The organism is Collinsella sp. SGI.095, from assembly GCF_050314535.1.
Taxonomy (GTDB): domain Bacteria; phylum Actinomycetota; class Coriobacteriia; order Coriobacteriales; family Coriobacteriaceae; genus Collinsella.
Genome location: NZ_JBNPNG010000002.1, coordinates 57672 through 115112, shown reverse-complemented (window position 1 = coordinate 115112; position 57441 = coordinate 57672). Strand labels below are relative to the sequence as shown.

Annotated in this window: 56 protein-coding genes and 2 tRNA genes (1 of these 58 cut by a window edge); 9 read left to right on the top strand and 49 right to left on the bottom strand. The window is 60.3% G+C overall.

Going from position 1 to position 57441, the window contains the following annotated elements:
- The 3 genes from ACQRCA_RS01390 to ACQRCA_RS01380 form a co-directional block, all read left to right on the top strand.
- Window positions 1–120, top strand: the 3' portion of a protein-coding gene (locus ACQRCA_RS01390) for a heavy-metal-associated domain-containing protein (protein WP_154515953.1). Its footprint begins 102 nt before the window's first position; 120 of the gene's 222 nt are visible here — the last part of the coding sequence; its start codon lies off the left edge, out of view; its stop codon occupies window positions 118–120.
- Between the two features lie 51 nt (window positions 121–171).
- Window positions 172–441, top strand: coding sequence for a metal-sensing transcriptional repressor (locus tag ACQRCA_RS01385; protein WP_427717778.1), 270 nt, complete (start codon window positions 172–174; stop codon window positions 439–441).
- A gap of 146 nt (window positions 442–587) precedes the next feature.
- Complete coding sequence (locus ACQRCA_RS01380) at window positions 588–1061, top strand: hypothetical protein (protein WP_427717775.1); 474 nt, start codon at window positions 588–590, stop codon at window positions 1059–1061.
- Between the two features lie 91 nt (window positions 1062–1152).
- Here ACQRCA_RS01380 and ACQRCA_RS01375 read toward each other — a convergent pair whose 3' ends face one another.
- The 5 genes from ACQRCA_RS01375 to gltB form a co-directional block, all read right to left on the bottom strand.
- Window positions 1153–2523: an amidohydrolase family protein gene (locus tag ACQRCA_RS01375; protein ID WP_427717773.1), complete on the bottom strand. Its 1371-nt coding sequence runs from the start codon at window positions 2521–2523 to the stop codon at window positions 1153–1155.
- Between the two features lie 491 nt (window positions 2524–3014).
- On the bottom strand, window positions 3015–4091 hold the full coding sequence (locus tag ACQRCA_RS01370) for a hypothetical protein (protein WP_427717771.1): 1077 nt from the start codon (window positions 4089–4091) through the stop codon (window positions 3015–3017).
- Between the two features lie 434 nt (window positions 4092–4525).
- Window positions 4526–5233 carry a hypothetical protein gene (locus tag ACQRCA_RS01365; protein WP_427717769.1) on the bottom strand — a complete coding sequence of 236 codons (708 nt, stop codon included), beginning with the start codon at window positions 5231–5233 and terminating at the stop codon, window positions 4526–4528.
- Between the two features lie 424 nt (window positions 5234–5657).
- Window positions 5658–7139: a glutamate synthase subunit beta gene (locus tag ACQRCA_RS01360; protein ID WP_427717767.1), complete on the bottom strand. Its 1482-nt coding sequence runs from the start codon at window positions 7137–7139 to the stop codon at window positions 5658–5660.
- Window positions 7140–7144: 5 nt separating this feature from the next.
- Entirely contained in the window at window positions 7145–11833 is a 4689-nt protein-coding gene (gltB, locus tag ACQRCA_RS01355) for a glutamate synthase large subunit (protein WP_427717764.1), read from the bottom strand.
- A gap of 523 nt (window positions 11834–12356) precedes the next feature.
- Between gltB and ACQRCA_RS01350 the strand changes: the two genes are divergently transcribed.
- Window positions 12357–13613: an Nramp family divalent metal transporter gene (locus tag ACQRCA_RS01350; RefSeq protein WP_427717762.1), complete on the top strand. Its 1257-nt coding sequence runs from the start codon at window positions 12357–12359 to the stop codon at window positions 13611–13613.
- A gap of 469 nt (window positions 13614–14082) precedes the next feature.
- On the opposite strand, the gene ACQRCA_RS01345 is transcribed toward ACQRCA_RS01350, so the two are convergent.
- The 6 genes from ACQRCA_RS01345 to ACQRCA_RS01320 all read right to left on the bottom strand — a co-directional run bounded on the left by ACQRCA_RS01345 (window position 14083) and on the right by ACQRCA_RS01320 (window position 16692).
- Window positions 14083–14226, bottom strand: a complete 144-nt coding sequence (locus ACQRCA_RS01345; protein ID WP_035137395.1) for a rubredoxin-like domain-containing protein — start codon at window positions 14224–14226, stop codon at window positions 14083–14085.
- A gap of 89 nt (window positions 14227–14315) precedes the next feature.
- Window positions 14316–14819, bottom strand: a complete 504-nt coding sequence (locus ACQRCA_RS01340; RefSeq protein WP_427717758.1) for a flavin reductase family protein — start codon at window positions 14817–14819, stop codon at window positions 14316–14318.
- Window positions 14820–15051: 232 nt separating this feature from the next.
- Window positions 15052–15522, bottom strand: a complete 471-nt coding sequence (smpB, locus tag ACQRCA_RS01335) for an SsrA-binding protein SmpB (RefSeq protein WP_006235325.1) — start codon at window positions 15520–15522, stop codon at window positions 15052–15054.
- Window positions 15512–16429 carry a hypothetical protein gene (locus ACQRCA_RS01330; RefSeq protein WP_154515983.1) on the bottom strand — a complete coding sequence of 306 codons (918 nt, stop codon included), beginning with the start codon at window positions 16427–16429 and terminating at the stop codon, window positions 15512–15514. Before ACQRCA_RS01330 ends, smpB begins: the two co-directional genes overlap by 11 nt.
- Before the next feature lie 95 nt (window positions 16430–16524).
- Window positions 16525–16601 (bottom strand) — tRNA-Glu (locus ACQRCA_RS01325).
- Window positions 16602–16618: 17 nt separating this feature from the next.
- Window positions 16619–16692, bottom strand: a tRNA-Gln gene (locus ACQRCA_RS01320).
- A 258-nt stretch (window positions 16693–16950) separates the two neighbouring features.
- Between ACQRCA_RS01320 and ACQRCA_RS01315 the strand changes: the two genes are divergently transcribed.
- Window positions 16951–17214 (top strand): hypothetical protein, encoded by a 264-nt coding sequence (locus ACQRCA_RS01315; RefSeq protein WP_427717754.1) that lies wholly within the window; start codon window positions 16951–16953, stop codon window positions 17212–17214.
- A gap of 212 nt (window positions 17215–17426) precedes the next feature.
- Here ACQRCA_RS01315 and ACQRCA_RS01310 read toward each other — a convergent pair whose 3' ends face one another.
- The 14 genes from ACQRCA_RS01310 to rpmE all read right to left on the bottom strand — a co-directional run bounded on the left by ACQRCA_RS01310 (window position 17427) and on the right by rpmE (window position 33284).
- A complete protein-coding gene (locus ACQRCA_RS01310) occupies window positions 17427–17792 on the bottom strand; it encodes an arsenate reductase family protein (protein WP_427717859.1) in 366 nt (121 codons plus the stop codon).
- A gap of 116 nt (window positions 17793–17908) precedes the next feature.
- Window positions 17909–18466, bottom strand: coding sequence for a VanZ family protein (locus ACQRCA_RS01305; protein WP_427717751.1), 558 nt, complete (start codon window positions 18464–18466; stop codon window positions 17909–17911).
- Window positions 18467–18595: 129 nt separating this feature from the next.
- The gene (locus ACQRCA_RS01300; RefSeq protein ID WP_427717749.1) at window positions 18596–19201 is read right to left on the bottom strand and encodes a recombinase family protein; all 606 of its coding nucleotides are present in this window, start codon (window positions 19199–19201) and stop codon (window positions 18596–18598) included.
- A 174-nt stretch (window positions 19202–19375) separates the two neighbouring features.
- The gene (locus ACQRCA_RS01295; protein WP_427717746.1) at window positions 19376–21511 is read right to left on the bottom strand and encodes a ribonuclease R family protein; all 2136 of its coding nucleotides are present in this window, start codon (window positions 21509–21511) and stop codon (window positions 19376–19378) included.
- Between the two features lie 267 nt (window positions 21512–21778).
- Window positions 21779–22699 (bottom strand): permease-like cell division protein FtsX, encoded by a 921-nt coding sequence (gene ftsX, locus ACQRCA_RS01290; protein ID WP_154515997.1) that lies wholly within the window; start codon window positions 22697–22699, stop codon window positions 21779–21781.
- The gene (ftsE, locus tag ACQRCA_RS01285; RefSeq protein ID WP_427717743.1) at window positions 22686–23903 is read right to left on the bottom strand and encodes a cell division ATP-binding protein FtsE; all 1218 of its coding nucleotides are present in this window, start codon (window positions 23901–23903) and stop codon (window positions 22686–22688) included. The genes ftsX and ftsE overlap by 14 nt, the downstream gene beginning before the upstream one ends.
- Before the next feature lie 254 nt (window positions 23904–24157).
- Window positions 24158–25099, bottom strand: coding sequence for a transketolase family protein (locus tag ACQRCA_RS01280; RefSeq protein ID WP_427717741.1), 942 nt, complete (start codon window positions 25097–25099; stop codon window positions 24158–24160).
- Between the two features lies 1 nt (window position 25100).
- Window positions 25101–25931: a transketolase gene (locus ACQRCA_RS01275; RefSeq protein ID WP_154516003.1), complete on the bottom strand. Its 831-nt coding sequence runs from the start codon at window positions 25929–25931 to the stop codon at window positions 25101–25103.
- Between the two features lie 207 nt (window positions 25932–26138).
- Window positions 26139–27029, bottom strand: a complete 891-nt coding sequence (locus ACQRCA_RS01270) for a YitT family protein (protein ID WP_427717738.1) — start codon at window positions 27027–27029, stop codon at window positions 26139–26141.
- A 163-nt stretch (window positions 27030–27192) separates the two neighbouring features.
- A complete protein-coding gene (gene prfB, locus ACQRCA_RS01265) occupies window positions 27193–28341 on the bottom strand; it encodes a peptide chain release factor 2 (protein WP_427717736.1) in 1149 nt (382 codons plus the stop codon).
- Window positions 28341–31148 (bottom strand): preprotein translocase subunit SecA, encoded by a 2808-nt coding sequence (secA, locus tag ACQRCA_RS01260; protein WP_154516012.1) that lies wholly within the window; start codon window positions 31146–31148, stop codon window positions 28341–28343. Before secA ends, prfB begins: the two co-directional genes overlap by 1 nt.
- A gap of 156 nt (window positions 31149–31304) precedes the next feature.
- Window positions 31305–31577 (bottom strand): hypothetical protein, encoded by a 273-nt coding sequence (locus tag ACQRCA_RS01255; protein ID WP_427717734.1) that lies wholly within the window; start codon window positions 31575–31577, stop codon window positions 31305–31307.
- A complete protein-coding gene (locus ACQRCA_RS01250; RefSeq protein WP_427717732.1) occupies window positions 31564–32667 on the bottom strand; it encodes a hypothetical protein in 1104 nt (367 codons plus the stop codon). The genes ACQRCA_RS01255 and ACQRCA_RS01250 overlap by 14 nt, the downstream gene beginning before the upstream one ends.
- Window positions 32668–32858: 191 nt before the next feature.
- Window positions 32859–33284 (bottom strand): 50S ribosomal protein L31, encoded by a 426-nt coding sequence (rpmE, locus tag ACQRCA_RS01245; protein WP_154516018.1) that lies wholly within the window; start codon window positions 33282–33284, stop codon window positions 32859–32861.
- A gap of 349 nt (window positions 33285–33633) precedes the next feature.
- Here rpmE and ACQRCA_RS01240 point away from each other — a divergent pair, with 349 nt between their 5' ends.
- From ACQRCA_RS01240 to ACQRCA_RS01230, 3 genes are all read left to right on the top strand, one after another.
- Complete coding sequence (locus ACQRCA_RS01240; RefSeq protein WP_006235289.1) at window positions 33634–33921, top strand: ACT domain-containing protein; 288 nt, start codon at window positions 33634–33636, stop codon at window positions 33919–33921.
- A gap of 74 nt (window positions 33922–33995) precedes the next feature.
- Window positions 33996–35414, top strand: a complete 1419-nt coding sequence (locus tag ACQRCA_RS01235; RefSeq protein WP_427717729.1) for a citrate synthase — start codon at window positions 33996–33998, stop codon at window positions 35412–35414.
- An 87-nt stretch (window positions 35415–35501) separates the two neighbouring features.
- Window positions 35502–36344 carry a Cof-type HAD-IIB family hydrolase gene (locus ACQRCA_RS01230; RefSeq protein ID WP_427717727.1) on the top strand — a complete coding sequence of 281 codons (843 nt, stop codon included), beginning with the start codon at window positions 35502–35504 and terminating at the stop codon, window positions 36342–36344.
- A 118-nt stretch (window positions 36345–36462) separates the two neighbouring features.
- Here the strand turns inward: ACQRCA_RS01230 and ACQRCA_RS01225 are convergent, their stop codons facing one another.
- The 4 genes from ACQRCA_RS01225 to ACQRCA_RS01210 all read right to left on the bottom strand — a co-directional run bounded on the left by ACQRCA_RS01225 (window position 36463) and on the right by ACQRCA_RS01210 (window position 42944).
- Window positions 36463–37257: a Cof-type HAD-IIB family hydrolase gene (locus tag ACQRCA_RS01225; protein ID WP_427717724.1), complete on the bottom strand. Its 795-nt coding sequence runs from the start codon at window positions 37255–37257 to the stop codon at window positions 36463–36465.
- A gap of 197 nt (window positions 37258–37454) precedes the next feature.
- Window positions 37455–39275, bottom strand: coding sequence for an adenine deaminase (locus ACQRCA_RS01220; RefSeq protein ID WP_427717722.1), 1821 nt, complete (start codon window positions 39273–39275; stop codon window positions 37455–37457).
- A gap of 402 nt (window positions 39276–39677) precedes the next feature.
- Window positions 39678–40889, bottom strand: coding sequence for a tyrosine--tRNA ligase (tyrS, locus tag ACQRCA_RS01215; protein ID WP_427717719.1), 1212 nt, complete (start codon window positions 40887–40889; stop codon window positions 39678–39680).
- Window positions 40890–40985: 96 nt separating this feature from the next.
- A complete protein-coding gene (locus ACQRCA_RS01210) occupies window positions 40986–42944 on the bottom strand; it encodes a U32 family peptidase (RefSeq protein WP_427717717.1) in 1959 nt (652 codons plus the stop codon).
- Between the two features lie 160 nt (window positions 42945–43104).
- Between ACQRCA_RS01210 and ACQRCA_RS01205 the strand changes: the two genes are divergently transcribed.
- Window positions 43105–45285: a transglycosylase domain-containing protein gene (locus ACQRCA_RS01205; protein WP_427717715.1), complete on the top strand. Its 2181-nt coding sequence runs from the start codon at window positions 43105–43107 to the stop codon at window positions 45283–45285.
- Window positions 45286–45457: 172 nt separating this feature from the next.
- On the opposite strand, the gene ACQRCA_RS01200 is transcribed toward ACQRCA_RS01205, so the two are convergent.
- The 20 genes from ACQRCA_RS01200 to ACQRCA_RS01105 form a co-directional block, all read right to left on the bottom strand.
- On the bottom strand, window positions 45458–45895 hold the full coding sequence (locus tag ACQRCA_RS01200) for an arginine repressor (RefSeq protein WP_154516043.1): 438 nt from the start codon (window positions 45893–45895) through the stop codon (window positions 45458–45460).
- Window positions 45896–46027: 132 nt separating this feature from the next.
- A complete protein-coding gene (locus ACQRCA_RS01195; protein WP_427717712.1) occupies window positions 46028–47188 on the bottom strand; it encodes a glycosyltransferase in 1161 nt (386 codons plus the stop codon).
- 35 nt (window positions 47189–47223) lie between these two features.
- Window positions 47224–48048, bottom strand: coding sequence for a tRNA pseudouridine(38-40) synthase TruA (truA, locus tag ACQRCA_RS01190; RefSeq protein ID WP_427717709.1), 825 nt, complete (start codon window positions 48046–48048; stop codon window positions 47224–47226).
- A 92-nt stretch (window positions 48049–48140) separates the two neighbouring features.
- Complete coding sequence (gene rplQ / locus ACQRCA_RS01185; RefSeq protein WP_271742473.1) at window positions 48141–48623, bottom strand: 50S ribosomal protein L17; 483 nt, start codon at window positions 48621–48623, stop codon at window positions 48141–48143.
- Between the two features lie 30 nt (window positions 48624–48653).
- Entirely contained in the window at window positions 48654–49595 is a 942-nt protein-coding gene (locus tag ACQRCA_RS01180; RefSeq protein ID WP_154516055.1) for a DNA-directed RNA polymerase subunit alpha, read from the bottom strand.
- A 32-nt stretch (window positions 49596–49627) separates the two neighbouring features.
- Window positions 49628–50224, bottom strand: coding sequence for a 30S ribosomal protein S4 (gene rpsD, locus ACQRCA_RS01175; protein WP_006235275.1), 597 nt, complete (start codon window positions 50222–50224; stop codon window positions 49628–49630).
- A gap of 19 nt (window positions 50225–50243) precedes the next feature.
- Window positions 50244–50648 carry a 30S ribosomal protein S11 gene (rpsK, locus tag ACQRCA_RS01170; protein ID WP_006235274.1) on the bottom strand — a complete coding sequence of 135 codons (405 nt, stop codon included), beginning with the start codon at window positions 50646–50648 and terminating at the stop codon, window positions 50244–50246.
- A 14-nt stretch (window positions 50649–50662) separates the two neighbouring features.
- Window positions 50663–51037: a 30S ribosomal protein S13 gene (gene rpsM / locus ACQRCA_RS01165; RefSeq protein WP_154516058.1), complete on the bottom strand. Its 375-nt coding sequence runs from the start codon at window positions 51035–51037 to the stop codon at window positions 50663–50665.
- Window positions 51038–51051: 14 nt separating this feature from the next.
- Entirely contained in the window at window positions 51052–51165 is a 114-nt protein-coding gene (gene rpmJ / locus ACQRCA_RS01160) for a 50S ribosomal protein L36 (protein ID WP_006363204.1), read from the bottom strand.
- Between the two features lie 150 nt (window positions 51166–51315).
- Window positions 51316–51534 (bottom strand): translation initiation factor IF-1, encoded by a 219-nt coding sequence (gene infA, locus ACQRCA_RS01155; protein ID WP_035137443.1) that lies wholly within the window; start codon window positions 51532–51534, stop codon window positions 51316–51318.
- Between the two features lie 232 nt (window positions 51535–51766).
- A complete protein-coding gene (gene map, locus ACQRCA_RS01150; RefSeq protein WP_329738298.1) occupies window positions 51767–52555 on the bottom strand; it encodes a type I methionyl aminopeptidase in 789 nt (262 codons plus the stop codon).
- Window positions 52552–53178: an adenylate kinase gene (locus tag ACQRCA_RS01145; RefSeq protein ID WP_154516064.1), complete on the bottom strand. Its 627-nt coding sequence runs from the start codon at window positions 53176–53178 to the stop codon at window positions 52552–52554. The genes map and ACQRCA_RS01145 overlap by 4 nt, the downstream gene beginning before the upstream one ends.
- Window positions 53179–53196: 18 nt before the next feature.
- Complete coding sequence (gene secY / locus ACQRCA_RS01140; protein ID WP_370450586.1) at window positions 53197–54483, bottom strand: preprotein translocase subunit SecY; 1287 nt, start codon at window positions 54481–54483, stop codon at window positions 53197–53199.
- Entirely contained in the window at window positions 54477–54926 is a 450-nt protein-coding gene (rplO, locus tag ACQRCA_RS01135) for a 50S ribosomal protein L15 (protein WP_006235267.1), read from the bottom strand. The genes secY and rplO overlap by 7 nt, the downstream gene beginning before the upstream one ends.
- Before the next feature lie 3 nt (window positions 54927–54929).
- Window positions 54930–55112: a 50S ribosomal protein L30 gene (rpmD, locus tag ACQRCA_RS01130; protein ID WP_154516067.1), complete on the bottom strand. Its 183-nt coding sequence runs from the start codon at window positions 55110–55112 to the stop codon at window positions 54930–54932.
- Window positions 55113–55114: 2 nt separating this feature from the next.
- Entirely contained in the window at window positions 55115–55639 is a 525-nt protein-coding gene (gene rpsE, locus ACQRCA_RS01125) for a 30S ribosomal protein S5 (protein ID WP_154516070.1), read from the bottom strand.
- A gap of 14 nt (window positions 55640–55653) precedes the next feature.
- On the bottom strand, window positions 55654–56022 hold the full coding sequence (rplR, locus tag ACQRCA_RS01120) for a 50S ribosomal protein L18 (protein WP_118270231.1): 369 nt from the start codon (window positions 56020–56022) through the stop codon (window positions 55654–55656).
- Between the two features lie 75 nt (window positions 56023–56097).
- Window positions 56098–56634, bottom strand: coding sequence for a 50S ribosomal protein L6 (rplF, locus tag ACQRCA_RS01115; RefSeq protein ID WP_370450587.1), 537 nt, complete (start codon window positions 56632–56634; stop codon window positions 56098–56100).
- A gap of 33 nt (window positions 56635–56667) precedes the next feature.
- Window positions 56668–57066, bottom strand: a complete 399-nt coding sequence (gene rpsH / locus ACQRCA_RS01110) for a 30S ribosomal protein S8 (protein ID WP_006235262.1) — start codon at window positions 57064–57066, stop codon at window positions 56668–56670.
- A 119-nt stretch (window positions 57067–57185) separates the two neighbouring features.
- Window positions 57186–57371, bottom strand: coding sequence for a type Z 30S ribosomal protein S14 (locus ACQRCA_RS01105; protein WP_022094280.1), 186 nt, complete (start codon window positions 57369–57371; stop codon window positions 57186–57188).
- Between the last annotated feature and the right edge of the window lie 70 nt (window positions 57372–57441).

Below are 57441 nucleotides of genomic sequence, written 5' to 3'. Positions count from 1 at the left end.
GATCACGAGACTCAGACGGTACAGGTGGAGTGCGCCGACACCGTGGCCGCCGAGCAGCTCGCTGCCGCCGTCGAGAGCGCCGGCGAGAAGTTCCACGCCCTGTCCGTGACCGCAGCCTAGCAGCTACCAGAAGCATTCGACCCCATCGACCAGAAACGAGGACCCGCCATGATGGCAGACCACAAATCGGTGAACCGTATGCTCAGGACGGCGCGCGGCCAGATCGACGGCATCCTGCGGATGGTCGAGGAGGACCGCTACTGCGTCGATATTTCCACGCAGCTCATGGCCACACAGGCACTCCTCGCGCGCATTAACGCCGACGTACTCAAGGCGCATATCGAGGGCTGCGTGACTTCGGCAATCGAATCGGGCGACGAAGACCTCAAAGCCGCGAAGCTCGCCGAGATCGAACGCGTCGTCGACAAGCTCTCTAAGTAATCGGCGCATTGAGGACAAACCACTTTGCACCGTCTTGATGTTCCGAGGACAGGTATGTTTGCACCACATTGGTGCAGATTAACCTGTCCCCCTTGCTCTAAATCGGGTATAAAGGCGTGCGGCATATCGAACGAAAGGCAATTTGCATGAATGACTTTATGAAGGGCCGCAATGGCGCCGACGAGCTCACCATCGTGATGGGTTTTGCGGGCATCGTCATCGCGATGATCGGATCGATGGCCCGCGTCCAGTGGCTCAGTTGGATCGCCATCGCCGTCATCGTGATCGGCGTACTGCGCGGCCTGTCCAAAAACATCGACGCACGTCGCAAGGAGAACGAGGCCTTTGTCGCCGGCTCGGCTAAGGTCCCCGGCTTGGGCAAGTTTGTCGCCAGCTTGGGTGGCGGCGCTGCAGCGGCCAGCACCTCACGCGCGGCCGGCACCAGTAAGGAAGACTTTGAGCGTGCCAAGCGCACGGCCAAGAAGATGTGGAAAGGTCGCAAGACCACGGCATACCTCAAGTGCCCCAACTGCGGCCAGATGCTCTCCGTCCCCAAGGGCAAAGGCAAGATCCGCGTCACCTGCCCCAAGTGCCACGCCAAGATGGAGACGCGCTCGTAGCCGCCATACCGCAGGACAAAATAAAAGCCGAGGCCTCGCACTGGGACCTCGGCTTTTTTGAATGCGACAAAGGGCCCGCCCCCCGTCACACCTACGCCACGCCGTCGCGGGCAAGCTCCTCGGCAAGCGCCTCGGCTGGCATGGCCATAATCGTGTCGAGCTCGGCGTCCACCTCGGGAATACGCTTCACCTTGAGTTTGCGCACCAGATCGCCACGGCACATCACGTGCATCGGCTCGCGCAGAGCGCACAGGTCATCGAGTGGGTTCTCACGCGTCACCAGGATATCGGCAGCCTTGCCGCACTCGATCGCACCGGTCTCGCCGCCCAGCCCCAGCAGCTCAGCATTGACCTGCGTAGCCGTATGCAGCGCAAACGCATTGCTCACGCCCACGTACTTGGCAAAATAGGCCACCTCGCGCCACATGTCGTACTGGGTCACGAACGGGCAGCTCGAATCCGTACCCAAACCTACCTTGATACCGGCTTCCAGCGCCGCACGAGCGCTCTCGATAATGCCCGAGCACACGATATCGCCGTTCTTCTTTTGCGTGTCAGTCGAATGAGTCTTTTCCGGATCGAGCAGCACAAACGGCAGTGCGGGGCTGATCGTGCAGGTCACACTCGGCGCACGCCCCTCGAGCTGAGTTCCCGCGGCGCCGCGGTACAGCTCCAGGATCTCGGGCGTCAACGGAGCGCCGTGCTCGATCGTATCGACGCCGGCCTCGAGCGCGGCCTTCACGCCCTCGGTGCTCTCGACATGAGCCATAACCGGAAGGCCCATATCGTGCGCTGCCTTGCACGCCGCCGCGGCAACCTCCACCGGCATACGCAGCACGCCCGGCTCGCCCACCTCGGTCGCATCGAACACACCGCCCGTTACGAACAATTTAATGACGTCGGCACCGCGCGCATACAGGTCGCGCACCTGTTCGGCCGCCTCGGAGGGACTGTTGGCCACCTGGGCGAACAAGCCCGCGCCGTGGCCACCCGGCACCGTGACGCCCGTTCCCGGCGCCACCAAACGCGGACCCTGATACTTGCCGGCGTCGATAGCATCGCGCACGGCCAGATCGGCAAACAGCGGGTCGCCCGCGCCGCGCACCGTGGTCACGCCGCTTGCCAGCTGCTGTTGGGCGCTGCCCTTAAGAATATGGCGCACGATAGCGCGCCCCACGGGATTATCGAGCTTCTTCATCAGCGCGCCCGCATCGCCCGCCGAAACCGGCTTGCCCGAGCCGCACAGATGCACATGCATATTGATGAGGCCCGGCATGAGATACGCCCCGGCCAGGTCGAGGACCTCGGCACCTGCAGGCGCCTGCGCAACAGCGCTCGGCCCCATCCACGTGATGACACCGCGCTCAACGGCCACGGCCATGTCGGGCTGCGGCTCCATATGCTCCGAACCATCCAGGACGGTCGCATTGATAAACAACGTGGAACGATCGGCAGACGCCATATCGAGCTCCTCCCTCACGATTAACATGAACATTTGTTCATTATCACCTAATGCAGCAAACTAAAGTCGAACATATCGGTTAGCGGAGGGACGAGAGAGATGTGAGGGCAAACGGAGACAGCACGGCAATGCTCCGGCCGTTCCAGCAAAACGTCTTGATTTGTAACAGGTAGACCAGGTTTTAGTAACCAGATGTTACAGATCGAGATCTTTCGGCACCGCGTCCAGCCTTTGTCTCAATCTGTAACAATTGGGTCGAATTTTGGCCGTTAGATGTTACAGATCGAGATATTCTCCAGCCCTGTCTTCAAACATCTAAATCTGTAACATGTAGACGGGTTTTCGGCCTCTAGATGTTACAGATTTAGATCTTTTAGCGGCAGCCAACCTTCTGTCTCGATCTGTAACAGTTACGAGGCCAAACGGCCCCTTGTTGTTACAGATCGAGACAAACTCGACAGGAACAACCACATCCGCGTTAGTCGTATCCCTCAGCGCCCATACCACTGACGCTTCCATCCCTCAGCCAAATTGGCCCGCTGCGAAATACCCGCCAGCCTCATCTTTTCAGCCAGCTTCCCCGGGTTCTTGAGCTCATCAAACGTGAACCTCAGCACCTTGTGCCCGAGCATTGTCAGATGAGATTCCCGCTGACGCTCTGCTACGAACGGATCGACCGACTCCCGATCCCCACCATCCTGCAGGGTATACTTTCCTCTTCCGTCGAGCTCGCCAATCACGCACGTCCCGTCCTCGAGCCTCCAAAAATAATCGACCCGAAACACCTGGCTCGAATCGAGCGGATCGCGAAACTCCACCTGCAACTCAGGCACCGGAAAACCGTATGCAATAAAGAACGCTCGGAACCGAGACTCGCCACCGTTTTCGGACAGCCCGTCCGCATGCGACGCAATCACCTGAGCTCTGCGATACCCGCGTCTGCCCTCGCAATCGGCCTGGAGCCGTTCGCAGAGGTCGTCGCGCGATATGCCCTTCGCCCGCAGCGCAGAATCGGCAATCGCCAGACCATATGAAAACGGCGCACGCAGCAGACAATCCTCCACCGTGCGCCAAAACGGTGTCACTCGCACGCCGTCGACGCGCTCAAGCGCACCCGCCGTCTGCGGACGCAGCAGCCTATATCCCGTACTCAACGCCACCGAACAACCCGTCTTGACCAAGTAACGCGGCCCGAGCAGATCATTCGACACCTCCAGACCCCATATCAGCGCGGCGTCATACCCCCAAAACGCCCAATCGGGATGAAACTCCGCAAGCCCCTTGATGGTCCACCGAGCCCGCTCCGGCGGCGTCAACGCATCCCATTCATGCTGAAAACAGAATAGGTGCGATTCGGGCTCCGCAATATCGTCTGTGCCCACATGGCGCCGCAGCCACATGAGCTCGGCATTATCGTGTGTCGCAAGCAGCACGCCTTGTTCAGCCGCCTCCGTGAGCCTGGCAAGCATCCTATTCCGCGCCAAGGTGCTACGTGCTGCATGTTTGTGTTTGAAAACGGTATTAGACACTTTCATCACCACCACGTCAGACAAATGGACCATCGTCACCGTTGCCTCCGCTGACAAATGTCTTGATCTGTAACAGGAAGACAGTCTTTGAGCCTCTAGTTGTTACAGATTTAGATTGTTCGGCACCGCGCCCAACCTTTGTCTCGATTTGTAACAGTTAGGTCGAATTTTGGCCTGTAGATGTTACAGATTGAGACATTTCCCCAGCTAGGTGCCAAACATCTCGATCTGTAACAGTTGGATCGAGTTTTGGCCTGCAGATGTTACAGATCGAGACATCCCCCCTGCCGGGTTCCAAACATCTCAATCTGTAACAGTTAGACGTTCTCCAGACCCCTAAACGTTACAGATTTAGACAAACCAGCAACGCCCAAGCATTCGTCTCGATCTGTAACGGGTGGACCGGTTTTTTGTCCCTTGACGTTACAGACCGAGACAAATAGACGAGCGGCGGCGGCGCGACTGCCCATCCCCTACTCCCATTCCTGTTCGTAGATGTTGAGAGACTTTACGTAGCGCCCCTGGGCGCCCATGATGTCGCGAACCAGCCGTAAGAAGAAGCTAATACACGAGGTATCGAAGCCATCTTCTAGGTCCTCAGGATGCACGGCGCCAGGCCCGTCGACCGCCGTATCGCTCAGGCGCGCAATGTCGTAGAGGTAGAGCTGCCCCGCCGTCAGCCAGACATCGTCGACGCACGCGAGGCGCACCGCAATCGCGCCATCGCGCCAGTGCTCCTTTTGCACGATATGCGGATCGTAGACGTCAAAGCGACGGTCGGTACGCGTGTCACGCAGCGCGACCATACCGGTCGCGGGATCCTTATCCAAAATGCCAAAGCGCGAAAAATAGTGCGTGCCGCGCACCTGCTCGAGCCGTCTGAGCGAGACAGGCGAAAGCGACGCCGGCGGCTCGTCAACATACAGCTCAAGCAGCGTCTTGCCATGGTAATAGGGACGCTCGAACAGCAGCCAATCGGTAAATGCCATGTTATAGGCCATGATTTCATTTTGCGAGGGCTCCTCGCAATAGCTGAGCCATGGATCGACTATCACTTCGAACTGTGTACGCGCCGACTCCAAAAACTGAAACTTGCGCAGCATCCAAAACTGGGCCATGCCGGCGATATCGTCACCGACGGCCTCGGCCAGACGTCCCCGGTCCAAAACATGATCAGCCATGGCATCCTCCTCAAACTGATAAACCTCAATTTGAGCTTACGAGGAGGGCGGGTGGTCGCCGCCATCACGGGCGAAATGGGCATCGAGCTGCAAACCAGATGCTGACCAAGCACTTGACGGGATACTTGCAGATTATGCAAATTGCCACAAAATTGCGGGTAGAACTAGACAAATCACCCGCGCCGCTGTCCGCAAACAACTAAAGCCGCCACATAAACAGCAGAGCGCAACGAGCGCAAACGCCAACGGGTAGGCATCCAAACGTCGGCAAACGAGCAAAACGCTCGCAAACCCGCAAGGAGTGTCCCCGGATGCCGGCACGTAAGGAACGTCCCCAGCTGCCGGCACTTGGGGACGTTCCTTATATGCCGGCCGTTGGGGACAGCCCTTGCCGATTCGATTGTTGAGCAACTCCGTGATTGTCTTACAGCCCCAGCGCCTCGGCGACCTCGGCTGCGCAGGCGAGGGCATCGGCCACGGCACTCACCACGAGCGAGCTGCCGTTGCGGGCATCGCCGGCCACATACACCGGCGCGGCATCCGCGGCAACGCCATCCACGCGAGCCGCAAGATGCGAGTCCTCGGAGGCCATCACGGGCAACGGACGGCCCGCCGTGGCAATAGGCACGTCAACAGCGTCGAACACGCCGTGCTCCGGACCCGTAAAGCCACAGGCGATCAGCACCAGCTGGGCCGGCACCTCGTGCTCGGAGCCCGCAATGCGCTCGGGCTTGCCGGCCGACCAGTCCAGATCGACCACGCGCAGGCCCGCGGCCGCGCCCTTCTTGTCCAGCAATACCTCGAGCGTATCCACGCCCCAAGCACGCATCTCGCCGCCCATGGCAGCGATAGCCTCCTGCTGACCGTAGTCGGTCTTCTTAACGTTGGGCCACTGCGGCCAGGAATTGCTCGCCGCACGCTTATCGGGCGCGGCCGGCAAGAACTCAAACTGACGCACACTGCGTGCACCCTGGCGCACCGCGGTACCCACGCAGTCGTTGCCGGTATCGCCGCCGCCAATGACCACAACGTCCAGGCCGCGCGCGTTCACCGCGGGCTCACCGCCATCGAGCACCGAGACGGTCGAAGCCGTCAGGTAGTCCACGGCATACACCACGCCCGGGGCATCCACATTCGTAGCCAAAAGACCGCGGGGCGTACGAGCACCGGCAGCCACCACAACGGCGTCAAAACCATTGAGCTTGGCCGCCACCGCAGGGTTCGTAACGTCAGTACCCAGCTCAAAGACAATGCCCAGCTCGCGCATGAGCGCCACGCGGCGCTCGACCACGGACTTCTCGAGCTTCATGTTGGGAATGCCGTACATGAGCAGACCGCCTGGGCGGTCGTCGCGCTCAAACACCGTCACGCGGGCACCGCGACGCGCAAGTTCCCATGCAGCCACCAGGCCAGCCGGGCCGGAGCCCACCACGGCGACCGAGGGCGCGTCCTCCCCTGCCGGCTCAAAGCGACGCGGGCCGCCGTTTGCCCATTCGTGGTCGCTGATCGCGCGCTCGTTATCGTGAATCGTTGTGGGCTGGCCGTCGACCGAACCCAGGTTGCACGCAGCCTCGCACAGTGCCGGGCACACGCGGCTCGTAAACTCGGGCATGGGCGAGGTGAGCGACAGGCGCTCGGCCGCCTCGTCCCAGCGACCGCGAAACACCAGCTCGTTCCACTCGGGAATCAGGTTGTGCAGCGGACAGCCACTCGGACGCGCCTTGCCAAAGCTCGCACCCATCTGGCAAAACGCCACGCCGCACATCATGCAGCGGCTCGCCTGGGCACGGCGCGCATCGTCGTCGAGCTCCACATACAGCGGATCGAAATCGCGGCTGCGCTCCTCCACGGGGCGCAGCTCGTGGGTCACGCGATCGATATCAAGAAAAGCACCGGGCTTACCCATGGCACTTACGCCTCCTTCTTGGTCGAAGCAACAGAGCTGACAGCCACGGGCGCAGCACCGCCCGCGACATCAAAGCGAGCGACATCCGCGTTGCTCGCGCGGCCGGTCACGATGTCAAACGCCAACTCCTCGGCCTGCGCATGCGTCTTGCCCACGGCCTCGGCCGCAGCGACAATCGCCAGCACGCGCTCGTACTCGGTCGGAATGACCTTCACAAAGTGCTTGCTCATCGAGTCGAAGCTGTAGAGCAGCTTAATGCCGCGCGGGCTCTGCGTCGCGTCCACGTGCTCCTGGATGAGCGCGCGAATCTGCGCCAGCTCGACAGCCGTCGGGGCCTTGAGTTCCACGCTCTCGTGGTTCACACGGGCCTCGAGCGTGCCGTACTGGTCAAAGACATAGGCCACGCCACCCGTCATACCGGCGGCGAAGTTCTGCCCGACCTCGCCCAAGATAAGCGCCAGGCCGCCCGTCATGTACTCGCAGCCATGGTTGCCGCAGCCCTCGACCACCACAGTGGCACCGGAGTTACGCACGCCAAAGCGCTGTCCGGCAAGGCCGTTAATAAAGCCGCGGCCGCTCGTGGCACCAAAGAACGCCACGTTGCCCACGATGATGTTCTCGTCGAACTTGTAGGTCGCATGCGGGTTGGGGCGCACCGACACCTCGCCGCCCGAAAGGCCCTTGCCAAAGTAGTCGTTGGCGTCGCCGCACACGTTGAGCGTAATGCCGCGCGGCAGAAAGGCGCCAAAGCTCTGACCGGCCGAACCATCGCAATCGATGGTGATGGAGCCGGCGGGCAGGCCCTCGGGATGCGCCTTGGTCACCGCATTGCCCAGGATGGTGCCCACGCAGCGGTTGACGTTGGCGATATCGGCGCGGAACCGAATCGGACGCAGGTGCGCACGGGCATCGGCCGTATAGGGCACGAACAACGTGGAGTCGAGCGTCTTGTCGAGCTCGCTGTCCGCAGCCATCTGCGGCAGGAAGTGGCGACCGTCGGCGCCCGGGATATGGGCACCGAACTCGCAGGTCGCGCTCGCCAGCACGGGCGACAGATCAAGCAGGTTGGCCTTGCGGTTGCCCGGTACCTCGATCTGGCGCAGGCACTCGGGATGGCCGACCATCTCGTCGACGGTGCGGAAGCCCAGGCTCGCCATGACCTCACGCAGCTGCTCGGCAACAAAGAGCATAAAGTGCTCAACGTGCTCGGGCTTGCCGCGGAAGCCGCGACGCAGGCGACAGTTTTGCGTGGCGATGCCGGCCGGGCAGGTATCCTGCTGGCAGTCGCGCTGCATGAGGCAGCCCATGGAGATGAGCGGCATGGTCGCAAAGCCAAACTCCTCGGCGCCCAGCAGGCAGGCGACGGCAACATCGGTGCCGTCCATGAGCTTGCCGTCGGCCTCGAGCACCACGCGGGAGCGCAGACCGTTTTGCAGCAACGTCTGCTGAGCCTCGGCAAGGCCGAGCTCCAGCGGCAGGCCGGCGTGCCAAATGGAATCGCGCGCCGCGGCACCCGAGCCGCCATTGTGGCCGCTGATCAAGATCTTGTCGGCGGCACCCTTGGCCACACCGGTGGCGATGGTGCCGACGCCGGCCTCGCTGACCAGCTTGACCGACACGCGCGCACCGGGGTTGGCGTTCTTAAGATCAAAGATCAGCTCTGCCAGGTCCTCGATGGAGTAGATGTCGTGGTGCGGCGGAGGCGAGATCAGGCCGATGCCGGGCGTGGACTGACGGACCTCGGCGATCCAGGGGTAGACCTTCTTGCCGGGCAGGTGGCCACCCTCGCCGGGCTTGGCGCCCTGGGCCATCTTGATCTGAATCTCGAAGGCGCTGCACAGGTAGCGGCTCGTTACGCCAAAGCGCGCACTTGCCACCTGCTTGATAGCGGAGTTCTTGGAGTCACCGTTAGCCAGCGGGGTCTCGCGACGCGGATCCTCGCCGCCCTCGCCCGAGTTAGAGCGTCCATGCAGGCGGTTCATGGCGATGGCCATGCACTCGTGCGCCTCTTTGCTGATAGAACCGTACGACATGGCACCGGTGTTAAAGCGGCGGACGATGTTGCGCGCGGGCTCCACCTCGTCGAGCGAAACCGGCGTGCGGCCGTTGGCATTAAAGTCGAGCAAGTCACGCAGGCGCACGGCACGGCCGGTGCGGTGCAGGCGGGCGCTGTACTCCTTAAAGGTGTCGTAGCTGTCCTCACGACAGGCGGTCTGCAGCAAGTAGACAGTCTGCGGATCAATGAGGTGATCCTCGCCGCCGAGCGGGCGCCACTTGGTCAGACCCAGCGTGGGCAGCTGATCGGGAGCCGGGCTCTTAAGGATAGCGAGCGCGGCGTCGTAGCGCTCGTTTTGCTCGCGCTCAACATCCTCGACACCCATACCGCCCACACGGCTCACCGTGCCGGCGAAGTACGCGTTGACGAACTCCGACGTAAAGCCCACGGCCTCGAAGATCTGCGCCGAATGGTAGCTCTGCACCGTGGAGATGCCCATCTTGGACATGATGGAAACGATGCCGGCGGTCGCAGCCTTATTGTAGTTGGCGATGCCCTGCTCGGCTGTCACGTCCAGATCGCCGTGCGCCGCCAGGTCGCGAATGCACGCATGCGCGTTGTACGGATAGATGCCGCTCGCGGAGTAGCCCACCAGCGCCGCAAAGTCGTGCGGAGACACGGCGTCGCCACACTCCACCACGATGTCGGCAAAGGTACGCACGCCGGCGCGGATCAGGTGGTTGTGCACGCAGCCCACGGCGAGCAGTGACGGCACGGGTACCTCGTCCGCTCCGGCGCGATCGCTCAACACCACGATGTTCACGCCGTCGCGGACCGCAGCCTCAACGTCCTCTGCAAGCTGCTTGAGCGCAGCCTGCAGCGCGCCCTCGCCGGCATCGCGGCGGTAAACGGCACGGAAACGGCGGGTCTTAAAGCCAACACGGTCAATCGCGCAAATGCGGTCGAACTCCTCCTCGCTCAGCAGTGGGCGCTCCAGACGCACCAGTTGGCAGGCCGTACGAGAGTCCTCGAGCAGGTTGCCGTGGTTGCCCAGGTAGAGCGTGGTCGAGGTGACCATATGCTCGCGCAGGGCGTCGATCGGCGGGTTCGTGACCTGGGCGAACAGTTGATAGAAGTAGTCAAAGAACGAGCGCGTCTTCTTGGACAGGCAGGCCAGCGGCGCATCGATACCCATCGAGGCGAGCGGGGCCTTGCCCTGCTGGGCCATGGGGCGCACGACCTCGTCAACATCATCCCAGTGATACCCGAGCTTAGCCATACGCACGGCGGCGGGCACCTCGGCATCCTCGGCGGGCGTTGCCGCGGCGGGCTTGTCGAGCGCGTCAACGGTCAGCGTCTCCTCGGCAATCCAATCGCGGTAGGGCTTTTCCTTGGCATAGCGGGCGCGCAGCTCGTCATTGTAGATCACACGGCCGCGGGCAAAATCGACCTCGAGCATCTGGCCCGGTCCCAAACAACCGCTTGTCAGGATATTCTCGGGGCGCACCTCGATGGTGCCCACCTCGCTTGCCAGCATAAAGCGGCCGTCGCGCGTCACGTAGTAGCGAGCCGGGCGCAGGCCGTTGCGGTCAAGGGCGGCACCCAACGTACGGCCGTCGGTAAAGGCGATGGCCGCCGGGCCGTCCCAGGGCTCCATGAGCATGGACTGGTAGGCATCGTAGGCGCGACGCTCCTCGCTCAGGTTGTCGTTGTGGTCCCACGGCTCGGGCAGCAACATGGACGCGGCACGCGTGAGCGGACGGCCGTTCATGACCAAAAACTCGAGCACATTATCCAGAATCGCGGAGTCGGAGCCCTCGCGGTTGATGATGGGCATCACACGCTCAAGATCATGCTGCAGCACGGGGCTGTACAGGTTAGGTTCGCGGGCGCGAATCCAGTTGACGTTGCCCTTGAGGGTGTTGATCTCGCCGTTGTGGATAATAAAGCGGTTGGGATGTGCGCGCTCCCAGCTAGGCGTGGTATTGGTGGAGTAGCGCGAGTGGACAAGCGCCACGGCCGTCTTAACGGCGGCGTCGTTGAGATCGATAAAGAAGCGGCGCATCTGCGTGGCGACCAGCATGCCCTTGTACACGATGGTGCGCGAGCTCATGGAGCACACATAGAAGATCTTGTCGCGCAGGGCAAACTCGGCGTCGGCCTTCTTTTCGATGGTACGGCGGCACACGTACAGGCGACGCTCAAAGGCATCGCCGGCGGGCGTGTCGTCCGGACGGCCCAGGAAGGCCTGCAGGATGGTGGGCATGCAGGCGCGGGCCGTCTCGCCCAGATCGTGAGGGTCGACCGGCACCTCGCGCCAAAAGAGCAGCGGCACGCCGGCCTCGGCACAGCCTTCCTCAAACACGCGGCGGGCATCCTCTACGCCCTTGTCGTCTTGCGGAAAGAACAGCATGGCCACGCCATAGTCGCCCTCTGCCGGCAGAATCTGGCCGCACTTTTGAGCCTCTTTGCGGAAAAAGTGATGCGGAACCTGGAACAGGATGCCGGCGCCGTCGCCGGTATTCTTCTCGAGTCCCGTGCCACCGCGGTGCTCCAAGTTGACCAGAATGGACAGCGCATCGTCCAGAATCTGGTGGTGGCGCTCGCCGTTGATATCGGCAAGCGCGCCGATGCCACATGCATCGTGGTCGAATTCGGGGCGATAAAGGCCCTGCTGCTGAGCGGAATCTGCCTGCATCGCGATCCTCCCCTAGATATTTAGACAGTCAGTTGAATAGGCATACTAGAAGCATCGCCGGCCCATTGTGTTTCCCGCCCGTTTCGAAACAATTGCGTAACGCACGCCCTACGAGTGGACACCGCCGACCTCAAGGGCAACGACGAGGGCCCCAGGTTCGGCCTGTAAGCTCACCGCTTCAAACATCTCAATCTGTAACAGGAAGACCCAATTTCGACGACCAACTGTTACAGATTGAGATGTTCTCGAGAGACGGTTCCGAATGTCTCAATCTGTAACATGAAGGGCCGGTTTTGGCGGTCAGCTGTTACGGATCGAGATTTTCCATAGGACCATTTCTTCCTGTCTCGATCTGTAACACCTAGGCCCAATTTCCATCCCTAGTTGTTACAGATCAAGACATTTCGGCAACCCCCTTTTACCACCCTATTCAAATACAACAATTTTGTTAGTCATGGTCAAATTTTGAGCCTAAAACGGGTATCCTTTGCGGCGTCAAACAAACGGCACGCAGGAGTGCACCATGATCGACCATCTCAAACATCACTTTGGCTCCCCGCGCACCGGCGGCCACGGCGGACTCGACATCGCACGGCATATCGGCCCCGGGCTGCTCGTGACCGTCGGCTTTATCGACCCGGGCAATTGGGCCTCCAATATGGCTGCCGGCTCGCAGTTTGGCTACGCGCTGCTGTGGATCGTCACGCTGTCCACGATCATGCTCATCGTGCTGCAACACAACGCGGCTCACTTGGGCATCGCCACGGGCATGTGTCTTGCCGAGGCCACGACGCGCCACCTGCCCCGCCTCGTCGGGCGTGCGATACTCGGCAGCGCGTATCTAGCCACGGTCGCCACCGCCATGGCCGAAGTCCTGGGCGGTGCGATCGCACTTCAAATGCTCTTTGGCCTGCCCGTACGTGCCGGCTGCATCATCGTGGCGGCGGCATCGATTGTCATGCTCATGACAAGCTCCTACAAACGCGCCGAACGCTGGATCATCGCCTTCGTGGGCGTGGTGGGACTTTCGTTTTTAGCCGAGCTTCTGCTGGTCAAGGTCGACTGGCCGCAAGCCGCCACAAGCTGGATTACACCCAGTATGCCCACCGGCTCAGTCGCGATTATCGTAAGTGTCCTAGGCGCGGTCGTTATGCCCCACAACCTCTTCCTGCACTCCGAGGTCATCCAATCCATGCACTTCGAAGGCCAAGGCGAGCAGGTTATCGAAGAACGCCTACACTACGAGCTCTTCGACACGCTCTTTTCGATGGGTGTGGGCTGGGCAATCAACTCGGCCATGGTCATCCTGGCCGCAACGACCTTCTTTGCGCACGGCATTGTCGTAGACGACCTCGCCGTCGCAGCGGCCACGCTCTCCCCCATTCTGGGCCCGGCAAGCTCGACCATCTTTGCGGTGGCGCTGCTGTTTGCGGGCATATCGAGTAGCGTGACGGCGGGCATGGCGGCGGGCACCATCACCGCGGGCATATTCGACGAGGAATACGACATCCACGACCGACATTCCTCGATCGGAGTGGCGGCCTGTTTCGTCGGCGCAGTGGCGGCGTGCCTGATCGTCCCGAATCCTTTTGAGGGTCTCATTTGGAGTCAGGCACTGTTGTCGCTTCAGCTGCCGATTACGGTCTTTGTGCTCATACGACTCACCAGCTCGCCCCGCGTCATGGGCAAATACGCCAACTCGCGCCCGCTCAACGCGTTGCTCGTAGGGATCGGTGTCATCGTGACGATTCTCGACATCGTGCTGCTAACGGGGATGTAATGGGATGGCGTGACTGTCCAGATATAACGTCTCAATCTGTAACACGTGAGGCCGTTTTGAGCCCTTAGATGTTACAGATTGAGATTTTCTGAGAGATAGTTTCAGTTTGTCTCGATCTGTAACAAGTGGACCCAATTTCCGCGCCCAGATGTTACAGATCGAGATATTTCTTCAGCCCCAACCTTTTGTCTCGATCTGTAACAAGTAGAGGGGGTTTACGTGCCTAAATGTTATAGATTGAGATTTTGAGAATGATGGTTTTGGTTTGTCTCGTTCTGTAACAGGAAGACCCGTTTTGAGCCGTTAGATGTTGCAGGTTAAGACAAAAGGTCGGCCGGACTCACAACAGACAGGATCGGCTAATAGCAGCCGTGATCCCTTGGGGACGGAGGAAAAGGGCCCCGGCCGGGATATCCGACCGAGGCCCTTGGACAGAGCTATATGTTGCTGCATGTCGTGTGTCTACGAGCTACTCCTCGACGAGCTCAAACTGATCGGGACCGACGCCGCACACCGGGCACACGTAGTCCTCGGGCAGCTCGGGCGTGTCGACCTCTACCTCGTAACCGCAAACGGTGCACACGAACTTGTACGTCTTCTTTTCCTCGGCCATGATGTTCTCCTCTCGAACGTGGCTGCTGGTGTACTTTGCTTATTAGTATACATTCTTAATAATATAATGCAAGCGGTTTTACCGCATTTCTACCCTTGGTACGAAGACGCCTTGGGCGGCGTCTTGCCCTTCAGGACCTTATGGTAGTAATCGTAGGTGAGCGGCGTCTCGTCGCTCAGGCGCTCGGCATCCTCGACCTCGCCGATAAACAGTAGATGCGTGCCCACATCCACTGTGTCGATCAAACGGCAGCTAAACAAGGCCGCCGCATGCTCGGGAACATAGGGCATGCCCAGTGCGGTCTCGCGCGTCTCGTACTTGGCAAATTTGTCATAGTTGCTGCTGGTACGGAATCCAAAGTTACCAATGTAGGGCATATCGGCCGTCTGATCGATCACGGTCAGCGCAAAGGCCTTGGCAGACGAGATAACGCCAGACGTGACATTTTCCTTGTTCACGGCAACCGAAATGCGCGGCGGCGTGGACGTCACCTGCACCGCGGTGTTGATAATGCAGCCGGCGCGCGACCCATCTGCCGCGGCACTCACCACATACAGCCCGCAGGGCATCGTAAAGAACGCAGTTTTATCCAAAACGATCACTCCCCTAACTCGGAATTGAGCCTTGCAGACGTATATACCCACAATGAGACATATGTGTCAGAACGGTAAGAAAAATGAGCCACACGCAGTTGCGGTGAAAAAGTCCCTGTTTAAGCCTGGATACCCAACAAACAGGAACTATTCCACCGCAACTTGCGAGGAGCAGACCGGGAGTACGACAACAGTGATGGATGAACATCCCCGCCCGCCCGGATATCAACCCTTAGCGATTACGCTCCTTAAGCGCGCGATCGATTTCGCGCTGAACGTCACGTTTGGCCATGTCCTCGCGTTTGTCGTAGAGCTTTTTGCCACGGCCCAGGCCCAACAGCAGCTTAACGCGACCATCGGTATTAAAGTAGAGCTCGAGCGGCACCAGTGCATAGCCGCGGTTGCGCAGTTTGCCGTCAAGAAAATCAATCTCCTTGCGATGCAGCAGCAGACGGCGCCGGCGATCGGGATCACGGTTCCACACGCCACCGTGACTATAGGGATGGATGTGCAAACCCACCAGCCAGCACTCGCCGCCGCGAATCAGTGCAAAGGTGTCGGTGATCTGGCACGCGCGCTCGCGAATCGACTTGACCTCGGTACCGCTCAGCTCAATGCCGCATTCGAATGTCTCGTCGATAAAGTATTCGTGATGCGCCGAACGATTCTTGGAGATGAGCTTGCGCTCGCGCTTACTGGGCATCGCCGGCCTCCTCGGCGTCATCGGCTTTCCCGCTCGCGGCCTCGCGTTTGGCCTTGCGCTCGGCGTTGAGCTCGGCATCGCTTTCGCGCACCAGCTTAATGATCGCCGCGCATGCCTCCTCTCCCACCAGGTCGCGGGCACGGACCGTCAGGCGTGTAGCCTCCTGCTTGTCACCGTCGCTCGCAGCGTCGGTCGCACACATAATCAGACAAATGGCAATCTCGGCCGAAGGCGAGGTCGGTACGCCCTGTAACGCCAGCTCGCCCATCACATGCTCATCACTCTCGTCGGCGGCATCCGGATAGGTGGCATGGATCTTGCTGAGCAAGCGCGTCGTATGTGAATCGCCAGGGGCCAAGCGCAGCGCCAGACGTGCGCAACCCACGGCCGCCGAGACGTTCTCGGTCTCGGGCTCCAAAAAGTACTGGCCCAAGTTGGCGTAGGCGCGGGCGGCGCACCTGCCGTCACTCGCACGCTCCAGCACCGAAAACGAAAGCGAAGCCCACTCCTGCTTGTCCTCGAGCGCACGGAACAGCTCGGCCAGATCCAGTCGGTAGTTGCAGTTCATGGGGTCCCAGCGCACGGCCTGCATCAAGGCATTGCGGGCGCTCACATAATCCTGCTGACGGATGTAGGCAAACGCCATGTCGGAGTACAGGCGATCAAAGGGCACCTCGACCTGCACCAGCTCGCGTGGATCCTTTTCCACGCGGCGGTAGGCCAGGCGCTCAAACTTGCTATCGAAGCTAAAGTACTGGCGGTTCTCCTCCGTTTTGCACTCGGCATCGATATACTCCTCGGCGAGCTCCACCAAACGCTCCAGCAGCGGCGTCGCCGTGGCCAGGTCTCCCTGCGCCAGGTAATTCTCGGCATACGTAATGTCTTGTAGGCTGATAGGCAGGTCCATGGCAACTCCTCGGTCCAGGTGAAACGCGGCTCATTCCACACATGCGGTGTATACACAAAACCCGGGTCTCTTGCGAGGCCCGGGCATTCAATTTGTGGTAGCCCGTACCAGATTCGAACTGGTGATCTCCGCCTTGAGAGGGCGGCGTCCTAAACCGCTAGACGAACGGGCCATATGTAGCAAATGCAATGGCTGGGATGGAGGGAGTCGAACCCCCATTGACGGAACCAGAATCCGCTGTCCTGCCATTAGACGACATCCCAATGACTGCATCGCTGCGCTCGGCTGTGCCTTTGCGCAAGAAAGAAATATACGGGAAGCATCGCGATGACGCAAGTCTTTATTTTGACTTTTTTAAAATTCGGTCAAATTGGCCTAATTTCGTCCAACCCGTGAAGGACCTGTGATGCCGACCGCTGTACACGAAGGGCAAAACGCCGCGAGCGGTAGCCGTCAACCGTTGGCAGATACTAACGCGAAAACGATAGCACCAGGCAACATAATCGAAGTATCTTTTGATCATGCGGACGTCATGGCATGCGGCGCTCCCCGACCTCAAGCGCATCCAGGCAAGCCTCGTCGAGCTGTCCGGCATGCCGACCGTCATATCCGAGACGAACCTGGAGCGGCGGCAGCGAGAGCGGCGGCAGCGGCAACGAATTCCGTTTATCTGCCACGGCATTCAGGCATACCTGCCCTTTATGGACGAAGAGTACTGGAGCGACACGCCCGACAAGCACGTAAAGATTTACGACCCACACGAATGGGCGCAGCTGAAGGACTGACTGGGGCAGGCCCGCCCTGGAGTAGGCCCGCCGGCAGAAAGCGCATCCCAGATTTCAAGCTCAAACTGGTCCCCACTTTCCCGTCGAGCCCTCAACCGGAAACCGTGTCCCAGAATCAGCGCTCGAAACGGGATGTCATTTCCGATAGAGCCCTCAACCGGAAAGCACATCCCAGAATCAGCACTCAAAATGGGACGCACTTTCCGAAGCCGCTACAGCAACGCCTCGGTCCAAGCCGCTTCCCTAAAGCCAGGGATCGCAAAGTCGTCGCCCACCAGCAGCGGGCGCTTAACCAGCATGCCGTCAGTCGCCAGCAGCTCGCAGCATTCCTGGTCCGTCATACCCGCATCCAGGCGCGCTTTCAGACCAAGCTCTCGATATTTCATGCCCGACGAGTTAAAGAAGCGTCGCACCGGCAGCCCCGAACGAGCAATCCAGGTCGCAAGTTCCTCAGCCGAAGGATTGTCTGTAACAATATCGCGATCGACGTACTCAACCCCATGCTCGTCCAACCAGGCCTTGGCCTTTTTACACGTCGAGCATTTGGGGTATTCAACAAACAGCACTGCCATGGGGATTCCCTTCTTAGAAAAGACAAGTGTCTGGCAAACAGCGCATCGATGGCCATCTGCGACCGATGCCGATATTGTAACCAGCGCCGACGTACAGGCGGTCGCGATTTTCCATCTTGAGGTTAGCGCCTCGCATGGGCGCCAATGGGACAGGTCGCGCGCTGAACCAGCGCGGCGGCCAACAGCACCAACAGCATGGCGACAACGTAACCCGCGGCATCGAAGCCCAGGTCGATCATGTCGAAATGACGACCAGGAACAAAGATCTTGTGCACTTGGTCACCGACAGAGCAGACGGCGCAAAAGAGCAGAGCGAGTACGTACCGGAATCGCGCGCATGGCAGGCACTCGCCCAGGCATGCCACTGTCGCCGAAGCAAACAGTCCTACAAAGAAGAACTCAACGGTATGTGCGACGCGACGAATGTTGGCACCCATCCACAGACGAACGGGCGCAAGCGGATCGGGATGAACAGTGGCAGTCGTTGAATCCGTGCCCTCGACGGCATCCCCCGCCTGGAACTCCTGCGTGGCGTCGGGCCGCACGTCCGCGGCCCGTCCTTCCACCGAGCGCGCGGTGGACTCGCTGAGCGACGACGTCTGCTCCACGTTTTGCTCCGTCAGCATCCAAATACTTGCCAGCGTCACGACCAGCAGGACAATCGAAATCCATCCGACCATGTGCTTCACACGCGCTAAGGGCTAACCTCCGTCATTTTTTGAGCAGCAGCGAGTGTACCCCCAAATGCAGTTGTCGCCGTAGCGAAATCCAAAATGTTCGAATCGGGGCGCCAAAGGACCGTGGCGCCCCTACTCCATCTCGCGCATCCAGCGATCGAACGTCCCCACGCACACGCCTAGCCGCTTTGCCGCCTGACTCCGCGTGATATCACCCGCCTCGTAGGCATCGCGTACCAGCTCGAATTGCGGGGGACAGGGCTTGCGGGGCCGGCCAAAGCGCACGCCGCGCGCTCGCGCCGCCGCAATGCCCTCGGCTTGGCGCCGGTGGATGTTCTCGCGCTCCACCTGTGCCACATAGCTCAGCAGCTGCAAAACAATATCGGCAATCAACGTACTCGTCACGTCCGACCCACCACAGTCTCTGGCGCGCGTGTCGAGCAATGGCATGTCCAGCACCACGATGGCGGCGCCGAGCTCTTTGGTTATGCACCGCCATTCCTCGAGGATCTCGCTGTAGTTACGGCCCAGCCGATCAATGGAAAGTACCACCAGCACATCGCCGGAATCCAACGCGCACAGCAGCTCGCGATACCGCGGTCGATCGAAGTCCTTGCCACTCGCATGGTCGGCAAAGATATTCGCCGGTTCCACGCCATAGGCGCCCAGCGCATCCAGCTGCCGATTCAGATTTTGATCACGCGAGCTCACCCGCGCATACCCGTACACCGTTGTCATCTCATCCCCGCTCTCTCGTAAACCTCCCAAAAAGGGACAGGTTTGTTTTGGTAGGTTTTATCTCCCCTATAGCAGGCGGAAGACGCAAGCGCGCGGGCGGCAAGACGATTGAACCGCCACAAAAAAGGCAGCCCCAAAAGACCGCCCCGTTCTCTATCAATCACCAAATTCCGGCTAATGAATAAGTCTGAAATCCAAGTGCCCGCGGGTCGTGTTGACACGCGAGACCTCGATGATCACGCGTTGCCCCAACTCAAAACGGCGCCCCGTGTCGGCACCCGTCAACGTGAGCGCGTCCTCGTCAAACTCGAACCACTCGCTTCCCAAACTCTTAATCGAGACCAAGCCCTCGACCTGTGTCAGGTCGAGGCGCACAAAGAAGCCCATGCTGCTGACCCACGAAATGGTTCCGGCATAGCGCTCGCCCAGACGATCCTCGTAATACTGGGCAATCTTGATCTTTTGCGTCGCATGGCTGGCGGAGTCCGCCGCACGCTCGGCATCGCTGCATGCACGGCAAATCTGCGGCAAGATGCGCGGCAGCGACTCGCGACCTTTGCCGATCAGCCGCGGCGTGCGCGCCAAGGCATCCTTGCCGCCCAGCTGCTCATACGCCAGCTGCAATTTGAGCACGCGATGGACAACAAGGTCCGGATAGCGTCGGATAGGGCTCGTAAAGTGGCAGTAGCACGGCGCGGCGAGCGCAAAGTGGCCCTCGTTGCGCGGCTTGTACAGCGCGCGCTGCATACTGCGCAATAGCAACGTGTTGACAAGCGGGGCATTTGCCGTGCCAGCGGCAGCGTCAACCGCCGCCTGCAGCTCATCGGGACTTCCCAGGGCAATGCCGGCCGCGCGGCGATCGTCGATGATACCCAGCTGCGCCAGCGCCACAGCGGCCCCGTGCAAGCTGTCGGGGCTGGGATCCTCATGCACGCGATAGCATGCCTCAATATCGCGGTCTGCCAGCCACTCGGCAACGCACTCGTTGGCAAGCAGCATAGCTTCCTCGATGAGCGACGTGGCACACGAGCGCTCGCGGGCCACGATCTGCACGGGAATGCCGTCCTCGTCCAGCAAAGCGCGAATCTCCGCCGTGTCAAAGTCGACCGAGCCGCGCGCACGGCGAATGCGACGGCGTCGCTCGGCAAGCTCGTTGGCAGCAACTAGGAAATCGCTCAGATCCACGTCGTAGTCGCGGGCAGTCTCTTCGCAAGTCAAACCGCGCTCAAGCGCCTCCTCGCGCGACGCCTCGGCTGCAGCAACATCCTCGGCGGCACCTTTCAACACGGAGTACTCCACCGCACCGGCACGCACCAGCAGTGCCTCGGCACCGTCATAGTCCATGCGCACGCGCGAGCAAATCACACTGGGATACGGATCGTAGTGGCGGACGCGCCCCTGCGCATCGAGCTCGATGTCGACGGTAAACGCCAGGCGATCCTCGTCGGGGCGCAAGGAACACAGGTCATTCGACAGGCGCTCGGGCAACATGGGGAGCACGCGATCGGCAAGGTACACCGACGTCGTGCGATGGCGAGCCTCTAGGTCGATGTGTCCATCCCAGGCCACATAATGCGATACATCGGCGATATGGACACCCAGCTTGTAGCCGCCCTGCGTCGTGCGCTCCAACGAGATGGCGTCGTCAAAGTCGCGCGCGTCGACCGGATCGATCGTGATGATAAAACGGTCGCGCAGATCACGGCGAAGCGGGTCCTTAAGAGCCGTCGCCACGTCGAGCGATAGCTCCTCGGCCTCGGCAAGGGCGGTCTCGGGATAACTATCGATATAGCCGTAACGAGCCATGACATATTGAACGCCCAAGTCGGGTGCATCGTCGCCGCCAATGCGGCGCTCAAGAGTCACGGTGCCCGATTCCAAGCGTGTCGGATAGCTCAAAATGCGTGCGACGACTGCATCGCCCGGATGCACGCCCAAACGCTCCGCCGAAGTATCCTCGGGCAAAATAAAGAAATCGGCCTTGAGACGCGAATCAAGCGGCTCGATCACACCGAGGGGGCCTGCCGTCTGATACGTGCCCACCACGCTTATGGCCGCGCGCTCGACAACGCCCTCGATCACGGCACGGCGATCGCCGCGCGGTCCGGTCTTAATGCTCACGGCCACGATGTCGCCGTCCATAATCTCGCGCTTGCCGCGACCCATGACCTTATAGTCGCCATTATCGGTGACAACATAGGCGCTGTGCTCATGGAGCTGCACGCGGCCCGTCAGGCTGGGACGCCGCTCGCTGCGCACCAGCGCGCGCTTGTTGCGAGCGCTACGCTTATGTTTGTTATTGCGCCCCATGGCGCCTCCTTACTATCTGTTGCGGGGCCCGCAGGCGCAACCGCATCATGTCAAAACACCGTGCAGGCCTAAACCGCACGCATCAAAGAGTCTACCCAATCAACAACAGGGCACGCACCTCGCGTCATGATCCCTATGTGACGGAGAAAATCGAATTATCGAAACAAGCCGAACTGCCGGTGAGCCCTTTTCCTCCGTCGCACGGGATCAAAAAACGGGCCGCCCCAGAGCGGGACGGCCCGTTAGCAAAACTAATTCCAGCTGTGTCTACACGCGCAGGTAGCGACGCATGGCAATGGCGGAACCAAAGAGACCGATGATCACGCCGACCAGGATCAGTGCGGCATACGTCACCAGGTAGTATTGCATCGGCAGCGCAAACGACATCCAGCCAATGCTCTCCTGAAGACGCGGAACCAACAGGTTGCGAAGCAGCTCCAAAACACCGATGGAAAGCAGTGAGCCCAAAACGGCCTGCAGCACGCCCTCGGTGATAAACGGACCGCGAATAAAGCCATTGCTGGCGCCCACCAGGCGCATGATAGCAATCTCGCGGCGGCGAGCCGTAATCGACAGGCGAATCGTGTTGTTGATAAAGATGAACGCGATAAACGTCAGCAAACCAACAAGCACAACGGCAGCGATGCGGATGTAGTTCGTCACCTGGAACAGGCGGCTCACTTCCTCCTGACCGTACAGAACGCTCGCGTCAACGTCACCGTCATCCGCGATCTTCTGGAAATCGGAGTTCTTCTTGAGCTTCTTGGCCGTGCTCTCGACCTGGGACGGATCGTCCATCTCGATCGCGAACGAAGCAGGCAGCGGATTCTGGCCATCAAGTGCGCTCAGAGTGGCGTCGGCGTTACCCGACATCTTGCTCGTGTACTCGGCCAGCGCGTCGTCCTTGTCCTTATAGGTCACGGACTTAACGTTGTTCCACGTCTTGAGCTCACTCTCGAAAGCCTGGACGTCGGCCTGGTCGGCGTCATCGCTAATAAACGCGTTGATAACAACCTGGTCCTCAACGGTGCCGATCACGGAGTTCAGCATCGCGGAACCCATGATGAACAGGCCGATGATAAACAGCGAAAGGAAAATCGTGATGACGGCGCCGAGCGAGGTGGTCCAGTTACGGAAGAAGTGGCTCATTGCCTCTTTGAGCGAATAGCCCACGTTAGTTGGTGCCATAGTTGCCGTAACCTCCCCTCTCCTGGTCGCGGATTACGTGGCCGCCCTCGAGGGCGATCACGCGACGATGCATACTATCGACCATTTCGCGATCGTGGGTAGCCACGATCACGGTCGTGCCGGTGCGGTTAATGCGCTCGAGCAGCTTCATGATGCCGAGCGAAATTGCCGGGTCGAGGTTGCCCGTTGGCTCGTCGCAAATCAGCAGCGGCGGACGGTTGACCATGGCGCGGGCGACGGCCACGCGCTGTTGCTCGCCGCCGGAAAGCTGATCGGGCAGCGAGTCCATCTGATCGGCCAAACCGACCAGACGCAGTACCTCGGGCACCTGGCTGCGAATGACGCCCTTGGGCTTGCCTATGCACTGCAGGGCAAACGCCACGTTTTCATAGGCGGTCTTTTGCGGCAGAAGCTTAAAGTCCTGGAACACGGCGCCAATCTGGCGGCGCAGGAAGGGAACCTTGCGGTTCTTGATTTTCATGAGATCCTGACCGGCGACCAAAATGCGACCGCTCGTAGGCCTGACATCACGGTTGAGCGTGGAAAGCAGCGTGGTCTTACCCGATCCGGAATGACCGACCAAGAAGACGAACTCACCCGGATAGATCTCGATGTTGATGTCGTCGAGTGCGGGCTTGTTGGGCTGTGCCGGGTAGATCTTGGTGACATGCTCCATCAGAATGACGGGCTCGACACCGGCCTGCTTGGCCATCTTCTTGCGACTTGCCTGCGGATCGATAGGCGCGAACACCGACGTAAAATCGGGGTTGTTGAGCGCGTTGTCAAGACTTGCGACCTCGGCAGCCTGATCATTCTCGACCATGGGCGCAGCGGGCTGCGTAGGATCGGGAATGCCGGCAAAGAGGCCGGACTGCGCCGGCTGCGGCGCGGGCGTAGCAGGAGCCATGGGATCGGGAATGCCCGCCATGGTCGGCTGAGGCTCGGCTGACGTCTGAGGCTGGTTCACGCGAGCAGCCACCTTTTGGACGGGCTCAAAGCCCGCAGCGGCAGAAAGCTCGACATCGCTGGTGGGATTGTAGGCAAAGGGATCGGATGCCGGCCGTGCCTGATCTGCCGGCTGTGCGGGGGCCTGGGCATTATGCTGGCCCTCTGAATCCGGAGTGGCGAAACGTGTGCCCGGGACACCTTGCCGTGTCTTGGGGGCCTCATCGCCCGCACCGGAGGTACGGAAGTGGTTACCCACTGGTGCTCCTTATCATCGTGCGTTTAAACTACATGAGCGCTTTGTATTTTAGCAGCATTAGCTTCGCTGCACATAAGACGCACGGTTTTGCAACCCCCACCAGCCTCCGGACGGGGCCCGCTTCCCGGAGGAAGCCCTTGCTTGGTGCGGGCCTGATTTGTTTGTTACCGACAAAAACAGGGGCGCCCTCTTTGGGGGCGCCCCTGTTGTGGCTTGCATACGGTTGCTGAAGCGATACTTTGCCTCGTCTTGCCCTAGGCCAAGAACTCCTTGGTGGTTGCCACGATGTTGGCGGCATCCAGGCCGTACTTGTGCAGGAGCTCGGCGCCCGGACCGGACTCGCCAAAGGTATCGTTGACGCCAATCTTCTTGAGCGGCGTCGGGCACTGAGCGCAGAGCACGTCGGCAACGGCGCTGCCCAGGCCGCCGATCACGGAGTGCTCCTCGACGGTCACGACGTGGCCGGTCTTGGCGGCGCTCTTGACGATCAGATCGGCGTCGATGGGCTTGATGGTGTGCATGTTGATGACCTCGGCGTCGATGCCCTCGGCAGCGAGCTGCTCGGCAGCCTCGAGAGCCTCGCCAACCATCAGACCGCAGGCGATGATGGTCACATCGGCGCCCTCACGCATGACGATGCCGCGGCCCAGCTCGAACTTGTAGGTCTCGGGGTCGTTGATGACCGGCGAGGCCAAACGGGCAAAGCGCATGTACACGGGACCGTCGCACTCGTAGGCGGCGCGGACCACGGCGCGGGCCTCCACGTCGTCGGCCGGGACAATAACGGTCATGCCAGGGATAACACGCATAAGGGCGATATCCTCGCAGCACTGGTGCGTGGCACCGTCCTCGCCCACCGAAATACCGGCGTGCGTGGCGCCGATCTTGACGTTGAGGTGCGGATAGCCGATGGAGTTACGGACCTGCTCAAAAGCGCGGCCGGCGGCAAACATGGCAAAGGTGCTCGCAAAGGCAGTACGACCGGTGGTCGCGATACCGGCGGCGACACCCATCAGGTTGCTCTCGGCAATGCCCACATCAAAGAAGCGGTCGGGGCAGGCGGCCTTAAACTTACCGGTCTGCGTGGCGGCAGCCAGGTCGGCGTCGAGGACCACAAAGTCGTCGTGCTCGGTAGCGAGCTCAACGAGGGCCTCGCCGTAGCTTACACGCGTGGCGATTTTCTTGACGTCTGCCATCCTAGAGCTCCTCTCCGGCGGCCGTGAGCTCTGCCATGGCCTGCTCAAACTGTTCATCGTTGGGGGCCTTGCCGTGCCAACCAACCTGGTTCTCCATAAAGGAAACGCCCTTGCCCTTCATGGTCTCGGCGATAATGGCGGTAGGCTGACCCTTGGTGGCGCGAGCCTCGGCAAAGGCGGCGCGAATCTGACCGAAGTCGTTGCCGTCGGCGAGCTCCACCACGTGGAACTTAAAGGCGCGGAACTTGTCGGCGAGCGGCATGGGATCGTTGACCTCCTCGACGGGACCGTCAATCTGCAGGCCGTTGTGGTCAACGATCACGCAGAGGTTGTCGAGCTGCTGATTGCCGGCAAACATGGCGGCCTCCCAGACCTGGCCCTCCTCGCTCTCGCCGTCGCCCAGCAGGGCGTACGTGCGGTAAGTATCGCCCCAGTGCTTGGCGGCGACGGCCATGCCCACGGCGGCGGAGATGCCCTGGCCCAGCGAGCCGGTGGACATGTCGACGCCCGGGGTGTCGTTCATGTTGGGGTGGCCCTGCAGGTGGCTGCCGATATGGCGCAGCGTCTCGAGGTCCTCCTTGGGGAAGAATCCGCGCTCGGCGAGCACGGCGTACAGACCCGGAGCGCAATGGCCCTTGGAGAGCACAAAGCGGTCGCGGTCGGCCTTGCGAGGATCGGCCGGGTCGACATTCATTTCCTCAAAGTACAGATAAGTCATGATGTCGGCAGAGCCGAGCGAACCGCCCGGATGGCCGGACTTGGCAGCGTGCACGCCGGTGACGATGCCCTTCCTTACCTCGTTGGCAACCTTTTTGAGCTCTTCGTCGCTCATTGTGCCTTCCTTTCATCCTCTTTAGACAAGATGCGCACGGCGCAGAAGGTAATCCCAACCCAGCCGCAATGCACGTGCGCCATTCATTATGCTGGAAACTGAAGGCTTTACCAGAGTTTTTATCATTATTTGAATAATTTAGCAGGCAGACCCGCTGATGAATCGGTTTATCAATGTGAACGTCTTTTGGATGGAGCGCAGTCTACCCTACGCGTTAATGTCCTTGAACCCCTCGCCGAAGGCTTCCGTAACGTCGGCGACCGTCACGATAGCTTGAGGATCGCGCTCGCGCACGATGGTCTTGAGTGTATTGAGCTCGCGGCGGCTAACGATCACCATAATCACCGGCTTCTCAGCGCCCGAATACATGCCGGTCGCCTTAAATTTAGTGCAACCGCGACCCAGACCATACATGATATCGGCCGCGATATCGGGGAAATTCTCCGAGATGATGAGCACCATACGGCGCTTGTTGCCGCCATCGACCACAGCGTCGATCACATAGCCGCTAATCACCATCGAAAGCCCTGCATACAGCGCGTTCTCTAGAGAGAAAACGGGGGCCGATGCCGCGCATACGGCGACATCGATCGCCATGACGGTCGAACCCACCGGCAGCGAGGTATTACGCGAGATAATCTGGCCGATGGTGTCGGAGCCGCCGGTGTTGGCGCCGGCGCGTAACACCATGCCGTAACCAATGCCCGTGATAATGCCGCCCCACATAGCGGGAAGCATCAGGTCTGCATCTGCCAGAGGCGCTACAAACGGGGCAAACAGGTCGGTAAAGAAGCCCAGTAGCACAAAGCCTGTCGCCGTCTGTACCACATAGAACATGCCGCCCTCGCGCATTACGACCAGCAACAGCAAGGCGTTCATCACGATGGTTTGGATACCGACGGGCAGCGACACGCCTCGCGCGGCACCGACCGCCTGGATAATAGTCGCAAGGCCCGTAACACCACCGGCGGCAAGACCGTTGGGAATCAAAAACAGGTCAGTCGCGATGGCCGCCAAAGCGCACCCAAGCATGATCTGGGGCAGATCGTGGAAGAAGTTCATTGAAAGAATGCGCTTAATATCCAGACGATATGCCATGCTGCCCCCCTCAAAAAAGCGCACCCCATTGGGTGCGCTTTGAACTTCTTACCGTATTTGATTCTACCGATTCGCCGAGGAAAAACCACCCCGCGGCGGGTTTGCTCTGGATATAAAACCGCCCTGTCCAGAGTTTAGTGTCGGTCCGTGACTCACCCGGGGCTTAAGCGGACGGAGACTCCGCATCAGCATTGCCGGTAGCCCAGCGATGGTAGCCGATCACAAACGGATCCAAGTCGCCATCGTCGAGAACGGCGTCGACGTTGCTGGTCTCCACGCCCGAGCGCAGGTCCTTGACCATCTGATACGGATAGAGCACGTAGCTGCGGATCTGGTTGCCAAAGCCAATCGTGGTCTTGGGACCGCGGATCTCGTCGAGCGCCTCGGCGCGCTTCTCGAGCTCAATCTCGTACAGGCGGGCCTTGAGAATCTGCATACACGCGGCCTTGTTCTGAATCTGGCTGCGCTCATTTTGGCAGGTCACTACAATGCCGCTGGGAAAATGCGTCACGCGCACGGCGGAGTCGGTGGTGTTGACGCCCTGGCCGCCCGGGCCGCTTGCGTGGTACACGTCGACGCGGATATCGTCGGGGTTGATCTCGATATCGATATCGTCGGGCAGCACCGGAATGACCTCGACGCCGGCAAACGTAGTCTGTCGACGCTTCTTATCATCGGTGGGGCTAATGCGCACCAAACGGTGAACGCCGGCCTCGGCACGAAGCATACCGAAGGCATCCTTGCCCTCAACGGTAAAGGTCGCGCGATCAATGCCAATGACCTCGGCAGCGGGGCAATCGTTGATGGTGACCTTCCAGCCGCGGCGTTGGCAGTACTTCATGTACATCTTAAAGAGCATGAAGGTCCAGTCCTGCGCCTCCAAGCCGCCCTGTCCGGGCTTGATGGTCACAATCGCGTCACCGTGATCGAACTCGCCGGTAAACCAGCTCGAAAGTTCGAGCTCATCGATGGCGCGTGCCAGACGATCAGCCGTGGCGGCAGCCTCCTCACGCAGTGCAGCGGCATCGGGGTCATCGCCCATTTCCTCGGCAAGTTCCAGCGCCGCGCGGGCGTCGGAGAGCTCGCCGCGCGCGGTATCCACGGCGGCGATATCCTCCTTGGCGCGCGCAATCTCTTCCATCGTGGCGCGAGCGGCATCGGCGTCGTCCCAAAAGCCGGGAGCGACGCTCTTGGCCTCAAGCTCGGTCACGTGGGTGCGCTTCTCGTCCAAATGAAGATACGACTCGACCTCGCCGAGCCGGTCCGCAAACGCGTCCAACTCGGCGGGCGTTACCTCTAAAGCATCCGCCATTAACGATTCCTGCCGTGGCAGTACTTGAACTTCTTGCCGCTGCCGCAAGGGCACGGTTCGTTGCGACCCACGTTGACATACGGGTCGTCGCTCTCGGACTTGCGGTAGGTGGTCACCTTAGCGCCGTTGTTGACAGCTGCCGGTCCGCCCTGGACGGCCGTGCGAGCCTGTGCCCGCGCCTCCTTGCGCAGGACCGAGTTGCCGTTGTCGCCATCGACGTCGGCGGGGCCGGAGAAGCGCGCGCCCTCGAGCGCGGGGTCCTCCTTGCGCTCCACAGCCTGCGGGGCGGCCTTGATCTCGATGCGCAGGACGGTGCGCAGGTAATCCTCGTACATGGTGTCAACGAGCATCTGGAAGGCACCATAGGCCTCAGTCTTGTACTCGACCAGCGGGTCGCGCTGACCAAAGCCGCGCAGGCCAATACCGGTCTTGAGATAGTCCATCTCCTGCAGGTAGTTCATCCAGCGGGTATCGATAACGCGCAACATAACCTGAGTATTGAGCTCGCGCATGAGGTCCTCGCCCAGGCGCTCGGCCTTCATGTTGTAGCACTTCTCGACGTAGGCCAGGACATCGGCAGCAAGGGCCTCGTAATCCTCGTCGGGGAACTTGGGCGTATCGATATGGCCGGTCAGCTCCACCACCCACTTGCGCAGGCCATCGAGGTCGCGCTCGCCGTCGTGGCTGTCCTTAGTGCAAAACTCCTGCACGCAGCGGTACACGGTGTCGTGCATGACCTCGGTGATGTGGTCGGTCAGGTCCTTACCGTCCAGAATCTTGTTGCGCTCGGCGTAGATAACCTGGCGCTGCTTGTTCATCACGTCGTCGTACTCAAGAACGCTCTTGCGCATGGAGAAGTTGATGCTCTCGACCTTGTGCTGAGCGCTCTCGACGGCCTTGGAGATGATCTTGTGCTGGATGGGCATGTCGTCGCCCATTTCTGCCGTGACCATCATCTTGGAGACGCGGTCCATCTTGTCGCCACCGAACAGGCGCATCAGATCGTCCTCGAGCGACAGGTAGAACTGGGTCTCGCCCGGATCGCCCTGACGGCCAGAACGGCCACGCAGCTGATTGTCGATACGGCGGGACTCATGGCGTTCGGTGCCGATGACGGTCAGACCGCCGGCGGCAAGCACGCGCTCGCGCTCGGCCTTGCAGGTCTCCTTGGCCTCGGCGTTAAACTGCTCGAGCTGCTCGGGCGTCACGTCCTCCATGGTCAGGCCCTCGTACTCCAGACGCTCGCGCACCAGCTCGTCGGGGTTGCCGCCCAGCAGGATGTCCGTACCACGACCGGCCATGTTGGTGGCGATGGTCACGGCGCCGTAACGACCGGCCTGGGCCACGATATGAGCCTCGCGCTCGTGGTGCTTTGCGTTGAGGACCTCGTGTGCGATGCCGCGCTTGGTAAGGGCTGCCGACAGCTTCTCGGAACTCTCGATGGAGACGGTACCGACCAGGACCGGCTGGCCCTTGGCGTGACGCTGCTCGACATCATTGGCAACGGCGTTGTACTTGGCCTGGATGGTGCGGTAGACCAGGTCCTCGTGATCGACACGCTGCACGGGCTTGTTGGAGGGGATGACCTCGACGGGCAGCTTGTAGATCTCGCGGAACTCGGCGTCCTCGGTAAGCGCCGTACCGGTCATGCCGGAAAGCTTGTCATACAGACGGAAGTAATTCTGCAGGGTGATGGTGGCAAGGGTCTGGTTTTCCTCGCGCACGAGCACGCCCTCTTTGGCCTCGATAGCCTGGTGCAAGCCCTCGGAGTAGCGACGGCCCTCCATGATGCGGCCGGTGAACTCATCGACAATCTTGACCTCGCCGTTGGTAACGACGTACTGCTTGTCGCGGTGGAACATGTATTGGGCCTTCAACGCCTGCTGCAGGTGGTTGACCAGCTGGCCCGAAAGGTCGGCGTAGATGTCCTCGATACCCAGGCGGCGCTCGATCTTCTTGAGGCCGCGCTCGGTGGCGGCAATGGTGTGCTTGGCCTCGTCCATGACGTAGTCGCCCGTGGGCTCCACGTCCTCGGTGGCGGTGAGCATATCGTGCGACACGTCCTCGCCGCGCTCCAGCCCGCGCACGGCGCGCGCGAAGTCCTTGTAGGTGCTGGCCGACTTGGTGCCGGCGCCCGAGATGATCAGCGGGGTCCTGGCCTCGTCGATCAGGATGGAGTCGACCTCGTCGACGATAGCGTAGCTGTGGCCGCGCTGGACGCGCTGCTCGGGGCGGGTGACCATGTTGTCGCGCAGGTAGTCAAAGCCAAACTCGGAGTTGGTGCCGTAGGTGACATCGGCCTGGTAGGCCGGGCGCTTAAGCTCGAGCGGCATGTTGTTCTGCAGCAGACCGACGGTCATGCCCAAATACTTGTAGATGCGGCCCATCCACTCGGAGTCGCGCTTTGCCAGGTAGTCGTTGACGGTAACGACATGCACGCCCTTGCCGGCGATGGCGTTAAGATAGCCGGCCAGGGTGGAGACGAGTGTCTTGCCTTCGCCGGTCTTCATCTCGGCGATATGACCTTCGTGCAGCGCCATGGCGCCGATGAGCTGTACGTCAAAGTGACGCATGCCCGTGATGCGCTTTGAAGCCTCGCGCACGGTGGCAAAGGCCTCGGGGAGCATGTCGTCAAGCGACTCGCCGTTAGCATAACGCTCGCGGAACTTATCGGTCTGGCCGCGAAGCTCCTCCTCGGTCATCTTCTCAAACTGAGGCTCAAGCCCGTTGATCTGGTCAACGATCTTGTAGTAGCGCTTAAGGTCCTTATCGGATCCAAAGGACAGCAGCTTTGACATGAATCCCATGTGGTTTTCCTTTTTTGGCCATCGCCCGTAGCGCACTGCACTGGGCGAGTTAAACACAGATAGTTGTACTTTAGCCAAACGGGACGCACGCTATACGCTCGACCTCATCCCCCACGTAATAACTACGACCGACCTGCCAAAAAGGGACGTTTTATTTTAGTGGCTACGGCCCAGATAGGCGCCGATAACTTTGCGCTGCTCGGCGCTCGCCCGATAGTAGACGCGAAGCTCGCCTTCGGCATTCAAATCAAAGCGCGTCTCGTCAATCAGGCCATTCTTGTGCGCGGTCATGAGCGCCTCCTGCATGCGCGGCCTTGCAAAGGCGGCAAACGATGCGTACTCGGCCGCGAGATCGGCCATCACATCGTCGACGCAAGCCTCGTCATGGCAAACAAAATAATCGAGCATGGCATAGTTAAGCGGAAGCATCCCGATCACCGTCCTTTTTAACCATGTCGAGGGGATTCACGGCGATCAGGCAAATGCCGACGAGGTTGACGACGGCCGCCACCCATGCGACGGACGGAAGCGCGTAGCCGTCAAAGCCCAAGACCAGGCCGACGATAATCCACGTAAACAGCGGCGCTGTAAAGGTATAGGTGCCGTTGATGGCCATGCCCAGCGCCGTGCCGCACATGGAGTTGGCGCGATACCAGCTCATAAACGAAAAGTAGGCGGCAAAACCGGAGCAGGCGAAAAACACGACGGAGGATTTGTCGGTGAGCGCTTGGGCGACAAGGACGTAACTCTGACCAAGGGGCTCTCCGCATGCCAAGGTTAGGGCCGGCAGTACCAAGCACAGGTTGCCGACGCCCGAGACAAGCTGACGGATGTTGATGGCGATCTGAGGATCGATCATGCAGGTGGCGCGGCCGCCCACGCATCCCTCGACGCCCCAGCACAGGGCGGCTAACAGCGCCAGGCCCAAGCCAAGCGGCATGCCGGAAGATGCCTGCCCGCTCAGGCCGGCGCTACCGATCATAGCGCCGGCGACCACGCAGACAACGATGCCGGTGACGACACGGGGGCTAAGTGGCTGTCGGTAGAGCACGCGGGCGAGCACCGCACCGATCGCGGGGTTGAGCGCGGCGATGGGCACGGCAAGCGTGCCTGCCTGCGAAAGCGCGATAACGTAGGCGGCAGAAGCGATGGGCCCGCCAATGAAGGCGGCGGCGATAACGATGACGCCGGGCTTTGAGGCGATGCAGCGGCCTAGGTCGGCGAGTTTGCCCTGACCGGCAGTGAAAAACGTGGCCCAGACGGCACTCAGCACGTCATTGACGCCCGAGGCGATTGTGGGCAAGATGAATACCGCCAAAAGGCCGGAGGGAGCAAATGCATCGAACCAACCGGCCCAAACGCCAAAGAGCTGACCGGCGGTAACAAAGGCCGTGTACAGCGCATACATACAGCTCGAAAGCGCCGCGACAGCGATACCCTTCCTAAAATAGGCAGCATCGAGCGCACGCTTCTTTGCCACCGCGAGCTCGCGATTGCCCAAGGACGTCGATGTGTCCACGTAGCCTCCTATCGGTTACCTGCCAAAAAGGGACAGGTTTATTTTGGCAGGTTTTATCTGGGCAAACGAAAAATCCCCACCGTTCGGTGCAAAGAGGACGTGCTACTTTGCGTCGATAAGAAAAGGGCCGTGCACCCAATTGGATGCACGGCCCTTTTGCCATGAATGCGAGCGATTCCTCGGCGAGCTATTTACTCAGCAGCCTCGGTGGTCTCGGCCTCGGCAGCGGCCTCCTCGACGGGAGCCTCTGCGGGAGCCTCGGCGGCCTGCTTGGCAGCCTCCTCGGCAAACTTAGCGGCACGCTTGGCCTTCTCGGCAGCCTTAGCCTCAGCGGCGGCCTTGCGAGCGGCCTCGGCCTCAGCAGCCTTGGCGGCCTTGGCAGCCTTGGCCTCCTCGGCCTTCTTGAGCTGGGCGGCAGCGGCGCCACCGAACTTGTCGGCGAAGCGCTGGACGCGTCCACCGGTGTCGACGAACTTCTGCTGGCCGGTGTAGAACGGGTGGCACTCGTTGCAAAGCTCGACCCTCATCTCGGACACGGTAGCGTGCGTCTTGAAGGTGTTGCCGCAGGAGCACGTCACCGTGCACTCGACATACTGGGGATGGATACCCTGCTTCATGGTAGGACTCCTTATTGGTCAGGCGCTGGTTACCGATCAGCGCATAAGGCGTCTTGGTTTCCGACCAAGACAACAAACTCGGCTATGTTACCACGGCGTCGAGCGTCCCACAAAAGGTTCACGGTCTTTACGCCGGAGCGCACAGGCAAATCTGCCCGATCGCGGCGCCAACAGAGCCGCCCGAGCTGTCCAGGGTGCCAAAAATACACCCTACGAGACAAGCGCTCCATGTTGCAGACGTGTAACGCCACAGCAAAGGTGCCCCTTTTTGCACGGGACAGGTACAATGATGAACACTGTACCGTAGCGGAGCGCCGCCGCGCGCCGCTAACACGCGAAAGGGTTTCCCATGGCCGAGATCTCGTCCTCCCGTATCGTCATCACCGTCCTTGGCAAGAACCGCCCCGGCATTGTCGCCGGCGTCACCCGCGTCCTGGGCGAAGCCAATGTCGACATCCGCGACATTACGCAGTCCATTATCGAGGACATCTTCACCATGACCATGCTGGCCGACACCGCCGAGTCCAAGCTCGACTTCGCCGAGCTGCAGAAGGCCCTGGCCGAGGCCGGCGAGCTTTCGGGCGTTAACGTGTCCATCCAGCGCGAGGACGTCTTTAACTTTATGTACCGCCTGTAGCGAACAGGCTGCGTGACGACGGCCCAACGTGCGCCCAGGCGCAACGTCGCCACATGGCCCGGAGAGGAGCGCACATGGCCTACGACGCCAAGAAAATCTATTACCGCTTCGACGACCACCTGAGCCGCTTGGTCTTGGACTACGAAGCAAGCCGCCAGATTTCGCCCGAAAGCGAAAATCTATACTACGGCCTGCCGACCAACCCTTATGACGAGGACCTGTTTGTCGAGCACGATGTCAAGCGCGGCCTGCGCAATGCAGATGGCTCGGGCGTGGTTGCGGGCCTCACTCGCATCTCGGATGTGCATGGCTACAACAAGGTCGACGGAAAGGTTGTGCCCGATCAGGGTAAGCTCACGCTTCGTGGCTACAGCATCGAAGATCTGGTCAACAATGCCCAGGCCGAGAACCGCTACGGCTACGAAGAAGTCGCCTACCTGCTCATCACGGGCTCTCTGCCCACCAAGGAAGAGCTTGACGGTTTTTGCGAACGCCTGGGTGCTTTTAGGCACCTGAGCGACGAATACGTCCGCGTGTTCCCCATGACCACGGTATCCTCGAGCATCATGAACGTGCTTCAGCGCGCCGTGTTGCTGCTCTATGCCTTCGATGCCGAGCCCGATGTAATCACACCCGAGCACGAGATCGACGTTGCCATTTCCATGCTGGCACGTCTGCCCCGCATCGCCGCTTTTGCGCACATGGCATCGATCGCAAAGTGCCACGGTTCGGAGATGCACGTGCCGCACCCCACGCCCGGTCTCTCCACCGCCGAGACCATTCTGCAGGTCCTGCGCGGCGGCATGGCGTTCACCCGCGACGAGGCCATGCTGCTCGACGTGATGCTCATGCTCCACGCCGAGCACGGCGGCGGTAACAACTCCACCTTCGCCTGCCGCGTGCTGTCGTCTTCGGCCACCGACCCGTATTCCGCCTACGCCGCGGCTATCGGCTCGCTCAAGGGCCCGCGTCACGGCGGTGCCAACTCCAAGGTCGTATCCATGCACGAGGACATTCGCGCGCATGTTTCCAACTGGGAAGACGATGACGAGGTCGCTGCATATCTGAGCAAGATTCTCGACAAGCAGGCCTTTGACGGCACGGGGCTCATCTACGGCATGGGGCACGCCGTCTACACGCTCAGCGACCCGCGTGCCGAGGTCTGCCGCCACTACGCACGTTCGCTCGCCGCCAAGAAAGATCTGGGCGAGGAATTCGCGTTGATCGAGCGCATCGAGCGCCTGGCGCCCCAGGTCATGCGCGACCACGGCATGACCAAGCCTATCTGCGCCAATATTGACCTGTACACGGGCTTTATCTACAAGATGCTCGGCGTACCCGAGACACTCTTTACGCCGATGTTCGCCGTGGCCCGCATGGCAGGCTGGTCGGCACACCGCATGGAAGAGCTCTTCTGCGCACACCGTATTATTCGCCCGGCATACCGTCCGGTGATCGAGCCACTGGAGTACAAGCCACTCGCCGACCGTTAGGACGCGCACCGTTATAGAACACGAGCGTGGCCAGGGCATCACCGCCCTCGGCCACGCTTTTTATGCCAGCAGAAAGGGCTGCATCGAATGATTGTTTTTTCCGATATGGATGGAACACTGTTGACGAGTGACAAGCAGATGAGCGACGCCACCTGGGCGATGCTCGACGAGCTCGCACGTCGCGGCATTGAGTTTGTACCGTGCACGGGGCGTCCGCTGTCGGGCGTCTTTGAGGCCATCCTCGCCCATCCTGCCGTGCACTACGCGGTCTGCGCCAATGGCGCTAGCGTCTGGCAGCTCGACGAGGATGTGCCCACCGATGCCTCACGCGCCACGCGCATATTGAGCCGACCGCTCGACCGCGCCATCGCCCACCGCGTCCATAGCATTGCCGCCGGCCACGATGTGACCTTCGATATCTTCGCGGACGGGCAGTGCTTCCTTCCCCGCTCGCTCTACACGCGCCTGGACGAATTCTGCGGCGGAGATCCTCACATCGCGGCTTCGCTCAAGCGCACGCGAACGCCGATCGACATGGATATCGACAGCAAAATCGACGAGGTCGAGGTGCTCGAACGCATCGCCATGTACTGGCACGACTCAGCCGACCGCGATGCTATCGTGGCGGCGCTCGACACACTCGAAGGCATTGAGGTCACGCGTTCGTACGCCATGAATATCGAGGTCATGGGCGAGGGCGCCACCAAGGGAACGGCATTGGCTTGGCTATGTGGGCATCTGGGCGAGCGTCTCGCCGACGCCTGGGCGTTCGGCGACAACATCAACGACATCCCCATGCTGCAGGCGGCGGGCCACGGTACGGCGATGATCAATGCCGAGCCCGAGGACCGCGAAGCCGCCGGCGCCATCACCGAATACGACAACGACCACGACGGCGTCGCCCGCGCCATCATGGCCGCCCTCGCCTAGCAGCAGCAACCCGGCAGGGTAGCTAATTTGGGACGGGGCTTTTTTAGCTACCCTGGTCACAGTAGTCGTTGGGGGCACTCTTCGCGGGGCGCTGCAAGGACTGTCCCCATCTGCCGAATTAGGCGAGACTCTCCAGCACGCGACGGAGCTCCTGCTGGACGGCGTGGTCGCGGTTGCACCCCACCACGCGATCGGCGACTGCCTTGAGCGCGGGGCGCGCGTTTTCCATCGCGCAGCCCGTGCCGACAAAGCGAATGATCTCGTAGTCGTTCATCGAGTCGCCAAACGCCATGACCTCGTCGCGTTCGACGCCATAGTGCTCCATGAGCTGTGCGATGCCCGAGGCCTTCGACACACCGGGCTGCATGGCATCGATCCACGCGTTGCCCGAAGGCGCAAAAGTAAAGAGCTGACCGAGTTCGCGCTGTAGCACGTAGGCGCTGTCCATAACGGCACAGTCATCGCAAAAGATACTCGCCTTGATGATATTTACGCTGGGATCGGGCAGCTCCCAAATGCGCTCGGCATTGGGAAGGTCCTTATCGACCTCGCGTACGAACTTGCACTCGTCATCGAGCAAAAAGGACTTGGTTCGGTCAAAGAGTGCAAGATGCAAATTGGGAAACGTCGCGACGGCCTGGGCGAGCTTTCGAATCGCCAGGTGCGAATACACCTCGCGGTCTACCATTTTGCCGTCGGCGTAGACCTGGGCACCGTTAGCTGCGACAAAGTCCATCTTGTCGCGAACGGGTGCAAAGAACTCGCACAGGCGATCGTAGCGGCGGCCTGACGATGCGGCAAAATGCACGCCATGCTCGCGTAGCGCCAAAATCAGTTCGTAGGTCTCGGGAGGCACCTGGCCGTTTTCGTCAAGCAACGTGCCGTCCATATCGGATGCAATCAGTTTAAACATAGAAAAGCTCCCTTCGGGCTTGCTGGAATCGAACGTGTATCCGATTCCAACGTACCCAAAGGGAGCTCAAATAAGACCCCGCAGTCATAAACGTTACATAGACCTGGCAAATAGCTCACGCGCGCCAGAGAGCCCACGGTCGCGGCGTCAGGCGACACGCCACCCCGACGGCTAGTCGTTTAAGAACGTCCCGATGATTAGTCGGCGTAGGTGAAGGTCGTGACGTCGAACATGCCCTCGGGGCGGATGCGGAGCGTCGGGATGACCGGCAGGGGCAGGAAGATGATGCCCATGATGGGGTCGAGCGGCGGCTCAATACCCATGGCGCGCGCCTTGACCATAAAGTCGTCGTGCTGCGCTGCGACATCCTCGGCCGTGCCCTCGCTCATCAGGCCACCGAGCGCCAGCGGAATGCGCGCCACGACCTCGCCGTTGCGCACCAGCACGTGACCGCCCTGGCCCACGGCCTCAACAGCAGCCATCATATCGGCGGCGTTGTCGCCCACCACGCACACGTTGTGCGAGTCGTGGCCGATCGTGGAGGCAATGGCACCACCGGTGATGGTGAAACCGCGCACCCAGCCGCGACCGATATGCTTGCCGACCAGGCCCAGGCCAGCGGGGCCGTCGCCGTCGACGCCCTCGGCCTGCAGCGACACGCCGCGGCCATGGCGCTCAATCAGCATAATGCGGCGCAAATCCTCGTCAGTCTCGGGACGAACCGTGCCCGTGATAGCCATGCCCGGGACTACATCGATAACGGCCTCGCCCGGTTTAAAGGCATAGTCGAACACGTCGAGCGAAAGCTTCGGCAGCTTAACAGAGGCGCGCAGCTCGTCGGCAAGGGCCGCAACCTCAGCCATCTCGGGTGCGATCTCGCCCACAAAGGTGCCATCCTGCGCCACCAGAGCACCGGCGGCATATACGCGATGCGGGGCCGTGGCAAACGTCAGATCGTTGAGCACCAGCAGGTCGGCACGCTTGCCCGGAGCGATGGCGCCGCGGAGCTCATGCGGATCGCGGCAACCGTGGTCCAGGCCAAAGGCCTCGGCCGTGGAAAGGGACGCCATGGAGATGGCGACCACCGGGTCGATGCCGGCCTCGATGGCCACGCGGCAGGCGTTGTCGATCATGCCGGTCGAAAGCGCATCGGAGGGAGCGCGGTCGTCGGTCGCAAAGCAGCAGCGGCGAGCACGGGCGGGGTTTTCCAGCAGCATAGGCGACAGGTTGGCAAGGTCATGGCTGCAGGTGCCCTCGCGCAGCATGACATACATGCCGCGGGATAGCTTGTCGAGCGCTTCCTCGGGAATCGTCGACTCGTGGTCGGCGATAATACCCGCCGCGGCATAGGCGTTGAGATCCTTGCCGGCAACAAGCGGAGCATGACCGTCAACCTGCTTGGACGGTGTCTGGTTGGCAGCATCGATGCGAGCGCAGGTCTCGGGGTCGGCCATAAAGACACCCGGCAGGTTCATCATTTCGCCCAGACCAAAGACGTCGCCCGGATGCTCGGCAAAAAACGCCTGCATATCGGCAGCGGTGATGACGGCACCGGCCTGCTCGTCGGGCAGTGCGGGCACGCACGAAGGCATCATGTACTTGATGGAGATGGGCGCGCGACAACCGTCCTCAATCATAAAGCGCAGGCCGTCTAGGCCGGAAACGTTAGCGATCTCGTGGCTGTCGGCAATAGCGGTGGTGGTACCACGCGTCGCAGCCATGCGCGCATACTCGGCGGGACGGATGTTCGAAGACTCAATATGCAAGTGTCCGTCAATAAAACCGGGTGCGAGATAGCGACCCTGACAGTCGATGACCTCAGCCGCCTCGTACGTACCAGCAGCGTCATCTCGACCATCGTAGAGAACACCGACGATCACGCCGTCCTTGACGGCGACGCTACCGGGCGCCACGCGCTGACCGTACACATCAACGATTTGTGCGTTGGTAAACAGTGTGTCGACGGGCACGCGGCCCTCGGCGGCATCGATCACAGACCTCATGACCTCAACGGACATACATACTCCTTTAACCGTAGAAAAAAAGCTGCGGAGCGGACAGACCTTCACCGCAGCAAGCCAATAGCCATTGTATGCCCAAACGATGGGCCAGCAATACGCCTCCTGCTTAACGGCACACACCACTTGGCGCAATGGGGACAGGCTGCTTTGTACCAAAAAGAAACGTCCCTAAGTGCCAACCAGGACAACGCCGTAGGTGGAGGACGGACAGCGAGCGGACTCCAGAGCGAACAAATTGGCATGAAAAGAGAACGGCATAGACCTTCTGGTCATGCCGTCCTCTTTGAATGACAAGTTGTCGCTCTGGTGCCCGCGCAGCGTCGACCGGTCCGCCGTTCGTTAGAACGGCGGAACTGAGGGCAGCGTCAAGCTGTTACGCGGTTTGGTAAAACCGCGTAACTAAATAAGCTTGAAGCCCTTGCGCTTGCCCACGGAGAGGGTGTCGCCCAGCTTGAGGGCACTGGGGTCGATGTTGTAGCTCTTGGGAGCCACGGCCTTGCCGTTGATCTTGACACCGCCGCCATCGATGTCGCGACGAGCCTGGCCGGCGCTGGCCGAAAGACCCAGGTCCTTGAGCAGGCCGGCAAGGTAAATCTGGCCTTCGTCGTTTACAGTCAGCTCAATATGCTTCTCGGGGAAGTCGGCGAGCTGGCCCTCCTTGAACACGCGGTCGAACTCGGCCTGAGCCTCGTCGCCGGCACCGGCGCCGTGGTAGGTGTCGCACAGGTCGCGGCCCAGAGCGCGCTTGAGCTCATAGGGATCGGCAGAGCCATCGGCCAGGGCAGCGTCGATCTTGTCGACCTCGGCCGGGGTGAGCGAGCTCGCCAGGCGGTAGTACTTGCCAATCATCTCGTCGGGGATGGACATGGTCTTGCCGAACATATCCTTGGGCGCGTCGGTCAGACCGATGTAGTTGCCATAGGACTTGGACATCTTACGGACGCCATCGGTGCCCTCGAGCAGCGGCATGGTGAGCGCGATCTGCGGCTCCATGCCCATCTTCTCCATGAGCTCACGGCCGGCGAGCAGGTTGAAAAGCTGGTCGGTGCCGCCCATCTCCACGTCAGCCTTGATCATGACCGAATCGTATGCCTGCATCACGGGATACAGGAACTCGTGCAGGGCGATCGGCGTCTGGGACTGATAGCGCTTGGTAAAGTCATCGCGCTCAAGAATGCGGGCGACGGTGAACTTGGAGCACACCTGCAGCAGACCGGCCAGGTCCATCGACAAGATCCAGTCGCCGTTGTGCACGATGGTGGTCTTCTCGGGGTCCAAGATCTTCATGGCCTGGCTCACGTAGGTCTCGGCGTTGGCCTCGATCTGCTCCTGAGAAAGCTGCGGGCGGGTGGAGTTCTTGCCCGAGGGGTCGCCGATCAGCGCGGTACCGTTGCCGATGATCAGGGTGACGTTGTGGCCCAGGTCCTGGAACTGGCGCATCTTGCGCAGGGGCACGGCGTGGCCCAGGTGCAGGTCGGGGCTGGTGGGATCGACGCCGAGCTTGATGTTGAGGGGCTCACCCTTCTCAAGCTTCTTACGAAGGTCGGCCTCGGGGACGATCTTCGCGGCGCCCGAGGTGATGATACGCATTTGCTCGTCAACAGACAGCATTGGGTATCCTCCTTTTGCTATAGCACCCTCGCCGAAAACGGCGGTGCTGGAAGTCCATAAACTCTCATATGATAACAAACTGACGCGACGCAGCACCTACGACAGGAAAATCCTCGTCCTGCCGCATGCGTCGATGGCAACTGGCAGACGTGTACCGTCACGCTCAACCAGATAGCGCGTCTGCCGGCGACGCAAGCAGTCGCGGCAACAGGCCTGTCCCGTCGCATCGGTGGCACAGACGCCCTCTGCGGTCAGCAGGCAGTGCTCGCACACCATGAGCTCGGGACGGTCGGTATCGACGGGGCCCAGGACGCCAGGACAGGCGGCAAGCTCGGCAACGCGTTTCGCATCGTGAGCGACAAGTTCGGCAGGCAAAAACACGCGCTGCGCCCCAAGCCCTCGCAACCAGGCGAGCGTTGCCCGGTTCGCACAGAACACCGGCGCCGCCACGTCAAAGGCGACGCGCAGTTCGCGAGCTATCGCCACTTGTCCCAGATTACGACAGACGATGCGGCCGGCACGCTGCATGAGCGACCGAGTCCGCTCGATATCGCCCACACGGCAGACCTCGTCGAGCACAACAGTCGCATCGGACAGGTCGAGCTCTTCGTTTGGGTCCTGGTCCATCAGCTGCCAGGCAAAGACCAAGCGAGCGGCGACAGACTCTGCAGGTTCTTCCGGCTGCGCGCCACCATCCATCAGAACGCCCGCAAACGGCAGCGTCTCGACAGCGCGTTTCGCAAGCGCGACCGCATCGGCCTCGGCCCGCATGCGCTCCAGTGCCGCCGCCGTTTGCTCAAGCACACCAGCGCTGCGAATCAGATACACTTCGCAGCCCGCGTCGACCTTGCGCTTGCAATGGACAACGATGCGCTCCCCCGCCGCGGCATCCACCGGGCAGGGAACTTGCGGCCAGCGTTTAGGTACATCGGGCCGAGCGTCGGCGCCCGGGTAAAACCTGATCTCGAGCGTATCGCCCGCCGCCACGGCGGCATCGAGCTCGACGGTCACCTCCTCGTGTCCCACGGCAACCAAACGGCCCACATGCACGCCCTGGTTGATCGCGCGTTCAAAACTCATAAGCTCCGCGCCCGAGCGGCCTCGCAGATACGCGTCGGTAAACCCGCGGTTAAACGACCTTCCCAACTCACGTTCGAGCGCCCGCACGGCATCGGGATCCCACGCGCCATCACGCAGCATATCGAGCGCCCGGCGCCACGCCCGCACCACGTTGTAGACGTAGTCGGGGTTCTTCATACGCCCCTCGATCTTGAGCGACGCCACCCCGGCAGCAACAAGCTCGGGTAAATGAGCAATGCCCAGATAGTCACGCGAGCAGAGCAGACGATCGCCTTCGACGGCAACGACGCTCTCCCCAGCCTCATCCACCAAATCGTATGCCAGGCGGCACGGCTGCGTGCAGTCGCCACGCATCGCCGACCGTCCGCGCCGCAGGGCCGAAAACTCGCACGCGCCCGAATAGCCAATGCATATGGCACCATGGCAGAACACCTCGATGGGCACACCGGTAGCGCAGAGCGTCACAATCTCTGCCACGGTCAGCTCGCGCGCCGTCGTCACGCGCTCGACCCCCAACTCGTCAGCCGCCAAACGCACGGCCCCCTTGCTATGGACGCCCGCTTGGGTGGACAGATGAATCTCGACCCCCGGAATTGCCGCATGCAGCGCGCGGGCTAGGCCCGCATCTGCCACGATCAGTGCATCGGCGCCCAGCGCATGCGCATGTGCCCCCAGTGCCACGGCTTCGGACAGGTCGTCGTCGAACACGAATACGTTGAGCGTCACGTACACGCGCGCACCATGGGCGTGCGCCACGGCACACCCGCGCGCAAATTCGTCATCACTAAACCCGTGCGCACTCACGCGGGCGTTAAATCCGCTCAACCCGGCATAAATGGCATCGGCACCTGCCGCGATCGCGGCGAGCATCTGATTGAGCCCGCCAGCCGGAGCCAACAGCTCGGGCAGTGCCAGCCCCGATGTTGGCGTCCCATTCCCGCATTGTCTGCTAGGCTCAGTCGCCCAAATCGCCATCGGCAAACTCCTTACCAAGGTATGCAATCGCTCTGTTAATTGCCGTCAACCAGCATACACGAGGCTTCGCGCGGCTCGATTGGTTTATCGTGTAATAACTTATGTCCATCCTGCCCGACGCACACCCGCCGCCTGGCACGACATACTTGGAGGTCAACATATGGGTCCTCGCCAACGACAGGGACACGGTCGCTCTAAGACGCACGTCCTGCCCGTCATCCTGCTTTCGCTTTTGGGCTTTTTGCTCATCGCGGGCGTAGCATTTGGCATCGGCATGATCGGCAACGTCAACCGCTGGCTGTCCGACCTGCCCGACTACACCGACGCCAACGCCTATCTGGTCAGCGAGCCCACCGAGATTGTTGACTGCAACGGCAACAAGATCGCCAGCTTCTATACCCAAAACCGCAAGTCCATCACCAAGGACCAGGTCTCCCCGTACGTCCTGCAGGGCACGATCGACGTCGAGGACGAGCGTTTCTACGAGCACGGCGGCATCGACCTCTTGGGCATCGCGCGTGCCTCGGTGGCAACCCTTGCCGGCGGCCACGAAGGAGCCTCGACCATCACCCAGCAGCTGGTGCGCAACACCATCCTGCAGGAGGAGCAGTTCGACTCGACCATCGAGCGTAAGGTGCGCGAGGCCTATATCGCCATCAAGATGGAGGACATGTACTCCAAAGACGAGATCCTCATGATGTACCTCAACACCATTTACTATGGCCACGGCGCCTATGGCATCGAGGCCGCCGCCGAGACCTACCTCTCCAAGAGTGCTTCCGACCTCACCCTGAGCGAGGCCGCGCTGCTCATCGGTCTGCCCAACTCGCCTTCGCAGTACGACCCCACGGTCAATCCCGACCTGGCGCTTTCCCGCCGCAATAAGGTGCTCGACAACATGCTGCGCCTGGGCCACATCACGCAGGAAGAGCACGATGCCGCGCAGGCTGAGCCCATCACCCTCAACGTGACCGAGATCTCGGGCAGCGGCGTCGATGTGTACTCACAGCCCTACTTTGTCTCCTATGTCAAGCAGCTGCTCGAGCAGGAGTTCTCCACCGACGTGCTCTTTAAGGGTGGCCTGACTGTTAAGACCACCATCGACCCCACCATGCAGCAGGTAGCCGAGGAGGCTGTGCGCTCACAGCTCGACACGCTTTCGCTCGATGGCCTGGACATGGGCATGGTTGTCGTTGACCCCAAGACCGGCTACATCAAGTGCATGGTGGGCGGCTACGACTACAACGCCGACGAGAATCACGTGAACCACGCTACGGCAAAGCGCCCCGTGGGCTCCACGTTTAAGGCCTTTACGCTGGCAACTGCCATCCAAAACGGCATGAACCCCAACGTCAGTCTCAACTGCAACTCGCCACTCAAGGCCAAGGGCACCACGACCGAGGTGCAAAACTATGGCAACCAGAGCTATGGCAACATCACGCTTAAGCAGGCAACGGCATACTCATCCAACACCGGCTACATTCAGGTGGCCGAAGCCATCGGCAATGACAAGATCATGTCGCTCGTCAAAAAGCTCGGCATCGATCCCGCCAAGGACAATATCGAGGACGTTCCCGTCATGACGCTCGGCACCGGGTCCATCTCACCGCTCGAGATGGCATCGGCCTACGCCGCTTTTGCCAACGGCGGCTATTATCGCCAGCCGATCGCCATCACCGAGATCGACTCGCGTACCGGCTCGGTTCTGTACCAGCACACCGACAATCCCACGCGGGTGCTCACCGAAGGCGAGGCTGCCGCGGTTACCGACGTTCTATCCGGCGTCATGCAGGGCAGCGGCACGGGTGCCGCCGGCGCGCTGAGCGTCAACCAGCCCTATGCCGGCAAAACGGGCACCACTGACAACACCACCAACCTGTGGTTCTGCGGCTACACGCCGCAACTGGCATGCGCCCTGTGGACCGGTTATTCCGCAGGCGAGATTCCCATCCAAAAGTACGGTTCGGACCTGCTGGGCGACAGCACCAACCTGCCCGTCTTTAAGAAGTTCATGAACACCGTTCTTGCGGGCGCCGAGCGCGAGGAGTTCCCGACCGGAACGGCTCCCACGTACAAGAACAATAACGTCTGGAAGTTCTACGGCACAAACAACAAGAAGAAGGAAGAGGGCGAGGATAAGGACGAAGACGAGGAAGAAGAGGAGGAGACCACCGGCGGGAGCGGCAACGAGGGCGGTAACACCGGCGGCGAAGGCGATGCCGGCGGTACCACCCCTACTCCCGACCCCAGCCCCGACCCCAGCCCCAGCCCCAGCCCCGACCCTGGCCCGACCCCCGATCCCAGCCCTAGCCCGACCCCCGATCCCTCCACAGATCAGTAGATAGCAAAGCGCCCGAGCAGCTCAAATGCTCGGGCGCTTTTTGCTGGGACATACATGGCATATCGCGCGCAATCGAGATGCCACGACAGGAGCGTCACAAAAAGGGCGTCAGCTCAAAACCGACGCCCCTGTATTTCCACCGTCTTAGCTGGCGTTGTTTACGCGCGTAAAGCTATTTACGCGCGGCACTGAGCTTGTTAATCAGCGCTTCGAGGCGTTCGCCATCCTCGGCAGTCTGAGCGATAACCAAAATCGTGTCATTGCCGGCAAGCGATCCGAGCACATCGGGCAGCTCGGCCGCATCGACAGCCGCGGCAATGCCCGAGGCGGTGCCGGGCTGAGCCTTAATCATAACCAAGTTGTCGGTGCGCAACACACCGGTAACCAGCTCGGAGACCATGCGCTGCAGGTGCAGGTCCTCAGCCAGAACATAGATGCCCTCGGGCAGTTTGCGCAGCCCCATATCGGCGATGTCGCGCGAAACCGTCGCCTGCGTGCAATCAAAGCCCATGGCGCGGAGTTCGTCCACCAGCACGCGCTGCGTACGCACGTCTTTATTGCGCACGATATCTCTGATGGCATCCTGGCGCCCGTTGCGTTTTTTAGCCATATAAAACCTCACTCCATAGATGGCGAAGACAATCTATCAGTGATTGAATAGTTTAGCGCTATTTGAGGCTATTTGTGAATAAGAACGCATTTCGAAACAATTCTATGCAAATTATTTGCGAATATGCCACAGCTAGGCTATCCTTGCGCCCGTTCTGTTCAAAAAAGCAGCCAGATGCGCATACATAACGCAGCGCATAGGCTTAACGTTGGCAATCGGCCCAAACAAAAGTCCAAGGCCTCGGCGCTCTCCCTTAAGGGCCACCGCCATCTGGCGGGTCCGCACGTCATTGAGCATATCACGCAATCGTGCCGTGCGCTCAATTGAAGACACCCCATGGGGGCTCAGGCACAAATTCTCGATACAAGCAACCAAGCGGCCATAGTAAAACCGTTGGCAGGCCAGCTTTAGATGGTTATCGTCATCTATTGCGTCAAATGGCACGCAAAGCTCTTCAAGCGCCTTGGCGTCATCGGAAAGTCGCGAGAACATGGTGGGGTCGAATGAATCCGCGACCGATGGCGCGGCCGTATGGAAACAAGCTTCGGCGCACCCAAATACGCGTTCCGCATGCGAAAGGGCAGGCGCCAAAAAGTCGATCGCACGATACGACTCGGCATGCTGCAGACACAACTCAAACAGGGCGCGTTCATACATCACGCCGGAATGTTGACAAACCAGACCGCTCTCGACCAGCTTGGCCAGGCCTGAAGCCCGGTCTCCATCGTCGGCAAAGGCAATGGATTGCGCGTCCAACATACGAGAATGGCGTTCCCGATGCGTATCGTAGCGATCGAGCGACACCGAGGGAAATACGATATCTGCCGAGGTCTCACAAGCGACATCGAGCATTGCCAAAAACGCGTGCGGCGCAAACCACTCATCGGCGCTCATTGCGATAATGTGGGCCCCGCGCGAAGCGGCAAAACCCTCGCGAAGGCAAGCTCCGCTCGACGGATCGTCAACGTCTATCAAATCGATGTGAATATCTCTGCCCGCGGCAACATCGAGCGAATGACGAACGCCCGGCGCAGCGTTGCGACATGCAACGACAATCTGCATATCGTAGAGGTCTTGGTTTTGGACGCTTTCGAGTGCACGCATCGCGTAGCTGGGCGAACCCTCCACAACAAGGATCACCGAAAGTCGCGGAAGCGAGCCACGTCGAAGCAAGTTATCCATCCTCTCGACAGCAATAATCAACTGCCGTTCATGGTACACCCCGGCAATAAACGCAATGAGTCGCCTGATGCGCTGCACGCCAAGAACAGATGTTGCACACGGCTCGCCCACACGAGCAGCATACTTAGATGGCTCTCGCTTCTCCCCTATTCGAGCGCGACGAGCTCGGTGGGGTCATAATCTACGCCCATAAAGGTAAGGCCGCACGCCGGCGCCGTGGGACCCGCAGCAGTACGATCGCAAGCGTCAATCACCTCGCGCATCCACTCGGGATCGCGGCGATGCATGCCGATCTCGACGAGCGTTCCCACGATGGTGCGCACCATCGAATGCAAAAACGCATTGCCCTCGATGGTAAACGTGAGGATATCCTCGCCAAAGGCGACCTCGTGGCCAAACTCGGCACGCATCACGCAACGATGCGTTGGCTTGCCCACGGCAGAAGCGACCTTACAAAAGCTCTTAAAGTCCTGTTCGCCCAAAAGCGCTGGGCAGGCGGCTGCCATCGCATCCACGTCCAAAGGATAACGATGCCACCATACCGCACCACGCGATAGCACCGGACGCGCATCGCGATCGGCAATGCGGTAGGTATAGGTCCGAGAACGTGCGTCAAAACGCGCAGAAAAGCCCTTACGGGCCTTGTAGACCTCATTAACGGCGATATCTTTGGGCAGCAGCGCATCCATAGCTCGCAGCCACCTGCGGCGTGTTAAAGCGAGCTCTGCGTCCGTAACGGGCACGCTGATGTATTGGGCCACCGCATGCACCCCTGCATCGGTGCGCCCGGCACACGTCAAATCGACTGAGCGGCGCAAGAGCGTCTCTATGGCAAGACGCAGCTCTCCGGCAACCGTCGTCTGCCCCGGCTGCTCGGCAAATCCGCTATAGGACGAGCCGTCATAGGCAACACGAAACACCAACGTGGCATCGAGCTCTGGAGTCAAATTGAAATCAGACGGCGCGGTCATGGGCGCTCCCAACAAACAAACAACGATATCGCGACAAAAAAAGAGGGGTACGCGAACGTACCCCTCGAATATAGCCTATGCAGACGAATTGTCTACTCAGCGGTCTCCTCAGCAGGAGCCTCCTCGGCAGCGGTCTCCTCGACAGCCTCGACCTTCTTGGGAGCAGCGGCCTTCTTGGGGGCCGGAGCAGCCTTCTTGGCCTTGGGCGTGCAAGGCTCGGTGACGAGCTCCATGATAACGATGGGAGCGTTGTCGCCCTTACGGTTACCGAGCTTCATGATGCGGGTGTAACCACCGTTGCGATCCTGCCACATGCCCTGAGCAGCCTTGTCGAAGATTTCGGCAACGAGCTGCTTATCGCCAAGCTTGGCGATAGCCAGACGACGAGAGTGCAGGTCGCCCTTCTTGGCCCAGGTGATGATCGGCTCGACAACCGAACGCAGCGCCTTAGCGCGGGTCTCGGTGGTCTTGATGCGGTCGTTCTCGAAGAGGGCCTTGGCCAGGCTCTTCTTCATGGCCTTGGTGTGGCTCGCATCGGTGCCGAGCTTCAGGCCCTTCTTAACGTTGTGACGCATGGTCTAGTTTCTCCTCAAATATGCGAAGCATTAAGCCTTCAGGCTCAGGCCCATGGACTCAAGCTTGTCCTTCACTTCCTCGATCGACTTAACACCGAAGTTGCGGATGTTCAGAAGATCGTTCTCCGAGAACTCAACGAGCTGACGGACCGAGTGAATGCTGGCACGCTTAAGGCAGTTGTAGGAACGGACAGAAAGGTCCAGATCCTCGATCTGCTTGTCCAGCTCGGCGTTGTCGTTGGTGACCTCGGGAGCGAAGATCGAAACCTCCTCCTCGACCTCGGGGGTCTCGGCAAGGTTCATAAAGGCAGCCATATGCTGGTTGATGATATTGGCAGCCTGGACCACGGCGTCGCGCGGGGCGATGGAGCCGTTGGTCTCGATCTCGAGGACAAGGCGGTCGTAGTCGGTGTGCTGACCGACACGGCAAGCCTCAACGAGCTTGGCGCAACGGGATACCGGCGAGTACAGCGAGTCGACGTGGATCACACCGATGGGATCGTTGTCGCGCTTGTTGGCCTCGCCAGAGACATAGCCGCGGCCATAGCCGATGCGCATGCTCATGGTGAGATGGCCACCCTCGGTAAGCGTAGCGATGTGCTGCTCGGGGTTGACCAACTCAAACTCGGACGGAATAAAGAAGTCCGCACCGGTGACCTCGCAGGGGCCGTCAACCGAGATGGTGGCGGTCGCCTCGTCGGTCGTGCCGAGAGCCCTGAAGACAAGACCCTTGACATTCAGGACGATGTCAGTGACATCCTCGACCATGTTAGGGATGGTCATGAACTCGTGCTGCGCACCATCGATCTGAATAGCCTCGACGGCGGCACCCTCGAGCGAGGACAGAAGAACGCGACGCAAGGAGTTGCCCAGCGTATCGCCGTAACCGCGCTCGAGCGGCTCGACGGAGACACGAGCAGACGTCTCGTTGATCTCTTCGACCTGAACCTGAGGCCTAATGAATTCTGACATGTATTACCTCCAGCCTCAGCAGCCCGGATGGACTACTTAGAGTAGAGCTCGACGATGAGCTGCTCGTTGATATCACCGCTGATCTGCTCACGCGTCGGCAGAGCGAGCACGTTACCAGACAGCTTCTCGATATCGACCTCAAGCCAGCCAGGGACCTCAAAGCGCTCGGAGGAAATCAGAGCCTCCTTGATGGGGAGGAGGTCACGGAACTTCTCGCCGACAGCGACGACGTCGCCGGCCTTGACGCGGTAGGACGGGATGTCCACGCGCTTGCCGTTCACGGTGAAGTGACCGTGGCGGACGGACTGACGAGCCTCTTTACGGGTGCGAGCGAAGCCAAGACGGAAAACAACGTTGTCGAGGCGAGACTCAAGGATGATCATGAGGTTCTCACCGGTGACGCCGTTCATCTTACGGGCCTTGTTGAAGTAGCCGTGGAACTGCTTCTCCAGAACGCCATAGATGAACTTGACCTTCTGCTTCTCGCGCAGCTGCATGCCGTACTCAGATTCCTTGCGACGGCGCTTGGGCTGACGGATAGATTCCTTCTTGCTGCTGTAACCGAGCTCAGCGGGATCGATCCCGAGCTGACGGCAGCGCTTAAGAACAGGAGTCCTGTCGATTGCCATATTGATACGATCCTTTCAGTTACACGCGGCGACGCTTCTTGGGGCGGCAGCCGTTGTGCGGGATGGGGGTCTTGTCCTGAATGCTCGAGACCTCGAGGCCAGCAGCCTGGAGGGAGCGGATGGCGGTCTCACGACCGGAGCCGGGGCCCTTGACGAAGACGGAAACCTTCTTCATACCGTGCTCCATGGCCTGCTTGGCAGCAGCCTCGGCAGCCATCTGGGCAGCGAACGGCGTGGACTTACGGGAGCCCTTGAAGCCCACCTGGCCAGCCGACTTCCAGGAAATGACGTTGCCCTGGGGATCGGTGATCGAAACGATCGTGTTATTGAACGTAGAACGGATGTGAGCCTGGCCCACGGAAATGTTCTTACGGTCCGCGCGCTTCAGACGGGCAGCGCGAACGTTCTTCTTAGCAGTAGCCATCTATCTAGCGCTCCTTATTTCTTCTTCTTAGCACCGATCTGACGCTTCGGGCCCTTGCGGGTACGAGCGTTAGTGTGGGTGCGCTGGCCGCGGACCGGGAGGCCCTTGCGGTGACGAAGGCCGCGGTTGCAGCCGATGTCCATAAGGCGCTTGACGTTCTGGTTGCGCTCACGGCGGAGGTCGCCCTCAACCATGATCTGGTTCTTGTCGATATACTCGCGGATGGCGTTAACCTCATCCTCGGTGAGGTCCTTAACGCGCGTATCCACGTTAACGTTGCACTCGACGCAAATCTTCGTCGCAGTGGTGCGGCCGATGCCGTAAATGTAGGTCAGACCGATCTCAACGCGCTTCTCACGCGGGAGGTCGACACCATTAATACGGGCCAACGTAGTCTCCTCTCTTAACCCTGACGCTGCTTATGACGGGGGTTCTCGCAAATGACGAGGACCTTGCCATGGCGCCTAATGATTTTGCACTTATCGCACATCTTCTTGACCGAAGGACGTACCTTCATCGTTCTTCCTTTCGGTAGCGCTCAAACTACTTCCCTACTATCTACTCGCCCAGCCGCAGGCGTTTAAAACTATGGCTGGTCTTCACACACAATCCGACCGTAGGTTGAGCTAAGCCTGCAGTCGGAAATAGAGTGTGTGTATGCGTGCCGCTATTTGTAGCGATAGGTGATGCGGCCGCGGGTCAGGTCGTACGGGGAAAGCTCCACGACAACCCTGTCACCGGGGAGAATACGGATGTAATTCATTCGAATCTTGCCAGAAATGTTGCACAGAACCGAATGACCGTTCTCGAGCTCGACCTTAAACATGGCATTAGGCAACGGTTCCTTTACCGTACCCTCGAGCTCAATTGCGTCTTCCTTCTTCACAAGCAATCATCTTTCTCTAGAAAACGACAGCGATTGAGTATTCTACAACACGTATACACGCATCGTAATAACTTCGTAATGGCTCCACAACTACGGTGAACTTATTACATTTGAAATGTAAAACAAAGCCGTTCCCTGATGCCCAAGATCGCCTTGAAATGAGAAGGCATAGACCTTGGGGTCATGCCTTCGAAATTGAAAGGCGAGGTTGGGCATCAGGGGGCGGCGACTTTTACATTTCTCCGCCTTGGAGCGAACACCAGGATCCTTGCGCATCGGTGGTGAGAATCACCGGACCGTCATTGGTGATGGCGACGGTGTTCTCGTAGTGCGCGGCGGGCAGGTGGTCGTTGGTGGTGACGATCCAACCGTCGGAGCCCGTGCTCACATGGTTGGAACCCATCGTTACCATCGGCTCGATGGCAATGACCATACCGGCCTGGAGGCGAACGCCCCTCCCCTTCTTTCCATAGTTAGGAACGTTGGGGTCCTCGTGCATCACGCGGCCAATGCCATGGCCCACATAGTCACGAAGCACGCCATAACCGTGAGACTCGGCGAGGGACTGGACGGCATAACCAACATCCCCGATATGGTTACCGGGAACAGCCTGCTCAATGGCAGCCTTAAGGCAATCGCGCGTGACCTCGCACAGGGCCTTGGCCTCGGGCGTAGGGGTGCCGACGAAAAACGTCCATGCGTTATCGCCAACCCAACCGTCGACAACGGCTCCCGTATCGATGGAGATGATATCGCCATCGCGCAGGATCATATCGGGGTTGGGAATACCGTGGACCACCGCATCGTTGATCGATGCGCAAATGGTCCCCGGGAACCCGCCGTAACCCTTAAAGGCCGGGGTGCCGCCATGCATGCGGATAATCTGCTCCGCGAGCTGATCGAGCTCAAAAGTCGAAACGCCGGGACGCACCATGGCTCCAACGTGGCGGAGCGCCATCTTAGATAGCGCTCCTGCCTTCTTCATCTGCTCGATTTGCGTTGCAGACTTAATCTTAATCATAGACCGAGGGCCTCTTTGACATCCCCGTATACGGTCTCGCGAGCCTGGTCACCGTTGACCGACTTGAGCAGACCCTGGCCACGATAGTAATCGACAAGCGGGCTCGTGGACTTCTCGTAGACGTCGAGACGGTTCTTGATGGTCTCGGGCTTATCGTCGTCGCGCTGATACATCTCGCCGCCGCATTTGGGGCAGGTAACATCGGCAGCAGTGCCGGTGTAACCGCAGGCGCGGCAGGTGCGACGCGAAGACAGACGATCGATAATGACCTCGGGGGCAACGTCGACCAGAAGGGCGCAGTCGATCTCGCGACCCATGGTGGAGAGCTCGGAATCGAGCGTCACAGCCTGGGCGGTGTTGCGCGGGAAGCCGTCGAGGATGAAGCCCTGCTGGGCGTCATCGGCGGCAAGGCGCTCCTTGACAAGGTCGATCACGAGCTGGTCGGGAACGAGCTCGCCAGCGTCCATGTACTTCTTAGCCTGAATACCAAGCTCGGTGCCACCCTTGACGGCAGCACGCAGCAGGTCGCCCGTGGAGATGTGAGCGACGCCAAACTCGGCGACGAGCTCCTGTGCAACGGTGCCCTTACCGGCACCCGGAGCTCCGAGCAATACGAGGTTCATGAGCAATCCTCCTCTAGCCTATTTAAAGAATCCATCGTAATCATACATCTTGATCTGGCCTTCGAGCTTGTCGACCGTGTCGAGCACGACGCCGACCATGATGAGGATGGACGTGCCGCCAAATGCCTGGATCAGCTGATTGCCCGTGAAGGAGAAGATGATCGAAGGCACGATGGCGATGAGCGCCAAAAAGACAGCGCTGGGAAGCGTAATCTTGTTGAGCGCGTTCTTGATGTAGGCCGCGGTAGCCCTACCCGGACGAACGCCCGGAATAAAGCCGCCCTGCTTCTTAAGGTTGTCGGCCGTGTCATCGGGATTGAACACCATGGAGGTGTAGAAGTACGCGAAGAACACGATGAGGACAACGTTAAGCACCCAGTTGAGCCAACCGGTCGAAAGCGCAGAGGCAACTGCCTGAATCCAGCCGATGCCGGGGAAGAACACGGCAACCTGAGCCGGGAAGTACAGCAGCGCCGAAGCGAAGATGATCGGCACGACACCCGCGGTGTTGACCTTGATGGGCAGGTAGGTGGTCTGGCCACCCATCATGCGACGGCCCACGACGCGCTTAGCGTAGGAGACCGGAATGCGGCGCTGGCCGCGCTCAAGGAAAACAATCAGCGGGATAACCAGCAGGATGATGGCGCAGATGATCACCATAGTGATGATGCCACCGCCATTGCCCTCGGTGCTGGAGAAGATCGCCTGCGGCAGACCGGCCATGATGTTCGCAAAGATGATCAGCGACATGCCATTGCCGATACCACGCTGGGTAATGAGCTCACCAATCCACATGATCAGCATGGCGCCCGCGGTGAGCGTGCCGACGATCATGAGGTCGAAGATGATCTCGGGAGCGGCGGCGCCATTAAAGCTGATGCCGAAGCTCTTAAAGAGGAAGAGGTAACCCACGGAGTTGAGGATTGCCAGAGCCAGGGTGAGGTAACGCGAATACTGCGTAATCTTGGTCTGACCGACCTCGCCCTCGCGGGCAAGCTCATGCAGGGAAGGCACAACGGCCTGGAGCATCTGGAGGATGATCGAGCTGGTGATGTAAGGCATGATGCCCAGCGAAAACACCGACACATAGCTCAACGCGCCGCCAGAGAAAAGATTCAGGAGGGCCATAGCACCTGCGGCGACCGAATTGTTATCGGTCGAGAAAAGGCCCAGCATCCCCTGGAAGGGAATGCCGGGCACAGGAACGTGCGCACCAATGCGGTACACGACGAGCATAGCTATGGTAAAAAGAATCTTTTCGCGCAGTTCTTTGATGCGGAAAGCATTCTTAAGACCATTTAGCACGGCAGCTCGACCTTTCCGCCGGCGGCCTCGATCTTGGCCTGCGCAGAAGCGCTGACCTTGTCGACCTTGACCGTGAACTTCTTGGTAAGCTCACCATTGCCGAGCACCTTGACGGGCTCGAACTCGCTCTTGGTGATGCGAGCAGCCTTAAGAGCGGCACCGTCGATCACAGCGCCATCCTCGAACTTACGCTCGAGACGCTCAACGTTAACAGCGGTGTACTCGATACGACGGGGGTTGCGGAAGCCCGGAAGCTTGGGCAGGCGCATAGCCAGCGGAGTCTGGCCACCCTCGAAGCCGGCACCCTTGGTGCCGCCAGAGCGAGAGCCCTGGCCCTTCTGGCCGCGGCCAGAAGTGGTGCCGTGACCCGAAGAATTGCCACGGCCAACGCGCTTGCGGTTCTTGGTGGAACCGGGCGCGGGAGTAAGATCGTGAAGCTGCATTTGCTACTCCTCTACAATCTCGACAAGGTGCTTGACCTTGAAGATCATGCCGCGGACGGACTCGTTGTCAGTAATCTCGCGAACCTCGCGGATCCTGTGGAGACCGAGGGCACGGACAGTACGGACCTGGTCCTGCTTGCAACCGTTGGTGCTGCGGACCTGCTTGATCTTGATGGTGTCAGCCATGCTTAGTTCTCCTTACCGACGAACATCTCGGAGACCGTCAGGCCACGGCGAGCCGCGACGTCCTCAGGGCTGGAGAGCTCCTTGAGGCCCTCGACGGCAGCCTTGATGATGTTGAGGCCGTTGTCGGTACCGAGGGACTTGGACAGGACGTTCTTGATGCCAGCAAGCTCAAAGAGGGGACGCACAGCGCCGCCGGCGATAACGCCGGTACCCTCGACAGCGGGCTTGATGATGATGCGGCCGGCACCAAAGTGGCCGATAACCTCGTGCGGAATGGTGCCCTCTTCGGTCACCGGCACGTGGAACATGTTCTTCTTGGCATCGAGAGACGCCTTGGAGATGGCCATGGGCACCTCAGCGGACTTGCCCATGCCAACGCCGACGTTGCCCTTGCCGTCGCCAACGACGACGAGAGCGACGAGGCTCATGCGACGACCGCCCTTGACGGTCTTCGACACGCGGTTGATGTAAACGACGCGCTCCTCGAACTCGGAGGCCTCGCGCTGCTGCTTCTGATTACGAGCCATGTGCTACATACCTCCTAGAACTCGAGACCGGCGGCACGAGCACCGTCGGCGAGGGCCTTGACGCGGCCATGGTAGATACGGCCACCGCGATCGAAGGCGACCTTGGTGATGCCGGCCTCGATGGCACGCTTGCCAACGAGCTGACCGACCTTCTCCGCAGCCTCCTTGTTCGAGGTGTGGGTGCCCTTGAACTCGGCCTCGAGGGTCGAGGCAGAGACGAGCGTCAGGCTGGAGCCCTTGCTGTCGTCGATGATCTGGGCATAGATGTTGGCGTTGGTACGGGTCACGCGAAGACGCGGACGCTCGGCGGTACCCGAGATCTTGCCGCGAACACGACGCTGACGACGCTTGAGGCCTTCCAGCTTCGCCTTATGCTTGTTCATACGTAAACTCCTAAAAAGGTTGATCTTGCCAGCACCTAACGGGGTGCTGGTCTTATGCGAGTGAGTCGGTTACGACTACTTGGCGGCCTTACCCAGCTTGCGGCGGATGTGCTCGCCAACGTAGTGGATACCCTTGCCCTTGTAAGGCTCGGGAGGACGATGGCCGCGGATCTCAGCGGCGATCTGACCGACCTGCTGCTTGTTGATACCCTTGACGTTCACGTGGGTGTTGTCGGGAACCTCGAAGGTGATACCCTCGGGAGCCTCGACGATCACGGGATGCGAGAAGCCCAGGGAGAACTCGAGGTTCTTGCCCTTCTGCTGCACGCGGTAACCGACGCCGGCGAGCTCGAGCTTCTTCTCGAAGCCCTCGGAAACGCCAACAACCATGTTGTGGATGAGGGCGCGGGTGAGGCCGTGGCGGGCACGGGTCTCACGCTCGTCGTCGGGACGGGAAACGGTGAGGACGTTGTCCTCGATATTGATAGCGAGCTTCTCATAGACATCGAGCTCGAGCTGGCCCTTGGGGCCCTTGACGACAACGTTGTTGCCGTTGACTGCCACTTCGACTCCGGCGGGAATCTGGACAGGCTTATTACCGATACGAGACACGGTGATCTCCTTTCCTTCTACCTACCGAGCGAATTACCAGACGTAAGCGATGATCTCGCCGCCGACGTTGTGCTTGCGAGCATCGCGGTCGGTCATGACGCCATGGCTGGTGGAAATAATGGCGGTACCAAGGCCACCGCGGACGCGGGGCATGTCGGCAACGCCGGTGTACTTACGCAGGCCCGGCTTGGAAATGCGGCGGATGCCGTTGATGACCTTAGCCTTCTTGGGACCATACTTAAGCGTGATGTGCAGAGTCTTCTGGGGAACGGTGTCCTCGACATCGTAGCCCTCGATGTAGCCCTCCTCGTGCAGAACACGAGCGATCTCGACGAGCTTCTTGCTGCTCGGCATGGAGACCGTGGCCTTGTTCACAGAGTTAGCGTTACGAATGCGCGTAAGCATATCTGCGATCGGGTCTGTAAGGTTCATACAGATTCTCCTTCGTTCTTGATGAACACGTGCTCTTGGTTCTTCGCCGCCCTTAACGGCAAAGCCTAACTAGCACGTTTTCCCTGTTCCAAACGGATGCTTGAAACGCTGGTAGTGACTTACCAGCTGGCCTTCTTAACGCCGGGAAGCTCGCCCTTGAGTGCAAGCTCGCGGAAGCAGACACGGCACAGGCCGAACTTGCGGTACACAGAGTGCGGACGGCCGCAGCGCTGGCAGCGCGTGTACTCACGAGTAGAGAACTTCTGCTTGCGATTGCACTTGACGATCATCGATGTCTTAGCCACTTATATCCTCCTCACATAGAGTATTGTTCGCCCCAAGCGCCGCCCCCTTGTTGGAACGGCGCTTATAGGG

Excerpts from the sequence above, each read along its gene's own strand:
- ACQRCA_RS01385 (WP_427717778.1), top strand. The coding sequence starts at position 172 with ATGGCAGACCACAAATCGGTGAACCGTATGCTCAGGACGGCGCGCGGC.
- ACQRCA_RS01380 (WP_427717775.1), top strand. The coding sequence starts at position 588 with ATGAATGACTTTATGAAGGGCCGCAATGGCGCCGACGAGCTCACCATC.
- ACQRCA_RS01375 (WP_427717773.1), bottom strand. The coding sequence starts at position 2,523 with ATGGCGTCTGCCGATCGTTCCACGTTGTTTATCAATGCGACCGTCCTG.
- ACQRCA_RS01365 (WP_427717769.1), bottom strand. The coding sequence starts at position 5,233 with ATGGCTGATCATGTTTTGGACCGGGGACGTCTGGCCGAGGCCGTCGGT.
- ACQRCA_RS01360 (WP_427717767.1), bottom strand. The coding sequence starts at position 7,139 with ATGGGTAAGCCCGGTGCTTTTCTTGATATCGATCGCGTGACCCACGAG.
- gltB (WP_427717764.1), bottom strand. The coding sequence starts at position 11,833 with ATGCAGGCAGATTCCGCTCAGCAGCAGGGCCTTTATCGCCCCGAATTC.
- ACQRCA_RS01350 (WP_427717762.1), top strand. The coding sequence starts at position 12,357 with ATGATCGACCATCTCAAACATCACTTTGGCTCCCCGCGCACCGGCGGC.
- ACQRCA_RS01345 (WP_035137395.1), bottom strand. The coding sequence starts at position 14,226 with ATGGCCGAGGAAAAGAAGACGTACAAGTTCGTGTGCACCGTTTGCGGT.
- smpB (WP_006235325.1), bottom strand. The coding sequence starts at position 15,522 with ATGCCCAGTAAGCGCGAGCGCAAGCTCATCTCCAAGAATCGTTCGGCG.
- ACQRCA_RS01330 (WP_154515983.1), bottom strand. The coding sequence starts at position 16,429 with ATGGACCTGCCTATCAGCCTACAAGACATTACGTATGCCGAGAATTAC.
- ACQRCA_RS01315 (WP_427717754.1), top strand. The coding sequence starts at position 16,951 with ATGCGGACGTCATGGCATGCGGCGCTCCCCGACCTCAAGCGCATCCAG.
- ACQRCA_RS01305 (WP_427717751.1), bottom strand. The coding sequence starts at position 18,466 with ATGGTCGGATGGATTTCGATTGTCCTGCTGGTCGTGACGCTGGCAAGT.
- ACQRCA_RS01300 (WP_427717749.1), bottom strand. The coding sequence starts at position 19,201 with ATGACAACGGTGTACGGGTATGCGCGGGTGAGCTCGCGTGATCAAAAT.
- ACQRCA_RS01295 (WP_427717746.1), bottom strand. The coding sequence starts at position 21,511 with ATGGGGCGCAATAACAAACATAAGCGTAGCGCTCGCAACAAGCGCGCG.
- ftsX (WP_154515997.1), bottom strand. The coding sequence starts at position 22,699 with ATGGCACCAACTAACGTGGGCTATTCGCTCAAAGAGGCAATGAGCCAC.
- ACQRCA_RS01280 (WP_427717741.1), bottom strand. The coding sequence starts at position 25,099 with ATGGCAGACGTCAAGAAAATCGCCACGCGTGTAAGCTACGGCGAGGCC.
- ACQRCA_RS01275 (WP_154516003.1), bottom strand. The coding sequence starts at position 25,931 with ATGAGCGACGAAGAGCTCAAAAAGGTTGCCAACGAGGTAAGGAAGGGC.
- ACQRCA_RS01270 (WP_427717738.1), bottom strand. The coding sequence starts at position 27,029 with ATGGCATATCGTCTGGATATTAAGCGCATTCTTTCAATGAACTTCTTC.
- prfB (WP_427717736.1), bottom strand. The coding sequence starts at position 28,341 with ATGGCGGATGCTTTAGAGGTAACGCCCGCCGAGTTGGACGCGTTTGCG.
- secA (WP_154516012.1), bottom strand. The coding sequence starts at position 31,148 with ATGGGATTCATGTCAAAGCTGCTGTCCTTTGGATCCGATAAGGACCTT.
- ACQRCA_RS01255 (WP_427717734.1), bottom strand. The coding sequence starts at position 31,577 with ATGCTTCCGCTTAACTATGCCATGCTCGATTATTTTGTTTGCCATGAC.
- rpmE (WP_154516018.1), bottom strand. The coding sequence starts at position 33,284 with ATGAAGCAGGGTATCCATCCCCAGTATGTCGAGTGCACGGTGACGTGC.
- ACQRCA_RS01240 (WP_006235289.1), top strand. The coding sequence starts at position 33,634 with ATGGCCGAGATCTCGTCCTCCCGTATCGTCATCACCGTCCTTGGCAAG.
- ACQRCA_RS01235 (WP_427717729.1), top strand. The coding sequence starts at position 33,996 with ATGGCCTACGACGCCAAGAAAATCTATTACCGCTTCGACGACCACCTG.
- ACQRCA_RS01230 (WP_427717727.1), top strand. The coding sequence starts at position 35,502 with ATGATTGTTTTTTCCGATATGGATGGAACACTGTTGACGAGTGACAAG.
- ACQRCA_RS01225 (WP_427717724.1), bottom strand. The coding sequence starts at position 37,257 with ATGTTTAAACTGATTGCATCCGATATGGACGGCACGTTGCTTGACGAA.
- ACQRCA_RS01220 (WP_427717722.1), bottom strand. The coding sequence starts at position 39,275 with ATGTCCGTTGAGGTCATGAGGTCTGTGATCGATGCCGCCGAGGGCCGC.
- tyrS (WP_427717719.1), bottom strand. The coding sequence starts at position 40,889 with ATGCTGTCTGTTGACGAGCAAATGCGTATCATCACCTCGGGCGCCGCG.
- ACQRCA_RS01210 (WP_427717717.1), bottom strand. The coding sequence starts at position 42,944 with ATGGCGATTTGGGCGACTGAGCCTAGCAGACAATGCGGGAATGGGACG.
- ACQRCA_RS01205 (WP_427717715.1), top strand. The coding sequence starts at position 43,105 with ATGGGTCCTCGCCAACGACAGGGACACGGTCGCTCTAAGACGCACGTC.
- ACQRCA_RS01200 (WP_154516043.1), bottom strand. The coding sequence starts at position 45,895 with ATGGCTAAAAAACGCAACGGGCGCCAGGATGCCATCAGAGATATCGTG.
- truA (WP_427717709.1), bottom strand. The coding sequence starts at position 48,048 with ATGACCGCGCCGTCTGATTTCAATTTGACTCCAGAGCTCGATGCCACG.
- rplQ (WP_271742473.1), bottom strand. The coding sequence starts at position 48,623 with ATGCGTCACAACGTTAAGAAGGGCCTGAAGCTCGGCACCGATGCGAGC.
- ACQRCA_RS01180 (WP_154516055.1), bottom strand. The coding sequence starts at position 49,595 with ATGTCAGAATTCATTAGGCCTCAGGTTCAGGTCGAAGAGATCAACGAG.
- rpsD (WP_006235275.1), bottom strand. The coding sequence starts at position 50,224 with ATGGCAATCGACAGGACTCCTGTTCTTAAGCGCTGCCGTCAGCTCGGG.
- rpsK (WP_006235274.1), bottom strand. The coding sequence starts at position 50,648 with ATGGCTACTGCTAAGAAGAACGTTCGCGCTGCCCGTCTGAAGCGCGCG.
- rpmJ (WP_006363204.1), bottom strand. The coding sequence starts at position 51,165 with ATGAAGGTACGTCCTTCGGTCAAGAAGATGTGCGATAAGTGCAAAATC.
- map (WP_329738298.1), bottom strand. The coding sequence starts at position 52,555 with ATGATTAAGATTAAGTCTGCAACGCAAATCGAGCAGATGAAGAAGGCA.
- ACQRCA_RS01145 (WP_154516064.1), bottom strand. The coding sequence starts at position 53,178 with ATGAACCTCGTATTGCTCGGAGCTCCGGGTGCCGGTAAGGGCACCGTT.
- rplO (WP_006235267.1), bottom strand. The coding sequence starts at position 54,926 with ATGCAGCTTCACGATCTTACTCCCGCGCCCGGTTCCACCAAGAACCGC.
- rpmD (WP_154516067.1), bottom strand. The coding sequence starts at position 55,112 with ATGGCTGACACCATCAAGATCAAGCAGGTCCGCAGCACCAACGGTTGC.
- rpsE (WP_154516070.1), bottom strand. The coding sequence starts at position 55,639 with ATGGCTCGTAATCAGAAGCAGCAGCGCGAGGCCTCCGAGTTCGAGGAG.
- rplR (WP_118270231.1), bottom strand. The coding sequence starts at position 56,022 with ATGAACAAGCATAAGGCGAAGCTGGAAGGCCTCAAGCGTCGTCAGCGT.
- rpsH (WP_006235262.1), bottom strand. The coding sequence starts at position 57,066 with ATGAACCTTACAGACCCGATCGCAGATATGCTTACGCGCATTCGTAAC.